Source organism: Caulobacter segnis, from assembly GCF_003243465.1.
Classification (GTDB): domain Bacteria; phylum Pseudomonadota; class Alphaproteobacteria; order Caulobacterales; family Caulobacteraceae; genus Caulobacter; species Caulobacter segnis_A.
The window spans coordinates 1-44,618 of record NZ_QFQZ01000036.1; the positions used below are offsets into that span (position 1 = coordinate 1).

Sequence of the window (44,618 nt, forward strand, 5' to 3'; positions counted from 1 at the left end):
GGGACCGGGTCGCCAGCCCGGCCCGCCCGCCGGGGGCCTCTTTCGGAAGCGGGTTAAAACCCCGCGCGTCGAAGGCTCATCGGATAACGGCTACGCGGAGCGTCCTGGCTTCGTCGAAACGGTAATCACTCTATCCTCATCCGGACGAATGTCCGGGCGCTCCGCTTCCCCTTCCGTCCCTTCAGCGGCCCCCCGCGTGAAGCGGCGAAGCCGCGCGCCTGCCCACTTCCTGGCCACGCCATCGCTTTCGCACCCGCCGCGCCATTGCTGACTCCCCAGGGCGCGAACCGGTGCTATGACTCCCCCGCCATTGGGGAGAGTCCTTGCTCATGTACCGTCGCTTACTGGCCGCCTCGGCCGTTTTCGCCCTGCTTTCGGGCGCCGCCTACGCTCAAGACGTCAAGACCGCCGAGGCCCTGCGCGACAAGGCGCTGCTGGACCGCACGGCCTGGGAGATCACCGAGGACCTCACCACCACCATCGGCCCGCGCCTCGTCGGCTCGCCGGCCATGGAACGCGCCAAGGACTGGGGCGTGGCCAAGTTCAAGGCGCTGGGCTTCACCAACATCAAGGTCGAGCAGTTCGCCAAGCCGTCGTGGACGCGCGGCGAGGAGAGCGGCGAGCTGGTCGCGCCCTATCCGATGAAGTTGAACGTGCTGGGCCTGGGCCGCACCGTGCCGACCCCGCCCGGCGGGATCGAGGCCGACGTCGCCCTGTTCAAGACCTTCGCCGACCTAGTCGCCGCGCCGGAAAGCGCCGTGAAGGGCAAGATCGTCGTCATCACCCAGCCGATGGTCCGCACCCAGGACGCCTCGGGCTACGGCGTCGCGGGCATCTCGCGTCGCGCCGGCCCGACCGAGGCCGCCAAGCGCGGCGCCGTCGCCATCCTGATCCGCTCGATCTCGACCTCGGACTCGACCGTGGCCCACACCGGCGTCACCGCGTTCGGCGACGGCGTCGCGACCGTGCCCTCGGCCGCCATCGGCGTGCCGGAAGCCGAGCAGTTGGAGCGCCTGTCCAAGAAAGGCCCGCTGCGGATCAGGCTGAAGCTGGCCTCGACCACCGACCCCAACGACGTGGCCTGGAACATCTCGGGCGAGATCAAGGGCTCGGAGAAGCCGGACGAGGTGATCGTCATCGGCGGCCACCTGGACAGTTGGGACGTCGGCACGGGCGCCCTGGACGACGCCACCGGCATCGGCATCACGACCGCCGCGGCCAAGCTGATCGGCGAGCTGCCCAAGCACCCCAAGCGCACGATCCGCGTCGTGATGTGGGGCTCCGAAGAGAGCGGCGGTTCGTCGGAAGCCTATCTGGCCGCTCACAAGGACGAGGTTCCCAAGATCGTCCTGGCCGGCGAGAGCGACGAGGGCGCCGACAACATCTTCGCCCTGAAGCTGCCGGCCGGCGCGCAGGGCACGCCGTTCGCCACGACCGTGGCCAACGTGCTGTCGCCGCTGAAGATCCTGGTCGCCCGCGAGGCTTCGCGCGGCGGCGGCGCCGACATCTCGGGCCTGGAGCAGGCCGGGGTGCCCTCGGTCGAGATGCGCCAGGACGCCAGCCGCTACTTCGACTACCACCACACCATGGACGACACCCTGAACAAGGTGCGTCCGAACGAACTGGCCCAGAACGTCGCCGCCTGGACCAGCCTGATCTACCTGGTCGCCGACAGCGATATCGACTTCCGGGCGCTGAAGCCGGCCGGCGCGGCCCCGGCCGCGAAGTAGGCTTCGGCTAAAATACAGTGTCATCCCGGACGGCCCAGCGGGCCGATCCGGGACCCTGGGGCCAAGCGCGCTGCGGCGGCCCCTGGGGCCCGGCTCTCCCCCCGGCTCAAGGCCGGGGTCCGGCCGGGATGACACGGCTTTGTTCCGCGTCTTGCGGTTGGCAGGCGCGTCCGGGCTGACTAGGAGTGGCTGAACGCCACAGCCTTCCAAAGAGTCTCCCGCCTCATGACCCAGCAGCCCCTCTCTGGCCGCCATATCGCCGTCCTGCTGGGCGGGCCCTCTTCGGAACGCAAGGTCAGCCTGGTCTCGGGCGCGGCCTGCGCCGACGCGCTGGAGCGGCTGGGGGCCAAGGTTACGCGGATCGACGCGGGCCCCGACATCGCCCAGGTGCTGACGGCGGCCAAGCCGGACCTGGTCTTCAACGCCCTGCACGGCGAATGGGGCGAGGACGGCTGCGTCCAGGGCGTGCTGGAAACCCTGAAGCTGCCCTACACCCACTCGGGCGTCCTGGCCTCGGCGCTGGCCATGGACAAGGCCAAGGCCAAGGCGGTGCTGGCGGCGGCCGGCGTCATCGTGCCTGGCGGCGGCCTCTTCAACCGCCACGACGTGGCCCGCGACCACGTCCTGCCGCCGCCCTACGTGGTCAAGCCGAACGCCGAGGGCTCGTCGGTCGGGGTGTTCATCGTCAAGGAGGGCGCCAACCGTCCGCCCGAGGAGGTCGGCGCGCCGTCCTGGACCTTCGGCGAGGAGGTGATGGTCGAGCCCTATGTCCGCGGCCTCGAACTGGCCGTCGCGGTGATGGGTGAGGCGAATGGTCCCAGGGCGTTGGCCGTCACCGATATTCGGGCGTCCACAGGTTTTTATGACTACGAGGCGAAGTACTCGGAAGGCGGTTCGATCCACGTCCTACCGGCCCCAATCCCCGATGGCGTAAGGGATCGAGCCATGCGGATGGCCGAGTTGGCCCATACCGCTCTTGGTTGCCGAAGTGTGACCCGGTCCGATCTTCGTTATGACGACATTAACGACCTTCTGGTCCTTCTAGAGGTCAATACGCAGCCCGGCATGACTCCGACCTCGCTCGCTCCCGAGCAGGCCGCCCACGTCGGGATTCCGTTTGATCAACTGGTTCTATGGATCGTGGAGGACGCTTATGCCCGCCGTAACGCGGGGGGGACCGCCTAAGCCTAGGCGACCCCGGGCCGAAGCGCCCGCAAGTCCGAGTAAAGGCCGGGCCGCGCCGCGAGGCGCGCCGCCGGCCGCCAAGCTGCACGCCGCCAAGGGCGTGGGCCTTTCGCCCACGGTCGCCCTGAGCGTCGCGGGCGCGGCTCTGGGGCTCGGACTGGTGGTGATGTTGGCCACAGGACACCGCGCCGAGCGTATCGGCGCGTCGATGGCGCATGGCGTCGACGGGGTGTTCGCCTCCGCCGGGTTCAAGCTGAAGACCGTTCATATCCGCGGGGCTTCGGCGACCGCCCAGACCGACATCCTGAAGGCCTCGGGCCTTTATCTCGACCAGCCGACGCTGGGCCTGGACCTGGCGGGCGTCCGCGAACGGGTGCAAGGCGTGGGTTGGGTCAAGGACGTCCAGGTCGTGCGCATGCTGCCCGACACCGTGCTGATCTCCGTCCAGGAGCGGCCGGCCCTGGCGGTCTGGCAGAACCAGGGCCGGATGAAGGTGATCGATGCCGAGGGGCGGGTGATCAACGAGGCCGACCCCGCGCGCTTCCCCCAGCTGCCGCTGGTGGTGGGGCAGGGCGCCGACCAAGCCGCGGGCCTGATCCTGCCGGCCGTGGCCTCGCGGCCGCGGCTGCGCGATCGCCTGGAAGCGCTGGTGCGGGTGGACGACCGCCGCTGGGATCTTCGGCTGAAGGACGGATCGCTTATTCAGCTTCCGGCCATTGACGAAGAATCCGCGCTGATTCAATTAGATCAGCTCGACCAGCGGCAGAGAATCCTGGACATGGGTTTCGCGCGGATCGATTTGCGCGACCCCGAAATGGTGGCTGTGAGACCTCGCGACGCGGCGCTGCCTGGGCAGCCCGCGGCCGGCGGGGCGTAATGGACTTGATGGGCTGAGGTGACGATAGCGATGTCGCGAATGGAGGACCGGAAACAGGCTCGCGAGGGCCTGAAGGCGACGCTCGTGCGCCAGCCCGCCATCGCGGCCGTCGACCTGGGCGCGTCCAAGGTGACGTGCTTCATCATGAAGCCAGACGGCATCCACCGCGAGAACCGCACCCTGACGACCTCGGGCGTCGGCTACGTCCAGTCGCGCGGCGTGCGCGGCGGCGCGATCGTCAACCTCGACGAGGCCGCCCAGGCGATCGCCCAGGCCGTCGAGCGCGCCGAGACCGTGGCCGGCGTCAACGTCCAGGGCGTCAGCGTCTGCACGGCCGGCGGCCAGATGGCCAGCCACCGCGTCCACGCCCAGGTGTCGCTGGGCGCCCGTCCCATCTCGGACGCCGACCTGTCGCGCGCCATCGCCTCGGCCCTGGCCCAGGTACGCATCCCCGGCCGCAAGCCGATCCATCTCTTGCCGATCGCCTGGTCGGTCGACGGCCAGCGCGGCATCCGCGACCCGCGCGCCATGTTCGGCCGCTCCCTCGGCCTGGAGCTGCTGGTCGTCTCGGTCAACGAGAACATCTTCCACACCCTGGCCCACTGCGTGGAGCGGGCTCACCTGTCGTTCGAGGGCATCGTCGCCGCGCCGTTCGCCTCGGCCCTGGCGGCCCTGGAAGAGGACGAGATGGACCTGGGCGCCGTCTGCATCGACATGGGCGGCGGCTCGACCTCGGTGGCGGTGTTCAACAACGGCGCGCTCTGCCACGTCGACAGCCTGGCCGTCGGCGGCGGGCACGTCACCCAGGACATCGCGCGCGGCCTGCAGACCTCGGTGGTCGGCGCCGAGCGCATCAAGACCCTGCACGGCAGCGCCATCGCCTCGGCCAACGAGGACCGCGAGATGATCGAGGCGCCGCCGCGCGGCGACGATCCGGGCGCGGGTCCGGTGATCGCGCCCCGGTCGCTGCTGAAGGGCATCATCCAGCCGCGCGTCGAGGAGACACTCGAATTGCTGCGCGAGCGGCTGAAGGCCTCGGGCGCGCCGGTCGAGCCGGGCGCGGGCATCGTCCTGACCGGCGGCGCCAGCCAGCTGGCCGGCGTGCGCGAAGTGGCCGTGCGGGTGTTCGATCGCCCCGTGCGCCTGGGTCGTCCGCGCCGGGTGCCGCACCTGGCCGACGCCGCCTCGGGCCCGGCCTTCTGCGCCGCCGCCGGCACCCTGCACCGCACCGCCTTCGGCCCGCGCGAAGCGGTCTCGTCCAAGGCCCTGGCCGGCGGCGTCGCCCGCAAGCGTCCCCTGGATCCGAACGCCAGCCCGATTTCGCGCGCGGCGGCCTGGCTGCGCGATAACCTCTAGGCGGACGATCTCGCCAAATCTTAAGTCTGGTTAACTCTACTGTTTAACCTTATAGGCCCGGCCGAGCGTCTCGACCGGGCCTTTTTACTGGCGAAAGCTTGGCCGCGACGGCGGAAACAGACTCAGCGGCGTTCGGTCGCACGTCCCTGTGGATCCTTCGGGAGGCCTTGGTTCGCATGGCTTTTCTGTTGATGAACCACATTTTATCCCACGGTGGCGCTCGACCGGCTCACGACTCAGATTATGCAGTTAACTGCCGATTAACGATGGTGGTTGTTCTGTTAACACGATCGTCGAGGCATCCCCGGCGATTGGGTGTCGCCGAGGTCTTATCTGACGATTTCGGCGTAAGGACGCGAGGGTCCCATGGCTATTTCTCTTTCCGCGCCGCGTACGACCGAGCTGAAGCCGCGCATCGTGGTCTTCGGGGTTGGCGGCGCTGGCGGCAACGCCGTGAACAACATGATCGAGGCCGGCCTCGAGGGTGTCGAGTTCGTGGTGGCCAACACCGACGCCCAGCAGCTGCAGTTCGCCAAGACCGATCGGCGGATCCAGCTCGGCGTGCAAGTGACCCAGGGCCTCGGCGCCGGCGCGCACCCGGAAGTGGGCATGAGCGCCGCCGAAGAGTCCTTCCCGGAAATCGGCGAGCACCTCGACGGCGCGCACATGGTGTTCATCACCGCCGGCATGGGCGGCGGCACCGGCACCGGCGCGGCTCCGATCATCGCCAAGTGCGCTCGTGAGCGCGGTATCCTGACCGTCGGCGTCGTGACCAAGCCCTTCCACTTCGAAGGCCGTCATCGCATGCGCTTGGCCGACAGCGGCATCCAGGAGCTGCAGCGCTACGTCGACACCCTGATCGTCATCCCGAACCAGAACCTGTTCCGCGTCGCCAACGAGCGCACGACCTTCGCCGAGGCCTTCGGCATGGCCGACCAGGTGCTGCACTCGGGCGTCCGTTCGATCACCGACCTGATGGTCCTGCCGGGCCTGATCAACCTCGACTTCGCCGACGTCCGCACGGTCATGACCGAGATGGGCAAGGCGATGATGGGCACCGGCGAGGGCACTGGCGAAGACCGCGCCCTGATGGCCGCTCAGAACGCCATCGCCAACCCGCTGCTGGACGAAGTCTCGCTGAAGGGCGCCAAGGCCGTGCTGGTCAACGTGACCGGCGGCATGGACATGACCCTGCTGGAAGTCGACGAGGCCGCCAACGCGATCTCGGACCAGGTCGATCCGGAAGCCAACATCATCTTCGGCGCGGCCTTCGATCCGTCGCTGGAAGGTGTGATCCGCGTGTCGGTGGTCGCCACCGGCATGGACGGCGCCTCGATCCAGCAGATCGAGCCCAAGCCCGTGTCGCGCAACACTTCCGCCGCCCCGCTGATCGCCGAGACCTCGCGTCCCGCGCCGCAGCCGGAGCCGGCCCGGCCGACCGCGCGCTACGAAGCCGCCCGTCCGGCCGAGCGTCCTTCGGTCTTCGCCCAAGCCCCCGAACCGGCGCCGGCTCCCGAGCCCGAGATCGTCATGTCCGCCCCGCAGCCGGCCGTCCAGCCGGAAGCCGAGCTCTACTATGACGAGCCCGTTGTCGCCGAAGAGCCCCGCGTCGCCCAGCCGGCGGCCCGTCAGGTGAACCGGATCGTCGATCCGCTGGTCGACGACGGCCCGCAAGAGCCGCTGTTCCCGGAGAGCAACTTCTACGAAGAGCGCCGGCCGCAAAAGCAAGGCGGATGGCTGTCGATGTTCGGCGGCGGTCGCCAGCGCTACGAGCAGCAGGCTTCGGCTCCGCAGCCCCAGGCCCGCACGACCCAGAGCGCCCGCCCTCAGCTGGCGCCGCTCGAGACGCCGAAGGCCGACGACGGCGAGGACCTGGAAATCCCGTCTTTCCTGAGGCGCCTGGCCAACTGAAAGGCCGCCCCCAAGGAGAGACCTGAATAGCTGAACGCCCCGGAGGAGACTCCGGGGCGTTTTGCGTTCTCCAAGCTGCACGCAGAGTGGTGTTATAAGATAACATTTCCGTTGAGGCGGTGCGGCTGGCGCGCTAGATGTGTTACATTGTAACGCAAGAGGCGCGCGTGACCGTCCAAGCCCCAAGGCCCCCAGGCCGCATCGACCGCCGTCTGCCCGTGACCGTGCTGTCGGGCTTTCTAGGCGCCGGCAAGACCACCCTGCTGAACCACGTGCTCGCCAATCGCGAGGGCAAGAAGGTCGCGGTCATCGTCAACGACATGAGCGAGGTCAATATCGACGCGGCCTTGGTCGCCGAGGGCGGGGCGAACCTGTCGCGCACCGACGAGACCCTGGTCGAGATGTCGAACGGTTGCATCTGCTGCACCCTGCGCGACGACCTGCTTCAGGAGGTTCGCCGCCTAGCCGCCGAGCGGCGCTTCGACTACCTGCTAATCGAGTCCACCGGCGTGTCCGAGCCGATGCCGGTCGCCGCGACCTTCGACTTCCGCGACGAGGCCGAGCAGAGCCTGTCGGACGTGGCGCGGCTGGACACCATGGTGACGGTCGTCGACGCCTTCAATTTCCTGCGCGATTACGGTTCGCGCGACAGCCTCGCTGATCGGGGCGAGACGGCCGGGGAGGGCGATGAACGCACCGTCGTCGACCTGCTGGTGGAGCAGATCGAGTTCGCCGACGTGATCGTGCTGAACAAGGCCGACCTGGTGTCGCCCGATGACCTTGGCCGCCTCGAGGCGATCGTCGCGACCTTCAATCCGCAAGCGCGGCTCGTGCGTTCCGAGCGTGGCGCCGTCGCGCTGGACGAGGTCCTCGACACCGGCCTGTTCGATCCTGTCCGGGCCGAAGGCGCGGCCGGCTGGCAGAAGGCGCTGATGGGCGAGGTGCTGCCGGAAACCGAAGAGTACGGGATCAGCCATTTCGTCTATCGCGCGTCCAAGCCGTTCCATCCCGAGAAGCTGAAGGCGTGGCTGGACAGCGAGTGGCCGGGCGTCATCCGCTCGAAGGGCTTCGTGTGGCTGGCCACCCGCTATGACCGCGTCGGCGGCTGGAGCCAGGCCGGCGCCGCCACGCAGTTCGGTCCGCATGGCCGCTGGTGGGCCAGCGCGCCGGAGGACTATTGGCCAGACGATCCAGCCTGGCGCGCGGCGATCCAGAAGGTCTGGAAGCCGGTTCACGGCGACCGTCGTCAGGAGATCGTGCTGATCGGCCAGAACATGGACCGCGAGGCCCTCACGCGGGGCTTCGACGCCTGCCTACTTTCGGACCTGCAGTTCGGCTTCGGTCCCAAGGCCTGGGCCAAACTGCCGGACCCGTTCCCCCAATGGGGCTGAGGAACGACAGGGCCGCCGACGATTTCGAGGAGCCTTCGGCGGCCTGGGTGGCGCAACGGTTCGGTGTCAGCCTGGAAGAGGCCGAATGGGTGCTGGTCCTCTATCGGTTCCAGGCGCTGCACCCAGACGGCCCCGAGCCCGGGCGGTTCTACTGCGAGGCGCTTTAGGTCGTCGCCTCCGGGGCGGCCGAGACATAGGCCGCGGATCTGGCGCGGGCCGTCTTCAACGCGCCGCTCGCGGCGAAATAGACCACCCCGGCGAGAAGCACCGCCGTCGTGGCGACGCTGGCCTCGGGGCCGAACGCGCCGCCCGTCAGCCACCAGGGCGCGCCGGCCTTGGGCGCCAGGTCGATGACCAGGCTCTGCACCGGAATGCGCTCGCCGCTGACGTCGAGGCCGAAGCCGACGCCCAGCAGCCAGTTCCAGGCGCTATGCCAGGCGCACACGCCCCACAGCGAACCCTCCTTGATCGCATAGAGGCTGATCATCACGGCGAACAGGACCAGGTTGACCATGGCGAAGGCCAGCTCCTTGGACGGACTGATATTGCCGCCGTGCATCAGGGCGAACAGCACCGCGTTGACGACGATGCCCGCGATGAGGCCATGGCGGGACGCCACCAGCTGCATAAGCCAGCCGCGCATCAGCAGCTCCTCGGTCGCGCCCTGGATCATGAAGCCGCCGAGCAGGGCCAGGATCGGCAGGAACAGCAGGGGCGAGGGCGCCGTCCAGACGCCATGCCCTTCGACGCGGTAGCCGCCCGACAGCCAGATCAGGCCGATCACGCTGCACAGGAAGCCCACGCCGACCGCCAGGCCGCGCAGGTAGCGACGCAGGACCTGACCATTCAGGCCAAGCGCCGACGGCGGCCGGCGCTCGAACAGCCGGACCCAGGCCAGCAGGAACGCGGACGTCACGCCAAAGCCGAGCAGTTGGATCAGGATCGGGAGCCACTGGGTCGTGAGATCGGCCTTGTGGAAGCCCATCGGCTTCAGTGCGGCGAAGACGGTGACCAGCTGGCCCAGGATGAAGAAGACGATGATCAGCGGGATAGCCGCCGCGGTCCACGTGCGGCGATGTCCGGCTTCTCGTGGTCCGAATAGTTCTACGTTTTTCAAGTTCGCCCCGATCTATGATCCAATCCCCGTACTCGGGAATTTCCCCGAGCTGTTATTCGAGAAAATAGCCAGGCTCGGCACTTAAATTTATTTCATCGAGGACGCGCTGAGCGGCGGCGTCCTGACGTCACCTCTCCCCACGGCCGGTGAAATCCGCTACTCGGTCACTTCGTGCCAAGATCCGCGGGAGATCGGTCACAATGAAGCTGACGCGAACGGACCGGAAGATCCTGCAGGTCCTGCAGCAGGACGGCAAGATCTCGAACGTCGACCTGGCCGAACGCGTCGGGCTGTCGCCCAGCCCCTGCCTGCGCCGGGTCAAGCAGCTGGAGGCTTCGGGCCTGATCAGCGGCTATGTGGCGCTTCTGGACCGACGCAAGGCCAAGCTGGACGTGCTGGCCTATGTCGAGGTGCAGGTCGATCGCCACAGCGAGGAGGCGGCCGAGGCCTTCAAGCAGGCGGTGCTGCGCGAGCCGGAGGTGGTGGGCTGCTACGTCATGACCGGTGGCTACGACTACCTGCTGAAGGTCGCCGTGCCCAATCTCGACGCCTATGCGGACTTCACCATGAAACGCCTGCTGAAGATGCCGGCCGTGAAGGACATCCGTTCCTCGTTCGTCCTCGACACGATCAAGGATTCCACCGCCCTGCCGCTCGACTATCTCGATTGATCACTTTGATGATGATCAAGTATCATCGGTTGGCACGATGTGACCTAGTTGGTGCTTAAGGCGGTCATGATCGCCACGTTCTGACTTCGCCTTCGCGATAAGCTGCCCGCTCTGGTGTTTTTGGAGCGGCCGCATGCTCGTCCTGGATCGCAAGCCCGTCACCGCCTCGCCCGCGTCGCCCATGCGGCCGGCCCTGGATCGCGTCCAGGCCTACAAGTCGGGCATGACCCTGGCCGAGGCGGGCAAGCGCACCGGACGCTCCCAATTCTCCAAGCTGGCCAGCAACGAGAACCTGCTGGGCGCCAGCCCCAAGGTCGCCGCCGCCGTCGCGGCCGCCATCGCCGAGCCTGAACTTTATCCGGACCCCTATTGCGAGACGCTGCGCGCCGCGATCGGCGGACGTCTGGGCGTCGACGCCGGCCGGATCGTGGTCTCGCCGGGCTCCGAGGCGCTGATCGACTATCTGTTCCGGGCCGTGCTGCACCCGGGCGACGCGATCCTGTTCTCCAGCCCGACCTTCCCGGCCTATGACATCTTCGCGCGCTGCGCCGAGGCGCGGATCGTCGACGTGCCGCGCCTGGCCAACTTCGACCTCGACGTGCCGGCCTTCAAGGCGGCCGCGGCGCAGGGCCCCAAGCTGCTGGTCCTGTGCACGCCCAACAACCCGACCGGCAACGCCCTGACCGCTTCGGACATCGAGGAGATCCTCTCGGTCACGCCGCGCTCGACCCTGGTCTTCGTCGACGAGGCCTATCGCGAGTACCACGAGGCGTTCGACACCTTCGCCCTGCTGGACGCCTGGGGCGGCCCCTGGGTCTCGGCCCGCACCTTCTCCAAGGCCTATGGTCTGGCCGGCATGCGCGTCGGTTATGGCGTCGCTTCTTCGGCCGAGCTGGTCGGTTATCTCGATCGCCTGCGGCCGGCCTTCAATGTCACCGCCGTCAGCCAGGCCGCCGCCTTGGCCGCCTGGAACGATCCTGAACACCTGGCCCGTACGGTCGCCCTGACCATCGCCGAGCGCGGCCGCATCGAGGCGGCGCTGGACGACCTGGGCGTCGAGCACACCCGCAGCGAAGCCAATTTCGTCTTCCTGCGCGCGCCGGCCGGCCCAGAAGCGACCGCCATGCGTTTGTTGCAGGAAGGGCTGATCATCCGCCCGACGCCGGTCGCCGGCGGCTGGGTCCGCATCACCATCGGCCGCCCGGCCGACAACGACGCCCTGATCGCCGCCCTTCCGGCGGCGCTGGCGAAATAAGATAAGAATTCTAGGGAGAGAGCCGCCCATGACCCTCGTCACCGACCAGAACCCCCTGGGCCTCGACGGCTTCGAGTTCGTGGAGTTCACCAGCCCCGATCCGGCCGCCATGAAGGCCCTGATCGAGCAGCTGGGCTTCGTCGCCGCCAGCAAGCACCCGACCAAGGCCGCGACCCGCTACAAGCAGGGCCGCATCAACCTAGTCGTCAACGAGGAGGCGGCCGGCCAGGTCGCCGACTTCCGGGCCGAGCACGGTCCGTCGGCCAACGGCATGGCCTTCCGCGTCGAGAACGCCGAGCAGGCCTATGCCGACGCGATCAAGCGCGGCGCCAAGCCCGCCGACGCCAGCCGCTCGTTGCTGGGCGAGGGCGCCAAGGTGCTGGAAGGCATCGGCGGGTCCTTGCTCTATCTGGTCGACCGCTACGGCGATGCGGGCACGATCTATGACAGCTGGGAGCAGGTCCCGGGCGCGGCCCTGGCCGAGGCAAAAAACAATGTCGGCCTCGACCTGCTGGATCACCTGACCCACAACGTGAAGCGCGGCCAGATGCGCACTTGGTCGACCTTCTACAACCAGGTCTTCGGCTTCGAGGAGCAGAAGTACTTCGATATCAAGGGCCAGGCGACCGGCCTGTTCAGCCAAGCGATGATCGCGCCCGACAAGGCCATCCGCATCCCGCTGAACGAGAGCCAGGACGACAAAAGCCAGATCGAGGAGTTCATCCGCCAGTACAACGGCGAGGGCATCCAGCACCTGGCCCTGACCACCGACAACATCTACGACACCGTCGAGAAGCTGCGCGCCCGGGGCGTGAAGCTGCAGGACACGAGCGAGACCTATTACGAACTGGTCGACAAGCGCGTCCCCGGCCACGGCGAGGACCTGGAGCGCCTGCGCAAGAACCGCATCCTGATCGACGGCAATGTCGGCGAGGAAGGCCTCTTGCTACAGATCTTCACCGAGAACCTGTTCGGCCCGATCTTCTTCGAGATCATCCAGCGCAAGGGCAACGAGGGCTTCGGCAACGGCAACTTCCAGGCCCTGTTCGAGAGCATCGAGCTCGACCAGATCCGCCGTGGGGTGATCACGGTCGAGGCGTGAGGGAGCAAAATACCCTTCGGTGTCATCCCGGCCGAAGCGTAGCGTAGAGCCGGGACCCAGGAGTGATGGAGCGCCGCGCGCGCCGCCCCTGGGTCCCGGATAGCCTCTTCGAGGCTTCCGGGATGACGAGGGAATAAGTGCTGAATAAGGGCACGGAAACGCAGATGGACCTCCGCTACCAGACCGGCTTCGGCTCCTATTTCGAAACCGAGGCCCATCCCGGCGCCCTGCCGGTGGGGCAGAATTCGCCGCAGAAGGTTCCGTTCGGCCTCTATGCCGAGCAGCTGTCGGGTTCGGCCTTCACCGCGCCGCGCCATGAGAACCGCCGCAGCTGGCTCTACCGCCTGCGGCCCAGCGCCGGGCACGGGCCATATGCGCCCTACGCCCAAGACAAGCTGGACTCGACCTTCGGCGGGCCGGTGACACCTAACCGCCTTCGCTGGAGCCCGCTGGAGATCCCGGCCGCGCCGACGGACTTCGTCGACGGCCTCGTCACGCTGGCCGGCAATGCGGACGTCGCGACGCTGTCGGGCATCGGCGTCCACGTCTATCTGGCCAACGCCTCGATGAAGAACCGGGTCTTCTACGACGCCGACGGCGAGCTGCTGATCGTGCCGCAGATTGGCGTGCTGACCCTGGTCACCGAATTCGGCGTGCTGAGCGCCGGTCCTGGCCACATCGCGGTGATCCCGCGCGGCGTGCGCTTCCGGGTCGAGGTCGAGGGGGCCTCGCGCGGCTATGTCTGCGAGAATTACGGCGCGGCCTTCCGCCTGCCGGAGCTGGGGCCGATCGGCGCCAATGGCCTCGCTAATCTGCGCGATTTCGAGACGCCGGTGGCGGCCTTCGAGGACATCGATGCGCCGACGCAGGTGATCCAGAAGTTCCAGGGCGCGCTCTGGGCCGCCGCGTGGGATCACAGCCCGCTGGACGTGGTGGCCTGGCACGGCAACCTCGCGCCGTACCGCTATGACCTGTCGCGGTTCAACACGATCAACACGGTCAGCTTCGACCATCCCGATCCCTCGATCTTCACGGTCCTGACCTCGCCCAGCGACACGCCGGGCGTGGCCAACTGCGACTTCGTGATCTTCCCGCCGCGCTGGATGGTGGCCGAGCACACGTTCCGTCCGCCCTGGTTCCACCGCAACGTGATGAGCGAGTTCATGGGGCTGGTGCACGGGGCCTACGACGCCAAGGCGGGCGGCTTCGTCCCGGGCGGGGCCAGCTTGCACAATTGCATGAGCGACCACGGCCCCGACGCCGCCAGCCACCGCAAGGCCACGGAGGCCGAGCTCGCCCCGCACAAGATCGACGGGACCCTGGCCTTCATGTTCGAGAGCCGCTGGGTGATCCGGCCGACGAAGTTCGCGCTGGAGACTTCGGCGCTTCAGGACGACTATGACGCCTGCTGGTCGGGCTTCCCCAAGGCTCGCCTGGTTTAACGACAACAAGAAGGAAGCGCCGATGAAGCTCGCGTCTCTCAAGGGCGGCCGCGACGGCCGGCTGGTGGTGGTGTCCAACGACCTGGCCTGGTTCACCGACGCCGGCACGGTCGCTCCGACGCTGCAGGCCGCCCTCGACGACTGGGACCGCTGCGGGGCGCTGCTGCGCGGTCTGGCCGAGAGCCTCGAGCACGGCGCCGTGCCGCGCGAGCGCTTCCACGAGCATGACGCCGCCAGCCCGCTGCCGCGCGCCTATCAGTGGGTCGACGGCTCGGCCTACGTAAACCACGTGCAGCTGGTGCGGAAGGCGCGCGGCGCCGAGATGCCAGAGAGCTTCTGGACCGACCCGCTGATGTATCAAGGCGCGTCGGATGGCTTCCTGGCCCCCCGCGATCCGATCCCGCTGGCCGACGCCAGCTGGGGCTGCGACCTGGAAGGCGAGGTGGCTGTGATCGTCGATGACGTGCCGCTGGGCGCCAGCCGCGAGGAGGCCCTGGCCGCCATCCGGCTGGTCATGCTGTGCAACGACGTCTCGCTGCGCAACCTGATCCCAGGCGAACTGGCCAAGGGCTTTGGCTTCGTGCAATCCAAGCCGGCCAGCGCCTTCTCGCCCGTGGCGGTGTCGCCCGACGCGCTGGGCGAGGCCTGGAAGGACGGCAAGCTGCACGGCGCCCTGCTGGTCGAGCTGGACGGCAAGGACTTCGGCCGCGCCGACGCGGGCGTCGACATGACCTTCGACTTCGGGACCCTGGTGGCCCACGCCGCCAAGACGCGGCCGCTGTGCGCCGGCACGATCGTCGGATCGGGCACGGTCAGCAACCGCGACGCCGACGGCGGCCCCGGCAAGCCGGTCAGCGAGGGCGGCGTGGGCTATTCGTGCCTCGCCGAGCTCCGCACCGTCGAGACCATCTTGCATGGCTCGCCCAAGACGCCCTTCCTGCTGGGCGGCGACACGGTCCGCATCGAGATGAAGGACGCCAAAGGTCACTCGATCTTCGGGGCCATCGAACAGACGGTCGAACGGATTTGACCGTCGAGAGCGCCGCCGCCGTCGGCCGGGTCTGGTCGACGCCGTCCGGGGTGAACCTTGGCCCGCTGGACCTGATCAGGGACGGCGCCGCGCGGAACTATGTCCTGCAGATTGGCGACAAGCGCTTTCACGGCTTCGTAGTCCGAAAGGGCGAGGCGGTGTTCGGCTATGTCGACCGCTGCCCGCACGCCGGCCTGCCGCTGGCCCAGCAGCTGGATCAGTACCTGACGCCGGACGGCGCTCTGATCGCCTGCGCCTGGCATGGAGCGGTGTTCAGCGTGGAGGCGGGCCTCTGCCTCGGCGGGCCGTGCGTTGGCGCCAAGCTCGCGCCCTGGCCGGTCGAGATTACGGAAGGACGGATCCGCACCGCCTGACGCCCAAAAAAGAACGGCCGCCTCCCAGGAGGAGAAGGCGGCCGAGTCATTGGGAGGAAACGCCCGAAAGGACTGAATTCCATATAGCCGTTTGAATTCGGTCTGACAACGTTGTCACGCAAATAATTTCGCGGAACGGTGAAATGCCGTTGGGCTTGTCATCCCGGCCGTAGCGCAGCGAAGAGCCGGGACCGCGAAAATCGAATACCTCCGCTGCGGTCCCGGATCGGCGCGCTTCGCGCTGGTCCGGGACGACAGTTCGGCGGATTACTTCTTCTTGGCCGCCTGGACCTCGATCTCGACCAGCATGCCGTCAGCGACGAGGGCGGCGACCTGGCTGGTGATCCGCGAGGGCTTGTTGGGTTGGGCCGCGGTGCCGAAGTAGGTCTTGTAGCCCTCCATCATGCCGGCGAAGTCCATCTTGCCATCCTTGGCCGGATCGCCGACCAGCAGGACGCGCATCATCACGACGTCGGCCATGGTCGCCCCCTGGGTCTTCAGGGCCGCCTCGATGCGGCCCAGCACGCCGAGGGTCTGGGTTTTGGTGTCGCCGAACTTGGCCACGCCCGTGGCCTTCTCGTCGATCACGGGCGGGGTCATGCCCGAGACGTAGATGGTGTCGTAGCCGGCCGGCACGGTGACGACGCTGGCGATGGCCGACTTGGGGTCGCCGCCGCGGACGATTTCCTGGGCGTGGGCGGCGCCGGCGAGGGCGCAGAGGCCGGCGGCGAGAGCGATCAGGCGTTTCATGGGGTCTTCTCCCTGTGATGAGTTAGTGGGCCTGCAGGCCGCGCGCCGTGGCGGCCGCCTGGACGGACGCGCGGGCCGTAGCGACATCGGTCGCCTTGACCGCCGCCGCCTTGTTGCTCCACGCGCCACGGACATAGGTCAGGATGGCTGAGAGGTCGGCGTCGGACAGGTCGTCCTTGAAGGCGGGCATGCCCGCGCGGCCGTTCAGCACCGTGGTGATCACCACCTGGGGCGGACCCTTGACCAGCGGCGAGCCGTCCAGCGCCGGGAAGGCTCCCTTGACGCCCTTGCCGTCGGCTTGGTGACAGGCCGAGCAGTTGTCCATGAACAGGGACTTGCCGTCGGCGGACGCGATCGCCGGAGCGGCGAGACCGCCGGCGAGCGCCAGGGCGGCGAAGCGATAGGCGAAAGTCATGCGTTTCCTCGGAACCTAGGCTTGTTGGACGCGAGCGTGGATCTTGGCGATCTGCTGCCAGGCCGACTCGATGGCGCCGGCCTGCCATCCGCCTAGGTAACTCAGGTGCTCGCCGGCCAGATAGAGGCGGCCGTCCGGTTCACAGAGCACGGGATAGGCCGTCTTGCGGCCGTTCGCCCCCCATTCGGCCCAACCGCCCAGATTGTACTCGGCCAGGTGCCAGCTGAACGAGAAGGCGTTGTCGAAGTTCTCGGCGTATTCCGGGAAGATCTTCTGGCCGGCGGCGACCGCGAAGGCGGCGCGATCGGCGGGCTTCTTGGCGCTGATCTTGGCCGCCTCGCCGCCGAACGCGTAGTAGCCCAGCAGCACGCCCTTCTGCCCCTGCCAGCCGTAGGAGGGCAGGGTGATCGAGCCGATGCCCGGCAAGTCGGTATAGACGTGGCCGCCATAGATGTGGTGCTTGTCTTCCCAGAACCGGCTCTTCATCTGCAGGCCGATCTTGTTGACCGGCGCATAGGAGACGCCCGACATCGCCGCCTTGAACGGCGCCGAGGCGTCGAGGTCGATCTGCTTGAGAACGCTCAGCGGAATGGTGCACAGGCAATAGTCGGCGGTGACCTCGCCGGGCTTGCCGTCGGCGCCCTTGAACGACACCGTCACGCCGTTGGGCGATTGCTTGATCTTCTCGACGACCGTCGAATAGCGGATCATCGGCGCGACCTGCTTCTCGAAGGCCTTGGCGATCTGGTCCATGCCGCCGATCGGCTGCAGCATGGTGCGCTGCTGCTCGAAGCCGGTCACCGAGCTCAGCACCCGCCAGGCGTTGCTGTCCAGCACGTCCTTGAAGGCGAACGGCGGCAGCTCCTTGCCAGGACCCGGATCGACGCCGGCGCCAGGACTGACCGAAAAGCCCCGCCCTTCGGTGCCCTTGTAGGTCAGGTCGGACTTCGAGAGCCGGCCCTCGGTGACGAGGTAGGCGATGAACTTCTCGCGATCGAGGCCCGAGAGCGGCGCGTCGAGTTGGCCCTGGCTGGCGGCCTTGGCCACCACCTCGGCGGTGTAGCCGCGGATGTCGGCGGCGATCTCGCCCTTGCGCACCGGCTTGCCGGCCAGCGGCCCGGAGGCCTTCTCGAAATAGACGTAGGACGCGTCGTTGTCGTTGACGAAGCTCTCCAGCGGCACGCCGAACTGCTTAGTGTAGTGCAGGGTCGAGCGGTGGTGGTACGGGATCCGCCACGGGCCGTGGTTGATGTAGTGGCCCTCGTCGAACTCGCAGGTCTGGGTGTTGCCGATCAGGTCGGTGTGCTTAAAACCCTTGCGTGCGGTCTGGCAGCGGCCGCCGGCGAATGAGCGCGCCTCCAGCACCTGCACCTGATAGCCGGCCTTGCTGAGCTCGTAGGCGGCGGTCATGCCCGCCAGGCCCGCGCCCAGAATCACGATCTTGGTGTTCTTGGCCCCGCCGGTCAGCGTCGGTGGCAGCTCGGTGGCCGAAGCCTGGCTGAAGCCCAGGGCCTCCATCCCCGACAGGACCAGCGACATGCCGCCGACCGCCGCCAGACTCTCGAAGAAACGCCGGCGCGTGAGTACGCCACCCGCCGCCACCGCATCCAAACCACTCATCAATAGCCGCCCTTGTTCTTGGCCGGGCGGCGTCTTGTGCGCCCGGCTTTGCCCGGCCGTTTGACCGGAACGCGGCTATCTCGAAATTCACGCTTGCGCCGCGCAATCCGTTTTCAGTCGAGACGTTCACGGAGCTGTTCGACGCCCGACCAATGGGCGCCTGCACAGGTTATTGAGCGATCGCTGTGCGGGGCGGAAAGATCCTCGCGGACTCGCCGAATCCTTGTTTTTCTCCTGCTTCGGCCCTCGATGATTAGAATCTCATGACCTCAGCACCCGCCGCCCTCCGCCTTCGCCTCGCCCGGCCCGAGGACATGCCCATCCTGTCGGCCTTGATGGATCGGGCGATCGGCGAGCTGTTGCCCGCCTTCCTGCCGCCCGAGGGCGTCACGGCGTCCTATGAGGTGATGGGCCTGGACACCCAATTGATCGCCGACGGCACCTATTTCGTGGTCGAGGAAGGCGAGGCGATCGCCGGCTGCGGCGGCTGGAGCCGGCGCGCGACGCTGTTCGGCGGCGACCACTCCGCTGGTCGCGACGCGGCCCTGCTGGATCCCGCCAAGGACGCCGCGCGCGTGCGGGCGATGTACACCCACCCTGATCACACGCGAAAAGGCGTCGGCCGCATGGTCCTCGACGCCTGCGAGGCCGCGGCGCGGGCGGAAGGGTTCACGCGCGCCGAAATGGCCGCGACGATGGGCGGCGTTCCGCTGTATCGCGCCTGCGGCTATCAGGACATCGAGCCCTTCGAGGCCGAGACCTCAAGCGGCTATCGGGTCCCGCTGATCCGGATGGGCAAGGCGCTCTGAACGCTACGCGCAAAGGCGCATGGGCTCGGCCATCTCGTCGGTGGCTTCAGTCTCGAAAAGCTCGAACGCCTGCTCCCAGGCGGTCAGGCGGGAATCGCGCAGCTCGGCGTCGTCGGTGATCCGCACGATCTGGTCCTCGCGGTCGTCCCAGACCAGGCTGATGTCGGTGACCCGGGCGGCGTCACGGCCCAGCAGCAGGAAGATGTCGGCCCTGGCGGCGCGTTCGTGGCTGACCCGGCGCAGGGTGCGGCCGCCGCCCAGGTCCCGGTGGATGTCGGCATAGTCGAGCACCGCCGAGATCATGGCGGCGTTGACGGGGGCGACGGCCCAGGGGGAACAGGCGAAGCGCGACATCAAGGGCTCCTCAGGCGGTGTCCAATCTCGACGCTTGAAGATTGTTCGCGCGCTGCGACAGAAACGGTCGTATAAGCGCAGCCCATGCGACACGAGAAAGCCACCCGTCTTCTGCACCTGGCCCGGATGCTGGCCGGATCCGCCGAAGGCTTGACCCTGGACGAGATGGCCCAGGCGCTCGGCGTTGGCCGTCGGACCGCCGAGCGGATGCGCGACGCCGTCTGGGCGGCCTTTCCCCAGATGGAGGCCATCGACGACCCGCCGACCAAGCGGTTCCGCATCCCCTCGGGCCTGGACGGCGTGTTCCAGACGCCGACCGCCGAGGAGCTGGCGGCATTGCGCACGGCGGCCGACGGCTACAAGGCCTCCGGCGCCGACGCCCGGGCGGCGTCGCTCTACGCCCTCGAGGCCAAGCTGCTGGCGGCGCTGCGCGGCTCGGCCCGCCGGCGCGTGGCCCCCGACGTCGAGGCGCTGGTGCAGGCCGAGACCATCGCCATCCACGCCGGACCGCGGCCCTTCGAGGATGCGGCCGTGCTGTCGGCGATCCGCGCCGCCATCAAAGGCCTCCAGGCCCTGTCGTTCCGCTACGAAGGCGGCAGCACGCCCGGGCGGACGCGGGAGGTGACGCCGCTGGGCGTCCTGTTCGGCCGCAGCAACTATCTGGTGGCGTTGGAGGGACAGGGCGGCAAGCCGCGCTCCTGGCGCCTGGACCGGATGAGCGACCTGAAGGTGCTCGACAAGCCAGCCTCGCCGCCCGAGGACTTCTCGCTGCAGGCCTTCGCCGACGAGAGCTTCGGCATCTATCACGACGAGATCCAGGACGTGGTCCTGCGCATCCGGCCCGAGGGCGCCGAGGACGCGCTGCGCTGGCGCTTCCACGCGACCCAGACGGTGACGCCGGAGGCCGACGGCTCGGTGCTGGTCACCTTCCGCGCGGGCGGGATGCGCGAATTGGCCTGGCACCTGTTCACCTGGGGCGACAAGATCCAGATCGTCGGCCCCGAGGCCTTGAAGGCCAAGATGATCGAAGAGCTGCAGGAAGCTGGCCGCGCGCACGGGGCGTGGTAGGGAACGAGATGAATTACCGCCACGCCTTCCACGCCGGCAACTTCGCCGACCTGCACAAGCACGCGATCCTGCTGGCCATGCTTTCGGCTTTGCAGGACGAGAGCCGCGCCCTGTCGGTGATCGACACCCATGCCGGCGCGGGCGCCTATGACCTCTCCGGAGAGATGGCGCGGCGGTCCGGCGAGGCGCAGGCCGGGATCTTCCGCCTTAAGGCGGCCAGCGATGCGCCGGCGGTGTTTGGGCCGTTGCTTGCGGCGGCGCTGAAGATCAACAGCGGCCAGGCCGGCGATCTCTATCCGGGCTCGCCGCTGCTGATCGCCCGCGCGCTGCGCCAGGGCGACCGCTATGCGGGCTGCGAGCTGCGGCCGGACGATGGGCTGTTGCTGGCGAAGACCCTGGCGCCCTACGCCAACGCCCAGGCCTTGGAGGCCGACGGCTTCGCCACCGCCGCCGCCCAGGCGGGCCGGGGCGGGCGGGCTTTCGTACTGATCGACCCGCCGTTCGAGCGGCCGGACGACTACAGCCGGATCGCCGAGACCACCCGGGCGGCTCTCAAGCGCGCGCCGGACGCGGCCCTGGCGATCTGGCTGCCGATCAAGGACCTGGAGACGTTCGACGCCTTTATCCGCGCGATGGAAACCGTCACGAAGGACCTGCTAGTCGCCGAACTCCGCCTGAGGCCCCTGATCGACCCGATGAAGATGAACGGCAGCGCGATGGTGATGATCGGCGCGCCGGCCAGCGTCGAGGCGGCGGCGGCCGAGGCCGGCGACTGGATCGCCGCGCGCCTGGGCGAGGCCGGCGGGCGCTCCCGCGTCTGGCGCGCCTGACGTGAAGCTCAAGGCGGCTCCCAGCCTTGCTGAAGCCCTGCCGGTCTGGCTGAAGATCGGCCTGCTGGGCTTTGGCGGGCCCGCTGGGCAGATCGCCCTGCTGCACAAGGAAGTCGTCGAGAGCCGCGACTGGGTCGACGAGGACGAGTTCGCGCGGGCCTTGAGCTTCTGCATGCTGCTGCCCGGGCCCGAGGCTCAGCAGCTGGCGACCTGGCTGGGCTGGCGCCTGCACGGGATCCGAGGCGGCGTGGCGGCGGGGCTGCTGTTCGTCCTGCCGGGCCTTCTGGTAATGCTAGGCCTGTCGGCCCTGTACGTCGTCCATGGCCGCTCGGACTGGGCCGCGCCGGTGCTGCTGGGCCTGAAGGCCGCCGTGGTGGCGCTGGTGCTGCAGGCCCTGCTGAAGATCGGCAAGCGGGCGGTCAAGGACCGCATGTCGGCCTTCGTCTGCGGCGCCGCTTTCCTGCTCCTGGCCTTCACGGCCGTGCCGTTCCCGCTGGTGGTGCTGGGCGCGGGCGTGCTGGGCTGGCTGTCGGCAAAGGATGTGTCCGAGCCCGTCGCCGACCCGACGTCGCCGACGAGGGGGCAGGGGCGGACGGCGCTCGCTTGCCTAGTCCTATGGCTTGCGCCGATTGGTCTGGCCTGGCTGCTGGCGCCGGGATCGACCCTGGCCTGGATGGGACTGGCGTTCGGCGGTCTGGCGGCGATCAGCTTCGGCGGCGCCTATGCGGCGTTGGCCTATCTGGGGCAGGCGGCCTCGGCGTTCGGCTGGCTTACGGCGACCCAGATGCTGGATGGCCTGGGCCTGGCCGAGACCACGCCGGGCCCGCTGATCCTGGTCTTCGTCTTCGTCGGCTTCGTCGGCGCGTTCCAGACCGCCGCTCCGGAGTGGGCCTGGGTCCTGGCGATCCTAGGAGGGCTGATGGCCGCCTGGACGACCTTCGCCCCCTCGTTCCTGTGGATCTTCGCGGGCGGACCGCTGTTCGAGCGCTGGGGGCGGCGCCCCAGTCCGGCCCGCGCCCTGGCCCTGATCTCGGCCGCCGCCGTCGGCGTGATCGGGCAGCTGGCCCTGTGGTTCGCCCTGCACCTGCTGTTCCGTTCCGGCCAGACGCTGGAGGCGGGCCCGGTCAGGGTGCTGCTCCCGGACCCCGCGAGCCTCGACTACGCCGCCCTTGGCCTGACCGTCTTGGCGCTGGCCTTGGCGAGCCGTCTGCCGATGCTGGCGATGATCGGCGTGATGATCGCCGCCGGCGTACTATTGAAGATGGTCGGGCTCAGCTGACGTAACGTCATTATTTTCGCGCTTGCGAACGTGGTTTCTGTGTTATGCTGCGGCGCACAAAATCGCGGCAGCCGGGAGCGCCCCATGGTTTCCTCGTCCTCGTTCTTTCCCGAAGTAAATTCCGACGCCATCGAGCCTCAGCTGGCCCCTCGCGTCGTGGTCGGCGCGGCGTCGCCGCTGTGGCTGATGTTCGGCGGCGCGGCCGTCGCGGGCGCCGCCTACTGGTGGTGGGCCTCGCGCTGGCGCGAAGCCGTCAACCTGGAAGCGCTGATGGCGCTGGCGCCCGAGCCTGTCGCCCCGGCCCTGGAGTCCGAGGCGATCTTCGAGGCGGCGCCGGAGCCGATCTTGGAAGCCTTTGTCCCCGAAGTCGTCGCGCCCGAAGAGGTCCTCGTCGACGCGGTCGAGGCGGCCGAAACGGTGATGGACGCGGCCGAGGAGACGGCTTCCATCGTGGCCGAGAGCGCGGTTGCGGCCGTCGATGCGGCCAATGACGCTGTCGCTGAAACCGTGGCGCTGGAGCCCGAGATCGCCGCCCCGGCGGAAGAGCCTCCGGCTGAGGTGGTCGAGCCCGTCGTCGCCGCTGCGGTGACCGTCGCCGACGACCTGACGCGACTGGTCGGCGTCGGTCCCAAGCTGGCCACCGCCCTGGCCGAGCTGGGGGTCACGCGCTTCCAGCAGATCGCGGAATGGACACCCGCGACGCTGGCCGAGATCGACCTGAAGCTGGCCCTCAAGGGCCGCGCCGAACGTGACGCCTGGATCGCCCAGGCCAAGCGTTTCGTGGAAGCGGCTGGAGCCGAGGTCGCGGAAGCCTAGGCTGGATCAGGGCGCCGCTCCATCATCAGGATCGGCGATCCGCGATAGGTCGCGTGCGTCTTTGCGCGAAACCCAGTCTTCACCGCCAAGGCGATCGAGGCGGCGTTCTCCACGCCGATGATGCAGGGCACGACGTCCGGCGCCAGGGTTTCGTCGATCCAGGCGAGCCCGGCGCGGACCGCCTCGGTTCCAAAGCCCTGGCCGTGCGACCAGGCGGTCAGCACCCACCCCATCTCGGGCAGGCCGTCGAGGCTGGGCTCGAGTTCGCGGCGCAGGTCCGCAAAGCCGACCTCGCCGACATAACGGCCGGTCGAGGTCTCGCGCACCGCCCAGTAGCCGAAGCCCATGACGTCCCAGAGGCCGCGCGCGCGCAACAGCCGCGTCCAGCTTTCCTCGTCCGTGAACGGACGGCCGCCGAGGTGGCGGGTGACGACGGGATCGGCCCACATGGTCCGGCTGTCCTCGAAATCGGCCAGGGTCGGCGGCGCCAGGGTCAGGCGAGCGGTGATCAGCACGGGGGCGGGCATCGATAGCCTGTTTGCGGTTCGGGCGGAGGGCAGGCTACACGGGCCAGAGCCTCAGGAAAGAGCCCATGACCTCGCCCGCCGACGCCATCGCCGCCCGTCGCAAGCTGACCAACAAGCTGATCGCCGCCAAGGACGCCGCGCGTCTGAAGCCCTTCTTCGATCCGCGCGTCACGGTGATCGCCGGCGACGGCTCGCTGCTGCTGGGCGCCGAGGACGTGCTGGCGGCCTTCGCCGGACAGTTCGCCGAGCGAGGCTTCATCGCCTATGTCCGCACGACCGAGGACATCACCCTCAACGTCGAGGGGAGCCGCGCCGCCGAGCGCGGCCGCTGGGTCGGATCCTGGAAGGACGCGCCCGAGCAGTCCGGGACCTACCTGGCCACCTGGAAGAAGGTCACCGGCCAGTGGGTGATCGAGAACGAGGTGTTCGTGACGCTGGCGTGAGCGGTTCGGCTGGACGCGGCGTCGTGACTCGGCATTAGTTTGGCCCGCTCTTGGCGGCGGTCTCACGGCTTCGTCCTCAAAAGTGTTCCCAGGGGAGGAAAACCTTGCTCAATCGCCGTCAGATGATGTTCGCCTCCGCCGCCGCCGGCTTCGCCGCGACCGGCGGCCTGCCGTCCCTGGCCCTGGCCCGCGAGGGCGAGGCCGCCAGGCTGAACGCCCTGTTCGACGAGATGATGGCGGTCCAGCTTCGCCGGTCGCCGGAAACCGCCGCGGCCCTTGGCCTCGACAGCGGTGATCTGGCCTGGACCAAGGCCCTGCTCGGCGACCGATCGTTCGCCGCCATCGAGGCGGGCGCGGCCATCACAGCGAAGCAACTGGCCGCCCTGCGCGCCATCGACCGCCGCGCCCTGAAGGGCATGGACGCGGTGAACTACGACACGATCGAATTCGTGACGTCCGTGCGCGACGAGGGCAATCGCAAGTTCACCTATGCCGGCGGCGGCTCGGGCGCGCCCTATGTGCTGAGCCAGCTGACGGGCAGCTACATGTCCATCCCCGACTTCCTGGACACCCAGCACAGCATCGAGACCAAGGCCGACGCGGACGCCTATCTGGCGCGCATGGAAGGGTTCGCCCGGCTGATGGACCAGGAGACGTCCATCGCCAGGCGCGACATCGCCGACGGCGTCATCCCGCCGGACTTCATCATCGACAAGACCCTGGTCCAGATGCGGGCCTTCGCGACCACGCCGACCGCCGACGCCCCGCTGGTGACGTCGCTCGCGCGCCGAGCCCGAGAAAAGAACATCGCGGGCGACTGGGCGGGCGAGGCCACGAAGATCTACGAGACCTCCGTCCTTCCCGCCCTCAAGCGCCAGATCGCGCTGATGGAGAGCATCCGCCCAAAGGCCAACCACGACGCGGGCGTCTGGCGACTGAAGGACGGCGCCGACTACTACGCGCTCTCGCTGAAGACCTACACGACCTCGACCCTGACGCCGGACGAGATCCACCAGCTGGGCCTCGACATGGTCAAGTCGATCGAGGGCCAGGCCGACAAGCTGTTCAAGACCATCGGCATGACGAAGGGCACGGTCGGCGAGCGGATGCGCCAGCTGGGCCAGGACATCTATCCGAACACCGACGCGGCCAAGGACCAGCTGATCAAGGACCTGAACGACAAGGCCGCCTGGATCCAGAAGCAGCTGCCGGCCTATTTCGGTCAGTTGCCAAAGGCGCCGCTGGAGATCCGCCGCGTCCCGAAGGCGACCGAGGCGGGCGCCCCGGCCGGCTACTACAATTCGCCGTCGCTGGACGGCAAACGACCCGGAATCTACTGGATCAACCTGCGCGACACGGTCGAGCAGCCAAGGTACATCCTGGCCACCCTGACGGCCCACGAGGGCGTCCCGGGCCACCACCTGCAGGGATCGCTGTCCAACGAGGCCAAGGGGCTGCCCATGCTGCGCAAAAGCGTGGGGTTCTCAGGTTATGACGAGGGCTGGGCGCTCTACGCAGAGGAACTTGCCGTGGAGATGGGCGTCTACAAGACCGATCCGCGCGGCCATCTGGGCATGCTGCACGACGCCCTGTTCCGCGCGGTGCGCCTGGTGGTCGACACCGGCATGCACCACAAGAGGTGGAGCCGCGAGCAGGCGGTCAAGTACATGGCCGAGACCATGGGCGACGAGGAGAGCGGGTCGATCACCGAGATCGAGCGCTATGTCGTGTGGCCGGGCCAGGCCTGCAGCTACATGATCGGCAAGATCGTCTGGCTGCGCGCCCGCGCCAAGGCCCAGAAGGCGCTGGGCAAGCGGTTCGACATCCGCGCCTTCCACGACGCGGGCCTGCTGTCGGGCAGCATGCCGCTGACGGTGCTCGAGCAGGTCATCGACGACTATATCGTGGCCAACGGCGGCAAGGCCTGACGTGCGACGGCAAGGGCGTGCGGCCCTAGCCCCAGCTCTCCGAAGCGCCGGCGCGGCGCGCCACGGCGCGAACCGGGGCGGTGGTGCGCAGGGCGGGGGAGGGCTTCTCCGAGGCCTTGCCGTAAAGCCAGCCCTGGGCGAAGTCGACGCCCGCGTTGCGGACGATGTCCTCGACCTCCGGCGTCTCGACCATCTCGGCCACCGTGCGGATCTTGAGGTCCCGGCACATCTGCACCAGGTGTCGGATCATGGCGCCGTCGCGGCTGTTGTCGGCCAGCTCGCGGACATAGCGTCCGTCGATCTTGACGATGTCCAGGTTCAGGCGCTGCAGATAGGCGAACGAGGCGGAGCCCGCGCCAAAGTCGTCGAGGCAGACCATCGAGCCCATGGCGCGCAGGGCCTGGATGTTCTGGTTGGCGAACGCCAGGTCGTCGATCTCGGACGTCTCGGTGATCTCGAAGATCAGGCGACCCTTGGCCTCGTCGAAGCGGGCCAGCAGGCGACCGACCTCGTCGATGAAGGTGTCGCTGCCGATCGTGCGGCCGGAAATGTTCACCGCCAGTCTCAGCGACCGATCGGTGTTGACGGCCAGCCGCTTGACCACCTGCTCGACGACGGCCTTGTCCAGTTCCTCGATCAGGTCGAATTCCTCGGCCATCTTGATCATCGCGAAGGGGCTGGCGCCGTCTTCGAAGCGCACGAGGACCTCGTGGTGGTGCGCCAGGCCCGAAGCCAGGGTGACGACAGGCTGGAAGGCCAGGCTGAACCGCCGCTGACTCACGATGGCGCCCAGCGCGCCGGCCTGGGCTAGGGTGCGCTTGACGGACCGGTTCATCGCGTCGTTCAGGCTGGCGCGGGGCGCGCCCTTGACGCCCTCGCGGAGGAAGTCGTCCAGGGCGTAGCGCAGCGCGCGAAGGGCGCGCGCCGAGTTTCCCGGGCTTTCCAGCGGCACGACCTGGGCCATCGCCGGCGTACTGACCAGCGCCGACAGGCGCTGGAGCATGTTCTCCTGCGGATTATCGCGCGTCCTGACCAGGGCGAAGCGATCCTCCGACAAGCGCGTCGCGGCCGAGCCGCCGTGCGACTCGGCCCGCACCGCGCCGGCCACGCGCACGTCCAGCTCCGCCGCCTCGCTGGGCGAGAGGCCGTCGCGCAGGGCGCCCAGGCCGGAAAATTCGATCATCGCCAGCTCGAGCTCCACGCCCGTCACGCGCGCGGCCTCGAACAGGCCCTTGGCGATGTCGTCGAACGCTTCGCGCGGCTGCAGCTCGCCAGGCTTGAGGGCGGGCGCAAGGGCATGGGCGGTGGTGATCGCGCAGGAGATGCGGCCGCCGTTCTCGGGCAGGGCGCGCAGGGTGACGCCGACGGAGCGTGTCTCGTCCTCGGCCAGGCGCAGGACGATCGGCCCGCGGCGAAGGCCGTCGTTGGCGCAGGCCAGGACCGTATCCATCAGGGGGCGGTCGTCGGGATGGAACAGATCGCTCCAGGCCGTGTTCATCAGCGCCGCCTCGCTGCGGCCCACAAGGCGTTGGGCGGCGCCGAGCGCCAGGCGCACCTGGCCGTCGCGCAGCTCCACTAAGAGGTCCGCGCTGGCGAAGGCCAGGCCCAGAAGGCGGCGTGGATCGATCGACAAGGGCGCTCTACTCCAAGACGTGCCAGTACCCTTCCACACAGGGCTTAAGGAGCGGTTGCCCGGCGAGACATGCTTGGCTCGATCTGGGTTCCAGCGCGGTTTCGGCCCACGTCAGAAACGGTCGTTTCTTTGTTGCGGAACATCTTGCGAACATGGAACAAAGGCGGTACGCATTAAGGGTGTTCCACAGGTCGTTGAGACGCGGCGCCGCAAGCGCCCGAGCGGCCCACCGGAATCATGGGATAGAGGGCGGACCAACAATGACCAGTCAGGCGGCTTTGAAACTCGTGGCCAAGGAAGAAGGCGATAAGCAACGCGCGCTAGAGGCGGCTCTCGCCCAGATCGACCGCGCGTTCGGCAAGGGCTCGGTGATGAAGCTGGGCGAAAAGGGCAAGGTCGAGATGGAGTCGGTTTCCACCGGCTCGCTGGGTCTCGACATCGCGCTCGGCATCGGCGGCCTGCCCAAAGGGCGGATCATCGAGGTCTACGGACCGGAAAGCTCGGGCAAGACCACCCTGGCCCTGCACGTCGTGGCCGAGGTGCAGAAGGCTGGCGGCACCGCCGCCTTCGTCGACGCCGAGCATGCTCTGGACCCGTCCTATGCGCACAAGCTGGGCGTCAATCTCGACAACCTGCTGGTCTCCCAGCCCGACAACGGCGAGCAGGCGCTCGAGATCACCGACACCCTGGTGCGGTCGGGCGCGGTCGATATCGTCGTCGTCGACTCCGTGGCGGCCCTGACCCCGAAGGCCGAAATCGAAGGCGAGATGGGCGACAGCCTGCCGGGCCTGCAAGCGCGCCTGATGAGCCAGGCGCTGCGCAAGCTGACCGCCTCGATCAACAAGGCCAACACCATCGTCATCTTCATCAACCAGATCCGTCACAAGATCGGGGTGATGTATGGCAGCCCCGAGACGACCACGGGCGGCAACGCGCTGAAGTTCTACGCCTCGGTGCGCCTGGACATCCGCCGTACCGGCTCGGTGAAGGTCCGTGACGAGATCATCGGCAACAACGTCCGCGTGAAGGTGGTCAAGAACAAGGTGGCCCCGCCGTTCCGCGAGGTCGAGTTCGACATCATGTACGGCGAGGGCATCTCCAAGCTGGGCGAAGTGATCGACCTGGGCGTCAAGGCCGGCATCATCGAGAAGGCCGGCTCGTGGTTCTCGTACGGTAGCCAGCGTATCGGCCAGGGCCGCGACAACGTCCGCGAGTTCCTGAAGAACAATCCCGACATCGCCAAGAGCATCGAGGCGGCTGTCCGCAAGTCGTCGCAGAAGATCGAGGAAGAGCTTCTGGTCGGCGGTCCCGAGGAGGGCGAGGAAGAATAGGCCTCGCGCAAGCGCCTTTGCGAGGAGCCAGATCCCGGCTCCTCGTCGAAAGAGCTTCGGAACAGCTGCTGGGAGCCTCTCGCTCCGGGGCCTGTTCCAGGGTTTCGCGGCCCTCGCATCAGCCACGGGCGGTCCCCGCCTTCAACACGCCCGCGGCCCCACCGCCGCGACGGCCGCGATCAGGCCGCCTGGACCCCATGCCAGGCGGCCTATTTTCTTTGAAAAGGCGGCGAGGCGGGCGGCCAGGGCCGAGGACGTCGCCGCCGCACGATCTTCATCTTGCTCCCAAAGGGGGCACGGCGCACAACCTTAGGGCGGAGGCGAGATGATGCGTTCGATGCTTGTGGCGATGGCGATCGCTGGACTTCCGACCGCCTTGCTGGCGGCGCCCCAGGATCAGCGGGCCCCCTGTCGCCAACTGGCCGAGCAGGTGCGGCAACGCGCCCGAACCCTCCCGAACTTCCTCAAGCTCGACGCCGATCACCTGTTGGCGCCGACCCTGACGGCCCGCCCCGCGGTCACTTCGCCGCCCGCCGCTGTCCGGGCGGCGGCCGAACGGCTGCTCGACATCGAACCTGGGGGCGGCGTGGCGTTGTCCGTGCTATCGCCCGGCGTCTGGCGGGCCGAGCGCCGTGAGGGCACGGCCAACTGCACGCGCGATGTGTTCTTCCGCCTGGAGCGTGGACGTGCGGTGACCTTGCCGGCCCCGCCGGCGTTCACCGATCTCTGTTGGACATCCAGCCGAAGTGTCGGCGCGATGAACCATGTCCCGGTGCTGGTGCAGCAGGACGCAATTGATGGGCCGCTCCCAGGCTTCGACGCCGAGATCACGCCGTGGCGGCAAGGCTGGCGTCCGGCGTGCCGGCTCTCGGTCCGTTATCGCGACGCCTTCACGGTCACCGAGGCGTTCGGCGCTGATCTGACGCTTCGCCGGGGCGCGGCGCCGCTGGCGTCCCAGCTGGCCAGCGCCCTGGCGCGGAGCCGCGGCGTCTCGGAGCCATCGCTGGCCTCAGCGGCTCCGATCGCGGTCGCCCGCCGCCACCCCGCGCTGATGACCGCCGCCAAGCGGTTGGCCGAGCGCGACATGGCCGGCGCCGACAGTCTCCCGACGTTCGGGCAGGCGGCCAAGACGCAGTTCACCGACTTCAGCGACACGGTGACCGCGACGGTGGTCAGCCTCGATGGCGAGCCGATGGTCGCGCGGGTGGGGATCGGCGGCGTGGGCTGGCGGCCGATCGGCGACTACCTGGTTGTCCTGTACCGGCAAGGTACATCGGAGCTGACGCCCGTGGCGAGCTTCGTCGTCACTCAGACCCTGACAGGCCTGCTGTCCGCCACGGCCAGTGCGCCCAAGCCCTGGACCGATAACCGCTAGACCGCCGCTAAGTCGCCACCGTCCGCGACAGGTCGCGGGACGCTTGATCCGTCCGCCGCCGGCGACCGGCCCGGCGGCGTGAACCCGCCTTTTCACCGCGAACGCGACTCCCCATTTTCCGAGTCGTTTCCCCTTCGCTAAAAACCGCGCTATGCAGCGGCCGACTCCCGGCCGCTCGCCGGACCGGTACGCCAGACTTGAGACGCTCATGCCCAGCCTGAACGAGATCCGCAGCACCTTCCTCGACTACTTCGGCAAGGCCGACCACGCGGTGGTTCCGTCCGCGCCGCTGGTGCCGCAGAACGATCCGACCCTGCTGTTCGTCAACGCCGGCATGGTGCCGTTCAAGAACGTCTTCACCGGCGCCGAGACGCCGGCCCATCCGCGCGCGGCCAGCTCGCAGAAGTGCGTCCGCGCCGGCGGCAAGCACAACGACCTCGACAACGTCGGCTACACCGCCCGCCACCACACCTTCTTCGAGATGCTGGGCAACTTCTCGTTTGGCGACTACTTCAAGGAACAGGCGATCCACCACGCCTGGACCCTGTTGACCGGCGAGTTCAAGCTGCCCAAGGAAAAGCTGCTGGTCACGGTTTACCACACCGACGACGAGGCGGCCGACCTGTGGAAGAAGATCGCGGGTCTCGGCGAGGACCGCATCATCCGCATCCCGACCAGCGACAACTTCTGGTCCATGGGCGACACCGGCCCCTGCGGCCCGTGCTCGGAAATCTTCTACGACCACGGCGAAGGCATTGCCGGCGGCCCTCCGGGCAGCCCCGATGAGGACGGTGACCGCTTCATCGAGATCTGGAACCTCGTGTTCATGCAGTTCGAGCAACTGGCCGGCGGCGAGCGCGTGTCGCTGCCCAAGCCCTCGATCGACACCGGCATGGGCCTGGAGCGGATCGCGGCCGTGCTGCAAGGCCAGCACGACAACTACGACATCGACCTGTTCAAGACCCTGATCGCGGCCTCGGTCGAGCTGACCGGCGTCAAGGCCGAGGGCGCCCAGGCCCCGTCGCACCGCGTGATCGCCGACCACCTGCGTTCGTCCTCGTTCCTGCTGGCCGATGGCGTCTCGCCCTCGAACGAAGGCCGCGGCTACGTCCTGCGCCGCATCATGCGCCGCGCCATGCGCCACGCCTATCTGCTGGGCGCGCAGGAGCCGCTGATGCACCGTCTGGCGCCGACCCTGGTCGCAGAGATGGGCCAGGCCTATCCGGAGCTGCGCCGCGCCGAGGCGTCGATCGTCGAGACCCTGCGCCAGGAAGAAGAGCGCTTCCGCACGACCCTGGGCCGCGGCATGGGCCTTCTGGACGAGGCGACCGCCAACCTGTCGGCCGGCGGCGTGCTGGACGGCGAGACCGCCTTCAAGCTCTATGACACCTACGGGTTCCCGCTGGACCTGACCCAGGACGCCGTGCGCGCCAAGGGTCTGACGGTCGACACCGACGGCTTCGACGCGGCGATGCAGAAGCAGCGCGAGATGGCGCGCGCCAACTGGGCGGGCTCCGGCCAGCAAGGCGCGGCCGCCGCTTGGTTCGCGATCAAGGAAAAGAACGGCGCGACGGACTTCGTCGGCTACGAGACCACCGAGACGACGGGCGTGGTGAAGGCGATCGTCCTGGACGGCGCCGAGGTCGAGAGCGCCGTCGGCGGCCAGACCGTCGAGGTCCTGCTGGACCGCACCAGCTTCTACGCCGAGAGCGGCGGCCAGGCCGGCGACCAGGGCGTGCTCGAGGCCAATGGCCGCGAGAACCGCGTGATCGACACCCAGAAGCAGGCCGGCGAGCTCTATGTTCACCGCGTCGAGCTGTCGGGCGATCTGAAGGTCGGCGATCAGGTCGTGGCCTCGGTCGACGCCGAGCGCCGCCACACCACCCGCTCCAACCACTCGGCCGCCCACCTGGTGCACGCCGCCCTGCACCACGTGCTGGGTCCGCACGTCGCCCAGAAAGGCCAGATGGTCGACGGCGAGCGCATGCGCTTCGACTTCAGCCACGGCGGTCCGCTGACGGCCGAGGAGCTCGACAAGATCGAGGCCGAGGTCAATGAAGTGATCCGCCAGAACGTCCCGGCCGAGACCAAGGAAATGGCCCCGCAGGAGGCCATCGAGGCCGGCGCCGTGGCGCTGTTTGGCGAGAAGTACGGCGACAGCGTCCGCGTGCTGACCCTGGGCAAGTCGCTGACCGACGAGGCCAAGGCCTATTCGGTCGAGCTGTGCGGCGGCACCCACGTGGCCCGCACCGGCGACATCGCCCTCTTCAAGATCGTCTCCGAGCAGGGCGTCGCGGCCGGCGTGCGCCGCATCGAGGCCCTGACCGGCGAGGCGGCCCGTCGCTTCCTGCTGGACCAGGCGGGCGTGGCCAAGTCGCTGGCCGACCAGTTCAAGACCCCGGTCGCCGAGGTGGCCGCGCGCGTCGACGCCCTGATCGCCGACCGCAAGCGTCTCGAGAAGGAACTGGCCGAGGCCAAGAAGCAGCTGGCCCTGGGCGGCGGCGGCGCGGCCTCGGGTCCGGAAGATGTGAACGGAACGGCCCTGATCGCCCGCGTCCTGGACGGCGTCGGCGGCAAGGAGCTGCGCGGCGTGGCCGAGGAGTTCAAGAAGCAGCTGACCTCGGGCGTCGTGGCCCTGGTCGGCACGTCGGACGGCAAGGCCGCTGTCACCGTGGCGGTCACCGCCGACCTGACGGCCAAGTTCAGCGCCGCCGACCTCGCCAAGGCCGCCGTGATCGCCATGGGCGGGCAGGGCGCGGGCGGCAAGGCCGACTTCGCCCAGGGCGGCGCGCCCGACGACAGCAAGGCTCAAGAGGGCCTCGCGGCGGTCAAGGCGGCGCTGGCCGGCTGATCGAGCAGGATCGCCAACACGATGAGGGGACGTCGCAAGGCGTCCCTTTTTTCGTGGCCGCTTGACGAAGACGGCGCACGGGGCTCAAATGGATTACGTTTGTAATCCTGGCGACGCCCCATGTCTCTCCCGATGTCGATGCGACGGCTCGCCGCTGCGGGCGTGGTCCTGGTCCTCGCAGGCTGCGAGCGCGAGGTGGCCAGGACGCCGGCGCATTTCACGCCGCCGTCGCTCTGGCGGGTGAGCGTGGTCGAGGACTCAGGCGGCCAGGCCGGCGCGATCGACGTCTGCGCCAACCCGGAGCTGGTGGGCGCCTTCCAGCGGGCGGAGCCCAAGGTCGGCGGCCTGCCGTGCCTGCCCGTTGGCAAGCCGGCCAAGGACACCCCTGACGAGCACATTTCACGCTGCGAGGTCGGCGGCGCCCGCTACGGCCTCTATGTGACGACGGACCGCAGGACGCCGGACGACTTCACGGTCCGCTTCGCCCTCCAGCCCCTGGAGAGCGCGGTCGGCAAGATCGTCCAGGCCCGACGCTATCAACGCCTGGGGCCATGCCCGAGCGGCTGGAAGGCCGGCGACGAGGGCAAGCCGGGCGGTTCACCGACTTCCAGCGTGCTCACCGGCCAGGGACCGGGTTGAGCGACGGTCGGCGTTAGAAACCGCCGTTAGCGGTGAACCAGCAACAGCACCGCGACCGCCAGGGTGGCCATCGCCGCCGCCGTGGTCAGGGCGACCGTGCGCGCGGCGCCGCGGGCGAAGACATCGTAGGTGCGGGTCTGGATGAAGACGCTGACGGCGGTCGGCGCGGCCGCCAGCAGGGTGGCGCCGGCGCGGAAGGCGGGCGGGGCCGGCGTCAGGCCGATGACCAGCCAGGCTCCCAGCGGGAACAGGACCAGCTTGGCGATCGCCGCCGCGGCGATCGGCGCCGTGCGTGGCCGAGCCTGGCCTCCGGTTTCGCGAAGCCCCAGCGCCGCGCCAAGCGCCACCAGACCGACAGGGCTGCCCGACGCCGCGGCCAGGTCGAGCGCGCGATCGAGGGCTTGCGGCGTCTTCAAATCCAGCAGGGCGAGCGCCACCCCGGCGAACGCCGCCGCGACGACGGGATTGCGGAAGGCCTGCAGGATCGAGCGGCCGACAGAGCGCCCGGCCGCCCAGCCGAGCAAGCCCACCCCCGCGGCGGACAGGACGACGAAGTCGACCGCGATGACGCCGGCCGCCAGTCGCGCGGTCTCGGCCCCCAGGACCGCCCCGGTGATCGGCAGGGTCAGGAAGGCGCTGTTGCCGACGCCGCTGGCCATCGACGCGCCGGCCTGCTCGGCCTTGCTCCATTTCAGCGCCCGGCCCAGAAGCACGACCGCCGCCATGACCACGAGTCCCACGAGGGCGTAGGCCGCGAGACCCGCCGCCAGCTCGGGCGGCGGACGGCCCAGCCGCGACAGCGAATGAAGCAACAGCGCCGGAAAGCCGATCCAGTAGACATAGAGCGACAGGCCACGCGCCTGCTGGGCGTCCAGCAGGCGCAGGCGGCTCAGCGCCAGTCCGGCGCCGACCAGCAGGAAGAACGGCCAGACGCGGCCCAGGACATCGGCGACGACAGCGATCACGAAAGTAGCTCTTTCAGCCTTGGCGCTCGTCGGCGGGCAGGCGGATGTGCGCCAGCTTCCAGGTGAACAGGGCCTGGCGCTCGAAGGTGAAGACCGTCGTCTTGCCGCGCGCACCCGGCCGCTTGACCGCGATGCGCACCCGGTTCGGATCCCAGTAGGCGATGGTCGGATGAGGTCCCGTGAACGCCTGCTTCAGCGCGTCGCCCGAAGCGGGGGCGGGCGGGGCAGCGCCCGGCGCGTAGCCGCGGGTCAGGGCGCTGAAGCCGGACACCGTCAGATAGCGGTCGACCTTGGGCTCCGTCGGCGCGATCGGCTCCACGGCCTTCTTGAAGACCCCCAACGGGTCGCGCCAGATCGAGGGCGCTTCGGGCTTGGCGGCGGGCGCGTCGGCCACCAGTTGCGCCGTCAGGCTGCTGCGGACGGCGGGGAAGTCGACCAGCTCGCCGATCGCCTGGACGTCCTCGTACTGGGCGGCCGCCTTCAGCGCCCGGAACGCGAACCAGGGCGCGGAAACGAAGGCGGCGGCGAACACGAAGATCGCCAGCACGATCAGATCCCAGATCCGCTTCTGCAGGGTCATGGCGTCTCCGACAGGTCAGCAGCGCATAGACAGCCTTACGGGCCTAGCGTCCACAACGAAAAACGCCCCCGGAGGTGATCCGGGGGCGCTCTTGAGCCGTCTTCGCTAAAGCGAAGCTTAGGCCGCGGCCATGGCCTTCTTCAGGTTCTCGTCGATCTTGTCGAGGAAGCCTTCGGTGGTCAGCCAGCCTTGCTTGTCGCCGACCAGCAGGGCCAGGTCCTTGGTCATGTAGCCGCTCTCGACGGTGTCGACGCAGACCTTCTCGAGCGTGGCGGCGAAGTTGGCCAGCTCAGTGTTGTTGTCCAGCTTGGCGCGGTGGGCCAGACCACGCGTCCAGGCGAAGATCGAGGCGATCGAGTTGGTCGAGGTGCTCTCGCCCTTCTGGTGCTGGCGGTAGTGGCGGGTGACGGTGCCGTGGGCGGCCTCGGCTTCCACCGTCTTGCCGTCCGGCGTCATCAACACCGAGGTCATCAGGCCCAGCGAGCCGAAGCCCTGGGCGACGATGTCCGACTGCACGTCGCCGTCGTAGTTCTTGCAGGCCCAGACATAGCCGCCCGACCACTTCAGCGCCGAGGCGACCATGTCGTCGATCAGGCGGTGCTCGTAGTGGATGCCCAGGGCCTTGAACTGCTCGGCGTAGTGCGCGTCGTAGACTTCCTGGAAGATGTCCTTGAAGCGACCGTCATAGGCCTTGAGGATCGTGTTCTTGGTCGACAGGTAGACCGGGTATTTGCGGTTCAGGCCGTAGGCGAACGAGGCGTGGGCGAACTCGCGGATCGACTCGTCGAGGTTGTACATCGCCATGGCGACGCCCGAACCCGGAGCCTTGAACACTTCGTGTTCGATCGTCTGGCCGTCCTCGCCGACAAACTTGATCGTCAGCGTGCCCTTGCCGGGGAACAGGAAGTCGGTGGCGCGGTACTGGTCGCCGAAGGCGTGACGGCCGACGATGATCGGCTGGGTCCAGCCCGGCACCAGGCGCGGCACGTTCTGGCAGATGATCGGTTCGCGGAAGATCACGCCGCCCAGGATGTTGCGGATCGTGCCATTCGGCGACTTCCACATCTTTTTCAGGTTGAACTCCTTCACGCGGGCTTCGTCCGGCGTGATGGTGGCGCACTTGACGGCGACGCCATGCTTCTTGGTCGCGTTGGCGGCGTCGATCGTGACCTGGTCGTCGGTGGCGTCACGGTTTTCAACCGACAGGTCGTAGTAATCCAGTTCCAGGTCCAGGTACGGGAAGATCAGCTTATCCTTGATGAGCTTCCAGATGATCCGGGTCATTTCGTCCCCGTCCATGTCGACGACGGGATTGGCGACTTTGATCTTGGCCATTGCGGGGCAGTTCCTCTGGCGGTGGCGCGCCTGGAGCGGCCTGGCGCACAGGGCCAGGACGCGGCGCGGACCGGCTGGCTATAGACTGTTGCGTCGCGAGGGAAAAGCGGATCGGTTGGCGCAAGCGCTGACGTTCGATCCTTCAGTTCGTCAGTTGGGGTTTTCCGCCGGCGGGGGCGCGTGCGCGAAAACAGTGTGCGAAGGGCGTTTCAGTAACCGATCGCGTGAATTTCCAGAGTGAGGCCGGTCCGCAGAAGCGACCGGCGCGGGGGTGCTGTGAACGGCAATTCAGTTCCGAACGATCAGGTCGCCAAGCCGTTGGCGCGTCGGCTGCTGACCATGGTCGCGATGCTGTCCGTCGCCGTGACCGGCGTCGCCACGGCGGCGGCCTTCTTCTTCGTCCGCGAGAGCGCGGCCGACGCCCAGACCCGTCATCTGGCGGCCTATGTCGCCGAGCGGGTCAAGACCGAGGATCGGCTGTTCTCGGATCTGGTGAAGGTCCAGGACGCCGCCGCCGAAGCCCTGACGCGGCGCCTGCGGATGGGCGACGGCGCCCGCGACGCGGCGCGGTTCGACGCCCTGTTCCCCGAGCGCGGCGACGGCACCCGCCGCTCTGCGCCGGGGCTTTTCGACGGCGCCCGGATCGGCGAGCGCTATGTCTATGGCGTCGGCGCCTACATGCCGCGCGCCGCCACCCTGACGCCGGCCGAGAAGACGCTGTTCGTCTCGGCCCTGGACGTGGTGGCCGCGACCGGCGAGGCCCAGCTGCGGCACTACGACAACTTCTACTTCTTCACCCCGGACGCGCGGGTGGTGATGTTTGGGCCCAAGCGCGCCGACAAGCTGCTCTTCTATCGGCGCGACGCCCCGCCGAACCTCGACATCGGCGGCGAGGAGATGACCCAACTGACCTTGCCGCGGAACAATCCCGAACGGGTCATGAGGTGCACCAAGCTGCGCCGGTTGATCTCCGATCCCACCGGACGGCGGCTGTCCGTCGCCTGCCTGACGCCGTTCTACCTGAATGGCCGCTTCCTGGGCGCTTTCGGGACCAGTCTGTCGCTGAACTCCTACCTGCTGCGGGCGGTGGGCGATGCGCTGCCAGGCGGCCACAACATGATCGTCGCGGATAGCGGCGAGCTGATCGCCGCCCAGGGCATCTCCCGGAAGGGCGCAGTCGACGCCTTCGCCCTGCGCCGCTTCGAGACCGACAGCGATCTTCGCAACCTGGTTCGGCACGTCCGGGCGCAGAACCGCGACGTCGGCACGGTGCTGTCGCCGCGCGGCGACAGGCTGGTGGCCTACGGGCGCCTGGTGGAGCCGGGCTGGTGGTTCCTGATGACCTTTCCGTCGAGGGACATCATCTGGTCGTCGCTGAAGACCGCCTCATGGGTGCTGCTGTTCGGCTTCCTGGGCGTGCTGGCGCAAATCCTGCTGCTGTATCGCCTGACCAACCAGATGGTCGTCGCGCCGCTTCGCAACCTCGCCGACGCCCAGCGGGCGCGCAACCCCGCGGCGGCGGCGTCCATCGAGACCCGCGAGGACGAGATCGGGGCGCTGGCGCGGTCGCTGCGGGGCCAGCGCGAGCAGAACGACGAACTGCTGCGCTCCCTGGAAGAGCGCGTGACCCAGCGCACCGCCGAACTGGAGCGGGCGAACCAGGCCAAGTCGGTCTTCCTGGCCAATATGAGCCATGAGCTTCGCACGCCCCTGAACGGGGTGATCGCTATCGGCGACCGCCTCGCCGAGGAACAGGACCCCGCCGTGCGCCGCGAGCTGGCCGCCTTGGTCGCATCCTCGGGGCGCCTGCTGGAGCAGGTGCTCAGCGATATCCTGGACGCATCCAAGATCGACGCCGGGGAGTTCCAGCTGACTCCCGAACCCTTCGACCTGGCCCTGCTGGTCCAGGGCATGGCCGAACTCCATGCGGCGGCCGCCCAGGCCAAGGGGCTGGTCTTCCGTTGGTCGGTGGCGCCGGAGGCGGCGGGAACCTATCGCGGCGACCCGGGCCGCATCAGCCAGATCCTCTCGAACCTGTTGGCCAACGCCGTGAAGTTCACCGACCAGGGCGAGGTGGCGCTGGAGGTGGACCGCGTCGAATCCGGTCCGCGCTTCGTGGTGCGCGACACCGGTGTCGGGTTCGACGCAGCCGTGCGCGAGCGCCTGTTCAAGCGCTTCGTGCAGGCCGATCAGTCGATCACCCGCCAATACGGGGGAACGGGTCTTGGTCTGTCGATCTGCGCCGCCCTGACCGCGAAGATGGGGGGGCGGATCAGCGCGGACGGCGCGCCGGGCCAGGGCGCTCGTTTCGAGGTCGTCCTGCCTCTGCCCCGCTGCGACCAGGCGCCGTCCAAGGCCCAGGAGGAGCCTGTCGGCGTCATCTCGCTGGAGGGGCTGCGTGTTCTGGTGGCCGAGGACCATCCCACCAATCGCAAGGTGGTCGAGGTCGTCCTGCAGCCGTTCGGCGTCGACCTGACTCTGGTGGGCGACGGCGAGGCGGCGCTGGCGGTCCTGGACGAAGCGCCGTTCGACGCCGTGCTGATGGATATGCAGATGCCGGTGCTGGACGGCCTGTCGGCCACCCGCGCCATCCGGGCCCGCGAAGCGGCTTCCGGCGCGCCGCCCATGCTGGTGATCATGCTGACCGCCAACGCCATGGAGGAACACATCGCCGCGGCGCTCGCCGCCGGCGCCGACCTTCACCTGGCCAAGCCCCTGCATCCGGCGCAACTGATCGAGGCGCTGGCGCAGGCGAGGCTCTAAAAGGATTTCATCACCGTGCGGCCCGCCTCGGCGATGATCGCCTCGCGCGCGCGAGCCTCGGCGGGGGAGCGCGTGAGGAACACCGCCAGGGCGATGCGGCGGCCGTCTTTCAGCGCGATCAGCGCCACGGCGTGGCTCTCCGCGACGCCGCCGAGGTCGGGACGCGCCGAGCCCGCCGCCTGCCAGATGCTGGCGCCCTCCGGCAGGACGGCGGCCAGATAGCCCGGATCACCGCCGAGCAGCGGGCGAGGATCGGCGCTCGCGAAGACCTCGCGCGTGTTGAAGGTTTCGAGCAGCCGGACCATGCCGACGGGCGTGGCGGTGTCGCGCGGGTCGGCCTCGTGGCGACGGGCGGCCGCGCCGCGCTGGGCGGGTGGGATGGCTTCGAGCGCTTGACGCCAGGCGGCCTCGCCACGCCAGCCCTGGCGGAACGAGCCCAGGCCGACGGCCTCGGTCTTGATCTGGCGGCGATAGCGGTCGACCGAAATCCCCGCCAGTTGCCTAACGTCCAGCCAGCCGTTCACCGCCCCGGGGCCGCCGATCCGCTTGGTCAGCAGGTCGAGCGCGGTGTTGTCGCCGGCGCGGGCGAGGTCTTGCAGCTCCCGAACCGTATAGGCCTGGCGCGCAGGCCAATCGTCGGCGATCCGGCTGGGCGGCGGCGAAAGATCGACGTCGCGGACGGCGATCGTCTCGCCCAGGTCCAGGTGACCCGCCGCGTGCTCGGCCGCGACGGCCGCCAGGATCGGGACCCGCGCCGCCGCGCCCAACACGAACGACCTGTCGCCATTGAAGCCCCAGAGCTGGCGCGTGCCCAGGTCCTCGGCCGCCACGCCCAGAACGGCCGGCGCGGCGCGGGCGGCGATAGGCTCCATCGCCTTCTGCAGGGCCTTGGGATCCATGGCCGGCTCGCCCTGGCCCAGCATCGGCTTTTCCCGGCAGGCGGCGACGATGGGCAGGGCGGCGAGGGCGGTCAGGAAGGCGCGGCGCGTCATCCCGCCTAAACGCGGCCGTGACGGTTCGGCTGCTTGCCCTCTTGCATCCGGCGCGCGGTCGGCGGCAAAGGGTGCGGATGACCGACGAAAACCCGTCCGCCTCGGCGCGACCCGCGCCGCCCTGCGTGATCCTCAACGAACCCCAACTGGCCGAGAACATCGGCTCGGTCGCGCGGGTGATGGCCAATTTCGGCCTTTACGACCTGCGCCTGGTCCGGCCGCGCGACGGCTGGCCGCAGGAGCGCGCCTGGGCCAGCGCCTCGGGCGCCAGCTGGCCGCTGGACGACGCCAAGGTGTTCGACAGCCTGGAAGCCGCCATCGCCGACCTTAAGCTGGTCTACGCCACCACGGCCCGCCCGCGCGAAACGCGCCTGCCTGTCTATACGCCACGCGAAAGCGCCGCCCATCTTGCCGAGGAGGTCGCCCAAGGCCGCCAGGTCGGCCTGCTGTTCGGCGGCGAGCGGGCGGGGCTGGAGACTCACGACATCGCCCTGTGCCAGGCCATCGTCTCGATCCCGATCGACGAGCGCTTTCGCTCGCTGAATCTCGCCCAGGCGGTGTCGATCAACGCCTACGAATGGAAGATGACCCAGGACGACCGGCCCTGGAAGAAGTTCGAGCTGAACGTCGAGGAGCCCGCCGACCAGGCCGCGATGCTCGGCCTCTACGAGCATCTCGAGGACGAGCTGGAGAAGGCCGGCTTCTATCATCCGCCCGAGAAGAAGCCCTCGATGGTCCGCAACCTGCGCGTCCCCCTGGCCCGCGCCCGCCTGACGGACCAGGAGGTCCGCACCTTCCGGGGCGTAATCACCGCGCTCAGCAAGGGCCGAGGACGCGTGCTGGCCAAGCTGGCGGAGAAGGCGGCCAAGAAGCCGACCCCTTAGCGGCGGCCCCCTTAAGGAAAAACGGGCGGCGGCGGAATTGACCTGGATCATCCGCCGCCGGATCGACGAGGCGCAAGCTGGCTCCAGTGGTTAGCAAGGAGCCTTTCCATGAACCCTGACGCCATCACCCTCGTCGTCGTCGCCGACGGCCGTCGCGCCCGCCTTCTGGAACAGCCGCGCATCGATGGCCCGCTGCATGACCGGCCCGAATGGCTGGCCGACGTGAAGGAACATCACGATCACGCCGCCCCCAGCCACATCACTCACGCGGGCGACGCCCGCGATCGGGCTGAAAAGGCTTTCCTGACGGCCCTGGCCAAGCGCCTGGAAGGCCTGGCCGCCAGGCACCATTTCGATCAGGTCGTGCTGGCCGCCCCGCCGCGCGCCCTGGGCCACCTGCGCTAGGCGCTGCCGGCCGGCCTGGCCCGCAAGGTCGTCGGATCGGATCCGCACGAGCGCGTCGACGCCACCATCATCACGCTGGAAGCCGCGGTTCACGCCGCGCGCTACGCCCACGCGGCCTGATACCCGCCCGGCGGCTCCCCGGGAGCGGTAGACGGGAGACGAGCGGCCCTTGCGCCGCTCGTCTTTCCCGCGTTCACTCCTGTCAAACAAGCGTTCGCGAAATGAACGCCGGGAGGGCGCCATGAACCGTCGGGAAATGCTGGCCATGGCCGGCGCATTGGGATTCGCTCCTGGCCTTGCGGCCTCGGCGGCCTTGGCGGCGGACGCGACGGCGGCGCGAGACGCCTATCTCTACGCCCTGCCGCTGATCGAGATGGCGACCACCCGGGCGCGGATGCTCAAGGCGCCCGGCGCGGCCATCAACCGCCTGGATCACGCGCGGACCCTGGCGGACCACACCTCGCGCCGCGTGACCACGCCCAACAACGACACCCTCTACTCCATCGCCTTCCTGGACCTGACCAAGGGGCCGGCGACGCTGACCATCCCGCCGATGGGCCAGCGCTACTACTCGGCCGCGGTCATGGACATGTTCACCAACAACAACGTGGTGCTGGGCACGCGCACGATCAGCGGGGAGGGCGGGATCTTCACACTGGTCGGTCCGGGCCAGGCCTCGACGGGGCCCAATCCCGTGCGGATCGCCACGCCGCATGCCTGGCTCCTGCTGCGCGTGCTGACCGACGGCGGAGACGACCTGGCGGCCGCGCACAAGGCGCAGGACGGGTTCTTGCTCAAGGGGGCGCCCGCCGCCCCGGTCCCCGCCTATGCGACCCGCGACGCCGCGCCGGACGCCTATTTCGCCGCGGCCCGCGCGCTGCTGGCCAGCGACCCGGCTCCGCCGAGCGACCTGCGTATCCTGCGCCGCACCGCCGCCTATCTGGGCGCGGGTCCGTTCGACGCCGCCAGCGCCGCCGACGGCGTCGACGAGGCGCGGCTGATCACCCAGTTCGCCAAGGGGCGGCAGACCTTCACCGGCGGCTGGGCCTATCCGCGCCCGAGCCTCGGCGACTTCGGCCAGGACTATCTCTACCGGGCGATCGTCGCCCTGCAGGGGCTGGGCGCGCTGCCCGTGGCCGAAGCGATGTACATGAAGGCCGCCGGCGACGACGAGGCGGGACTGTTCACAGGCGACGGACTCTACCGCCTGAGCCTGCCCGCGAAGCTGCCGCTGGACGGCTTCTGGTCGCTGTCGATGTACGAGGCCACGACCGACGGGCAGTTCTTCTTCACCGACAATCCGCTGGGTCGCTACACGATCGGCGACCGCACGAAAGGCCTCAAGCGCAACACCGACGGATCGCTCGACATCTGGATCGGCCGCACCGACCCAGGCGGCGAGCGCTCGGCCAACTGGCTGCCCGCGCCCAAGGCGGGGCCGTTCGCGATGTACCTGCGCGCCTATCTGCCCCGGGCCGAGCTGCTGGACGGCCGCTTCCGCCTGCCGCCGGTGACCAAGGTCTAGCCGGCCAGCACCCGCTCCAGGTGCTCGACCAGCAGGCGCACCTTGGCGGGCAGCAGGCGCAGGTGCGGATAGACGGCCCAGACCCCCTCGTCGGCGGGGCGATGGTTATCGAGCAGGGGAATGAGCCGTCCTTCGGCGATCGCCGCGTCGACATAGAAGTTGGGCAGCTGGCACACGCCCAGGCCGCTTAGCGTCGCGTCCAGCACGGCCTGGCCGCTGTTGCAGCGCCAGCGACCGCGCGGCTTGAAGGCGATCTCGCGTTCGCCGTCGCGGAACGGCCAGGTGTCGCTGGCCCCCAGCACGCAGGCGTGGTCCTCCAGGTCGACGATCTGCTTCGGCGCGCCGGCCCGCGCCAGATAGTCCGGCGAGGCGCACAGCCGGCGCGTGCGCGAGGCCAGGCGCTTGGCGATCAGCCGGCTGTCGGTCAGGCGGCCGAAGCGGATGGCCAGGTCGAAGCCTTCGCTGACGATGTCGCGAACGGCGTCGTCCAGGTCGATCTCGATCGACAGCCGCGGATGGGAGAGGGCGAAGGCGTTGACGGCTGGAACCACGAACCGCTCGCCATAGGCGGCCGAGCAGGTCATGCGCAGCAGGCCGCGCGGTTCGCCATCCTCCTCGCCCACGGCGGCCAGGGCCTCGTCGCGGTCCTGGATCAGCTGTCGGCAGCGGGCGAGGAAGGCGCGCCCGGCGTCGGTCAGGCTGACGCGGCGGGTCGTGCGGTAAAGCAGGCGGGTCTGCAGCCGTTCTTCCAGGCTCGCCACGGCGCGACTGACCCCCGAGGTCGACAGGCCCAGGCGCGCTGCGGCGCGCGAGAAGCTCTCGGCCTCGGCCGTGGCCACGAATTCGTCGATGCCATCCCAGCGGCTCATGGCCGCGTGGTGGGTGAATTATCCCCATTATGCAACAATGTTTTGCGCCGGGCGGGATTATCGCCAGGCCTGCGGGGGCGTACCAAGGGCGCCGAAGATCTCAGGAGACCTCCCGATGAAGACCCGCGCCGCCGTCGCTTTCGAAGCCAAGAAGCCGCTGGAGATCGTCGAGGTCGACCTGGAAGGGCCCA

At 68.8% G+C, this 44,618-nt stretch carries 40 protein-coding genes and 3 pseudogenes; 31 read left to right on the top strand and 12 right to left on the bottom strand.

The window, feature by feature from the left end; all coding sequences use genetic code 11:
* The first annotated feature begins 323 nt into the window (after positions 1-323).
* The 9 genes and pseudogenes from DI526_RS12385 (at position 324) to DI526_RS12425 (ending at position 8,617) form a co-directional block, all read left to right on the top strand.
* Complete coding sequence (locus DI526_RS12385) at positions 324-1,730, top strand: M28 family peptidase (protein ID WP_304278199.1); 1,407 nt, start codon at positions 324-326, stop codon at positions 1,728-1,730.
* A 17-nt stretch (positions 1,731-1,747) separates the two neighbouring features.
* Positions 1,748-1,867 (top strand): annotated as a pseudogene (locus DI526_RS12390) (hypothetical protein); the annotation flags it as partial.
* An 88-nt stretch (positions 1,868-1,955) separates the two neighbouring features.
* Positions 1,956-2,915, top strand: a complete 960-nt coding sequence (locus tag DI526_RS12395) for a D-alanine--D-alanine ligase (RefSeq protein ID WP_304278201.1) — start codon at positions 1,956-1,958, stop codon at positions 2,913-2,915.
* A complete protein-coding gene (gene ftsQ, locus DI526_RS12400; RefSeq protein ID WP_304278203.1) occupies positions 2,884-3,792 on the top strand; it encodes a cell division protein FtsQ in 909 nt (302 codons plus the stop codon). Before DI526_RS12395 ends, ftsQ begins: the two co-directional genes overlap by 32 nt.
* Positions 3,793-3,822: 30 nt before the next feature.
* Positions 3,823-5,148: a cell division protein FtsA gene (gene ftsA, locus DI526_RS12405; protein WP_304278206.1), complete on the top strand. Its 1,326-nt coding sequence runs from the start codon at positions 3,823-3,825 to the stop codon at positions 5,146-5,148.
* A 266-nt stretch (positions 5,149-5,414) separates the two neighbouring features.
* Positions 5,415-5,477 (top strand): annotated as a pseudogene (locus tag DI526_RS12410) (hypothetical protein); the annotation flags it as partial.
* A gap of 37 nt (positions 5,478-5,514) precedes the next feature.
* Positions 5,515-7,059 (top strand): cell division protein FtsZ, encoded by a 1,545-nt coding sequence (gene ftsZ, locus DI526_RS12415; protein WP_304278210.1) that lies wholly within the window; start codon positions 5,515-5,517, stop codon positions 7,057-7,059.
* 167 nt (positions 7,060-7,226) lie between these two features.
* Positions 7,227-8,450: a zinc metallochaperone GTPase ZigA gene (zigA, locus tag DI526_RS12420; protein ID WP_304278213.1), complete on the top strand. Its 1,224-nt coding sequence runs from the start codon at positions 7,227-7,229 to the stop codon at positions 8,448-8,450.
* A complete protein-coding gene (locus DI526_RS12425) occupies positions 8,441-8,617 on the top strand; it encodes a hypothetical protein (protein WP_304278215.1) in 177 nt (58 codons plus the stop codon). The genes zigA and DI526_RS12425 overlap by 10 nt, the downstream gene beginning before the upstream one ends.
* Here DI526_RS12425 and DI526_RS12430 read toward each other — a convergent pair.
* The gene (locus DI526_RS12430) at positions 8,614-9,567 is read right to left on the bottom strand and encodes a CPBP family intramembrane glutamic endopeptidase (protein WP_304278218.1); all 954 of its coding nucleotides are present in this window, start codon (positions 9,565-9,567) and stop codon (positions 8,614-8,616) included. The genes DI526_RS12425 and DI526_RS12430 overlap by 4 nt on opposite strands.
* 200 nt (positions 9,568-9,767) lie before the next feature.
* Here DI526_RS12430 and DI526_RS12435 point away from each other — a divergent pair, with 200 nt between their 5' ends.
* From DI526_RS12435 to DI526_RS12460, 6 genes are all read left to right on the top strand, one after another.
* Complete coding sequence (locus tag DI526_RS12435; protein ID WP_304278221.1) at positions 9,768-10,238, top strand: Lrp/AsnC family transcriptional regulator; 471 nt, start codon at positions 9,768-9,770, stop codon at positions 10,236-10,238.
* Positions 10,239-10,371: 133 nt separating this feature from the next.
* Positions 10,372-11,493: a histidinol-phosphate transaminase gene (hisC, locus tag DI526_RS12440; protein ID WP_304278224.1), complete on the top strand. Its 1,122-nt coding sequence runs from the start codon at positions 10,372-10,374 to the stop codon at positions 11,491-11,493.
* A gap of 28 nt (positions 11,494-11,521) precedes the next feature.
* Positions 11,522-12,595 (top strand): 4-hydroxyphenylpyruvate dioxygenase, encoded by a 1,074-nt coding sequence (hppD, locus tag DI526_RS12445; RefSeq protein WP_304278227.1) that lies wholly within the window; start codon positions 11,522-11,524, stop codon positions 12,593-12,595.
* Between the two features lie 164 nt (positions 12,596-12,759).
* Positions 12,760-14,037 (top strand): homogentisate 1,2-dioxygenase, encoded by a 1,278-nt coding sequence (gene hmgA / locus DI526_RS12450; protein WP_304278229.1) that lies wholly within the window; start codon positions 12,760-12,762, stop codon positions 14,035-14,037.
* 22 nt (positions 14,038-14,059) lie between these two features.
* On the top strand, positions 14,060-15,067 hold the full coding sequence (locus DI526_RS12455; RefSeq protein WP_304278232.1) for a fumarylacetoacetate hydrolase family protein: 1,008 nt from the start codon (positions 14,060-14,062) through the stop codon (positions 15,065-15,067).
* Positions 15,064-15,441: a Rieske (2Fe-2S) protein gene (locus tag DI526_RS12460; RefSeq protein ID WP_304278235.1), complete on the top strand. Its 378-nt coding sequence runs from the start codon at positions 15,064-15,066 to the stop codon at positions 15,439-15,441. Before DI526_RS12455 ends, DI526_RS12460 begins: the two co-directional genes overlap by 4 nt.
* A gap of 267 nt (positions 15,442-15,708) precedes the next feature.
* Here DI526_RS12460 and DI526_RS12465 read toward each other — a convergent pair whose 3' ends face one another.
* From DI526_RS12465 to DI526_RS12475, 3 genes are read right to left on the bottom strand one after another with little or no spacing between them, the layout of a single operon-like run.
* Complete coding sequence (locus DI526_RS12465; protein WP_304278238.1) at positions 15,709-16,191, bottom strand: RidA family protein; 483 nt, start codon at positions 16,189-16,191, stop codon at positions 15,709-15,711.
* Positions 16,192-16,213: 22 nt separating this feature from the next.
* A complete protein-coding gene (locus DI526_RS12470; RefSeq protein ID WP_304278241.1) occupies positions 16,214-16,606 on the bottom strand; it encodes a cytochrome c in 393 nt (130 codons plus the stop codon).
* 15 nt (positions 16,607-16,621) lie between these two features.
* Entirely contained in the window at positions 16,622-18,226 is a 1,605-nt protein-coding gene (locus tag DI526_RS12475; protein ID WP_304278243.1) for a flavin monoamine oxidase family protein, read from the bottom strand.
* A 263-nt stretch (positions 18,227-18,489) separates the two neighbouring features.
* Between DI526_RS12475 and DI526_RS12480 the strand changes: the two genes are divergently transcribed.
* Positions 18,490-19,035: a GNAT family N-acetyltransferase gene (locus DI526_RS12480; RefSeq protein WP_304278246.1), complete on the top strand. Its 546-nt coding sequence runs from the start codon at positions 18,490-18,492 to the stop codon at positions 19,033-19,035.
* Between the two features lie 3 nt (positions 19,036-19,038).
* On the opposite strand, the gene DI526_RS12485 is transcribed toward DI526_RS12480, so the two are convergent.
* The gene (locus DI526_RS12485) at positions 19,039-19,389 is read right to left on the bottom strand and encodes a hypothetical protein (RefSeq protein WP_304278249.1); all 351 of its coding nucleotides are present in this window, start codon (positions 19,387-19,389) and stop codon (positions 19,039-19,041) included.
* An 84-nt stretch (positions 19,390-19,473) separates the two neighbouring features.
* On the opposite strand from DI526_RS12485, the gene DI526_RS12490 reads away from it, so the two are divergent.
* The 4 genes from DI526_RS12490 to phaH all read left to right on the top strand — a co-directional run bounded on the left by DI526_RS12490 (position 19,474) and on the right by phaH (position 23,382).
* The gene (locus DI526_RS12490) at positions 19,474-20,457 is read left to right on the top strand and encodes a YafY family protein (protein WP_304278251.1); all 984 of its coding nucleotides are present in this window, start codon (positions 19,474-19,476) and stop codon (positions 20,455-20,457) included.
* Between the two features lie 8 nt (positions 20,458-20,465).
* The gene (gene rlmJ / locus DI526_RS12495) at positions 20,466-21,287 is read left to right on the top strand and encodes a 23S rRNA (adenine(2030)-N(6))-methyltransferase RlmJ (protein WP_304278253.1); all 822 of its coding nucleotides are present in this window, start codon (positions 20,466-20,468) and stop codon (positions 21,285-21,287) included.
* 1 nt (position 21,288) lies between these two features.
* Positions 21,289-22,566, top strand: a complete 1,278-nt coding sequence (gene chrA / locus DI526_RS12500; RefSeq protein WP_304278255.1) for a chromate efflux transporter — start codon at positions 21,289-21,291, stop codon at positions 22,564-22,566.
* An 84-nt stretch (positions 22,567-22,650) separates the two neighbouring features.
* Complete coding sequence (gene phaH / locus DI526_RS12505; RefSeq protein WP_304278258.1) at positions 22,651-23,382, top strand: phasin PhaH; 732 nt, start codon at positions 22,651-22,653, stop codon at positions 23,380-23,382.
* Here the strand turns inward: phaH and DI526_RS12510 are convergent.
* A complete protein-coding gene (locus DI526_RS12510) occupies positions 23,379-23,909 on the bottom strand; it encodes a GNAT family N-acetyltransferase (RefSeq protein ID WP_304278260.1) in 531 nt (176 codons plus the stop codon). The genes phaH and DI526_RS12510 overlap by 4 nt on opposite strands.
* Before the next feature lie 65 nt (positions 23,910-23,974).
* Between DI526_RS12510 and DI526_RS12515 the strand changes: the two genes are divergently transcribed.
* Together DI526_RS12515 and DI526_RS12520 are read left to right on the top strand one after the other, a co-directional pair.
* A complete protein-coding gene (locus DI526_RS12515) occupies positions 23,975-24,352 on the top strand; it encodes a nuclear transport factor 2 family protein (RefSeq protein WP_304278263.1) in 378 nt (125 codons plus the stop codon).
* Positions 24,353-24,456: 104 nt separating this feature from the next.
* Positions 24,457-26,280: a DUF885 family protein gene (locus DI526_RS12520; RefSeq protein WP_304278267.1), complete on the top strand. Its 1,824-nt coding sequence runs from the start codon at positions 24,457-24,459 to the stop codon at positions 26,278-26,280.
* Positions 26,281-26,305: 25 nt separating this feature from the next.
* Here the strand turns inward: DI526_RS12520 and DI526_RS12525 are convergent, their stop codons facing one another.
* Entirely contained in the window at positions 26,306-27,913 is a 1,608-nt protein-coding gene (locus tag DI526_RS12525) for an EAL domain-containing protein (RefSeq protein WP_304278271.1), read from the bottom strand.
* Positions 27,914-28,173: 260 nt separating this feature from the next.
* Between DI526_RS12525 and recA the strand changes: the two genes are divergently transcribed.
* From recA to DI526_RS12545, 4 genes are all read left to right on the top strand, one after another.
* On the top strand, positions 28,174-29,244 hold the full coding sequence (gene recA / locus DI526_RS12530; RefSeq protein WP_304278273.1) for a recombinase RecA: 1,071 nt from the start codon (positions 28,174-28,176) through the stop codon (positions 29,242-29,244).
* A gap of 328 nt (positions 29,245-29,572) precedes the next feature.
* Entirely contained in the window at positions 29,573-30,619 is a 1,047-nt protein-coding gene (locus tag DI526_RS12535; protein WP_304278276.1) for a hypothetical protein, read from the top strand.
* Between the two features lie 208 nt (positions 30,620-30,827).
* Positions 30,828-33,470, top strand: coding sequence for an alanine--tRNA ligase (gene alaS / locus DI526_RS12540; RefSeq protein ID WP_304278279.1), 2,643 nt, complete (start codon positions 30,828-30,830; stop codon positions 33,468-33,470).
* A 120-nt stretch (positions 33,471-33,590) separates the two neighbouring features.
* The gene (locus tag DI526_RS12545; RefSeq protein ID WP_304278282.1) at positions 33,591-34,109 is read left to right on the top strand and encodes a hypothetical protein; all 519 of its coding nucleotides are present in this window, start codon (positions 33,591-33,593) and stop codon (positions 34,107-34,109) included.
* Positions 34,110-34,135: 26 nt separating this feature from the next.
* On the opposite strand, the gene DI526_RS12550 is transcribed toward DI526_RS12545, so the two are convergent.
* From DI526_RS12550 to DI526_RS12560, 3 genes are all read right to left on the bottom strand, one after another.
* On the bottom strand, positions 34,136-35,074 hold the full coding sequence (locus DI526_RS12550) for an AEC family transporter (protein WP_304278284.1): 939 nt from the start codon (positions 35,072-35,074) through the stop codon (positions 34,136-34,138).
* 13 nt (positions 35,075-35,087) lie between these two features.
* A complete protein-coding gene (locus DI526_RS12555; protein ID WP_304278287.1) occupies positions 35,088-35,654 on the bottom strand; it encodes a DUF2939 domain-containing protein in 567 nt (188 codons plus the stop codon).
* Between the two features lie 117 nt (positions 35,655-35,771).
* Complete coding sequence (locus DI526_RS12560) at positions 35,772-36,989, bottom strand: NADP-dependent isocitrate dehydrogenase (RefSeq protein WP_304278290.1); 1,218 nt, start codon at positions 36,987-36,989, stop codon at positions 35,772-35,774.
* Between the two features lie 339 nt (positions 36,990-37,328).
* On the opposite strand from DI526_RS12560, the gene DI526_RS12565 reads away from it, so the two are divergent.
* Complete coding sequence (locus DI526_RS12565) at positions 37,329-39,752, top strand: ATP-binding protein (protein ID WP_304278306.1); 2,424 nt, start codon at positions 37,329-37,331, stop codon at positions 39,750-39,752.
* Here the strand turns inward: DI526_RS12565 and DI526_RS12570 are convergent.
* Positions 39,749-40,744: a serine hydrolase gene (locus tag DI526_RS12570; RefSeq protein WP_304278293.1), complete on the bottom strand. Its 996-nt coding sequence runs from the start codon at positions 40,742-40,744 to the stop codon at positions 39,749-39,751. The genes DI526_RS12565 and DI526_RS12570 overlap by 4 nt on opposite strands.
* Positions 40,745-40,821: 77 nt before the next feature.
* On the opposite strand from DI526_RS12570, the gene DI526_RS12575 reads away from it, so the two are divergent.
* The 3 genes and pseudogenes from DI526_RS12575 to DI526_RS12585 all read left to right on the top strand — a co-directional run bounded on the left by DI526_RS12575 (position 40,822) and on the right by DI526_RS12585 (position 43,558).
* Positions 40,822-41,628, top strand: coding sequence for an RNA methyltransferase (locus tag DI526_RS12575; protein WP_304278295.1), 807 nt, complete (start codon positions 40,822-40,824; stop codon positions 41,626-41,628).
* 108 nt (positions 41,629-41,736) lie between these two features.
* Positions 41,737-42,153, top strand: a pseudogene (locus tag DI526_RS12580) (host attachment protein).
* A 121-nt stretch (positions 42,154-42,274) separates the two neighbouring features.
* Positions 42,275-43,558, top strand: coding sequence for a DUF1254 domain-containing protein (locus DI526_RS12585; protein ID WP_304278300.1), 1,284 nt, complete (start codon positions 42,275-42,277; stop codon positions 43,556-43,558).
* Here DI526_RS12585 and DI526_RS12590 read toward each other — a convergent pair.
* Positions 43,555-44,427: a LysR family transcriptional regulator gene (locus tag DI526_RS12590; protein ID WP_304278303.1), complete on the bottom strand. Its 873-nt coding sequence runs from the start codon at positions 44,425-44,427 to the stop codon at positions 43,555-43,557. The genes DI526_RS12585 and DI526_RS12590 overlap by 4 nt on opposite strands.
* A 115-nt stretch (positions 44,428-44,542) precedes the next feature.
* Between DI526_RS12590 and DI526_RS12595 the strand changes: the two genes are divergently transcribed.
* A partial coding sequence (locus DI526_RS12595) for a hypothetical protein (protein WP_304278308.1) occupies positions 44,543-44,618 on the top strand: 76 nt, incomplete at its 3' end.

Coding starts and splice junctions, on each gene's coding strand:
- DI526_RS12465 (WP_304278238.1), bottom strand. CDS start 16,191: ATGAAACGCCTGATCGCTCTCGCCGCCGGCCTCTGCGCCCTCGCCGGC.
- DI526_RS12510 (WP_304278260.1), bottom strand. CDS start 23,909: ATGCCCGCCCCCGTGCTGATCACCGCTCGCCTGACCCTGGCGCCGCCG.
- DI526_RS12575 (WP_304278295.1), top strand. CDS start 40,822: ATGACCGACGAAAACCCGTCCGCCTCGGCGCGACCCGCGCCGCCCTGC.
- ftsQ (WP_304278203.1), top strand. CDS start 2,884: ATGCCCGCCGTAACGCGGGGGGGACCGCCTAAGCCTAGGCGACCCCGG.
- DI526_RS12565 (WP_304278306.1), top strand. CDS start 37,329: ATGGTCGCGATGCTGTCCGTCGCCGTGACCGGCGTCGCCACGGCGGCG.
- DI526_RS12490 (WP_304278251.1), top strand. CDS start 19,474: ATGCGACACGAGAAAGCCACCCGTCTTCTGCACCTGGCCCGGATGCTG.
- DI526_RS12590 (WP_304278303.1), bottom strand. CDS start 44,427: ATGAGCCGCTGGGATGGCATCGACGAATTCGTGGCCACGGCCGAGGCC.
- DI526_RS12425 (WP_304278215.1), top strand. CDS start 8,441: ATGGGGCTGAGGAACGACAGGGCCGCCGACGATTTCGAGGAGCCTTCG.
- DI526_RS12470 (WP_304278241.1), bottom strand. CDS start 16,606: ATGACTTTCGCCTATCGCTTCGCCGCCCTGGCGCTCGCCGGCGGTCTC.
- DI526_RS12555 (WP_304278287.1), bottom strand. CDS start 35,654: ATGACCCTGCAGAAGCGGATCTGGGATCTGATCGTGCTGGCGATCTTC.
- DI526_RS12485 (WP_304278249.1), bottom strand. CDS start 19,389: ATGTCGCGCTTCGCCTGTTCCCCCTGGGCCGTCGCCCCCGTCAACGCC.
- alaS (WP_304278279.1), top strand. CDS start 30,828: ATGCCCAGCCTGAACGAGATCCGCAGCACCTTCCTCGACTACTTCGGC.
- DI526_RS12535 (WP_304278276.1), top strand. CDS start 29,573: ATGCGTTCGATGCTTGTGGCGATGGCGATCGCTGGACTTCCGACCGCC.
- DI526_RS12480 (WP_304278246.1), top strand. CDS start 18,490: ATGACCTCAGCACCCGCCGCCCTCCGCCTTCGCCTCGCCCGGCCCGAG.
- DI526_RS12435 (WP_304278221.1), top strand. CDS start 9,768: ATGAAGCTGACGCGAACGGACCGGAAGATCCTGCAGGTCCTGCAGCAG.
- hisC (WP_304278224.1), top strand. CDS start 10,372: ATGCTCGTCCTGGATCGCAAGCCCGTCACCGCCTCGCCCGCGTCGCCC.
- DI526_RS12515 (WP_304278263.1), top strand. CDS start 23,975: ATGACCTCGCCCGCCGACGCCATCGCCGCCCGTCGCAAGCTGACCAAC.
- DI526_RS12570 (WP_304278293.1), bottom strand. CDS start 40,744: ATGACGCGCCGCGCCTTCCTGACCGCCCTCGCCGCCCTGCCCATCGTC.
- phaH (WP_304278258.1), top strand. CDS start 22,651: ATGGTTTCCTCGTCCTCGTTCTTTCCCGAAGTAAATTCCGACGCCATC.
- rlmJ (WP_304278253.1), top strand. CDS start 20,466: ATGAATTACCGCCACGCCTTCCACGCCGGCAACTTCGCCGACCTGCAC.
- DI526_RS12475 (WP_304278243.1), bottom strand. CDS start 18,226: ATGAGTGGTTTGGATGCGGTGGCGGCGGGTGGCGTACTCACGCGCCGG.
- ftsA (WP_304278206.1), top strand. CDS start 3,823: ATGTCGCGAATGGAGGACCGGAAACAGGCTCGCGAGGGCCTGAAGGCG.
- DI526_RS12395 (WP_304278201.1), top strand. CDS start 1,956: ATGACCCAGCAGCCCCTCTCTGGCCGCCATATCGCCGTCCTGCTGGGC.
- ftsZ (WP_304278210.1), top strand. CDS start 5,515: ATGGCTATTTCTCTTTCCGCGCCGCGTACGACCGAGCTGAAGCCGCGC.
- recA (WP_304278273.1), top strand. CDS start 28,174: ATGACCAGTCAGGCGGCTTTGAAACTCGTGGCCAAGGAAGAAGGCGAT.
- DI526_RS12545 (WP_304278282.1), top strand. CDS start 33,591: ATGTCTCTCCCGATGTCGATGCGACGGCTCGCCGCTGCGGGCGTGGTC.
- DI526_RS12560 (WP_304278290.1), bottom strand. CDS start 36,989: ATGGCCAAGATCAAAGTCGCCAATCCCGTCGTCGACATGGACGGGGAC.
- hppD (WP_304278227.1), top strand. CDS start 11,522: ATGACCCTCGTCACCGACCAGAACCCCCTGGGCCTCGACGGCTTCGAG.
- DI526_RS12585 (WP_304278300.1), top strand. CDS start 42,275: ATGAACCGTCGGGAAATGCTGGCCATGGCCGGCGCATTGGGATTCGCT.
- DI526_RS12455 (WP_304278232.1), top strand. CDS start 14,060: ATGAAGCTCGCGTCTCTCAAGGGCGGCCGCGACGGCCGGCTGGTGGTG.
- hmgA (WP_304278229.1), top strand. CDS start 12,760: ATGGACCTCCGCTACCAGACCGGCTTCGGCTCCTATTTCGAAACCGAG.